Here is a 57671-nt window from a genome sequence, read left to right as displayed (position 1 = left end):
GGGACGGCTCCACTCCAGCTTGTCGGCCGCCAGGGCGTGTTCCGCTCCCAGGAGCAGCTCCGTCACGGTGTCACCGGCCGCCGGGGTGAGCCAGGCTTCGCGTCCGAGTGCGTCGGCCAGGTCGAGGCCGTGGACGGCGACTTCCACGACGCGGGTGAGGAGGAACTCCGACAGGAGCATGGCGTCGCCATGGCGTGTCCGTACCGTCCGACCGCCTGCTTCGGCCCGGCACAGCCGGTCGACCCGCCGCCACGTCGTGGCGAAGTCCTCGGCGAAGGAGGCGCCGTCGGCCGGTGCCGCCGCACGCTCCTGGGCCAATGCGATCCGCTTACCGTTAGTCCGGGGTGAGAAGCGGTCGTCCGGGCGGTAGTACTCCACCGCGGAGATCTCCGCCTCGCCGGGGGCCGGCGCGTCCAGCATGGCCGGCAGCCAGTCGATCACCACGCATACGTGCCCGAGCAGGTCGCGTACCGTCCAGGGAGTGCAGCGTGTCAGGAGCTTCCACTCACCCTCGGACAGTCCGGCCACGGCGTCGTCGAGAGCCTCGCATTCCAGCTGAAACGCTTCGAGCACCTGGTCGTGATCCACGCTGTGTCACCTTCCGTCCGTTCGCCGTCCCGCGCTCGCTTCGCCGGCCCGCCGATTCCGCTCTGCGCTCGCTTCTCTGATCATCGACACGCGTGCCGAAGCGGTCCCGGTTGCAGACCTCTGGAGAAGACCACCAGGCAGCAGCCGGGCTTCTCCGCCGGTCGTTCCCACGGGGCGTGGGATAGGTTCCCCTCCGTGATCGAACCCGGAACCATCGCCTGGCCGCCCGTCCCGATACCGACCGAACGGCTCGTGCTCCGCGCGTCCGAGGCCCGGGACCGTGCGGTGTTCGTCGAACTGTTCGCCTCGCCCGAGGTGGGCGCCTACATCGGCGGCGCCCGGCCTCGCGACGAACTCGAACGCGCGATGCCCGAAGTACCCGGCCGACGCCCCGGCTTTTTCGTGGTCGCACTCGACGGAACGATGATCGGCACGATCACGCTCGACCCCCGCAGTGCCCAGCGCCGGGGGCACGTCCGCCCCGACGCCGGGGAGGCCGAACTCGGCTTCCTGTTCCTGCCGGAGGCATGGGGCCGGGGGTACGCCTTCGAGGCGTGCACGGCGGCACTCGACTGGTTCGCCGGCGCGCGCCCTGGCGAACCGGTGGTGCTCTCCACCCGGAGCGCCAACGACCGCGCGATGCGCCTCGCGGCGAAGCTGGGCTTCACCGAGGTCGAGCGATTCGAGGAGTACGGCGCCGAGCAGTGGTTCGGCGTGCGCCCCTCGACCACACCGACCGGATGAAGGACGGCACCATGAACGCGATCGTGCTGATGTCGGACCCGAAGGTCGCCGCCGTGCCCGTGGCCGAGACCGGCGAACGCCTCGTGGACGTCCGCCTCGGCGGCCGTCTGCTCGTCGACACCCGCAAGCAGGACCCGGCGGACGCCTTCGCCCACCTGCGGGAAGGCGTGCTGGAACGGCTGCTCACCGCACAGACGATGCTTCCGGTGGGCATACGGCTACTGTTCGTCGAGGGATACCGGCCGCCTTCCCTCCAGCGGGAGTACTTCGAGGAGTACGCCGGCCTGCTACGAGCCGCCAACCCCGGCTGGTCCCCCCATGAGATCCACTCGGCGGCGAGCAGGTACGTGTCACCACCCGGCATCGCGCCGCACAGCGCCGGCGCGGCCGTAGACCTCACCCTCGCCGATGCCGACGGACACGAGCTGGACCTGGGCACGCGCATGAACGCGGACCCGGAGGAGAGCGCCGGCGCCTGCTACACCCACGCCCCGAACATCAGCGAGGAGGCCCGCGCCAACCGGAAGCTGCTGGGCACCGTCCTCACGGCCGCGGGACTGGTGAACTACCCCACCGAGTGGTGGCACTGGTCCTTCGGGGACCGCTACTGGGCCCTGCTCACAGGAAAGGCCGCAGCCCTCTACGGTCCCAAGAAGCTCGACCCGCGCAGCTGACCGGCCAGACCTTCTGTTCCGGCCCGGGCAGCACACCGACGGCGAGCCGCCCGCCCTGGCCCGGCAAGAAGAATTGTCAAGACTTGTGGATGAGGAGTGGTTGCCTGCCGGCAGGCGAAGGGACTTGAGTCTCCCGTAGGGGGAGACACAAAGGTGGGGACATGAACGGCGACACGCTCTACCCGATCGGCGAACTTGCTCAACGGACCGGTCTCACGGTCAAGACCATTCGGTTCTACTCCGATCGCGGAATCGTGGCGCCGACCGACCGCAGCCCGGCCGGCTACCGCCTCTACGGCATCGACGCCGTCGCACGCCTGGACCTCGTGCGGACCCTGCGCGAGCTGGGACTGGACCTCTCCACGATCCGCAAGGTCGTGGACCGCGAGCTCTCGCTTCCCGAAGTCGCCGCGGCGCACGCCGAAGCACTGACGGTGCAGATCCGCGTCCTGCGCCTGCGGCGCGCGGTGCTGACGGCGGTGGCCGAGCGCGGGTCCACACCTGAGGAGACAGAACGCATGCACCAGCTGGCCCGGCTTTCCGAGGACGAACGCAGCCGTCTGATCGGCGATTTCCTCGACGCCGTCTTCGGCGGTCTTGACGCCGCCCCCGCATTCGCGGGGGTCATGCGCTCGATGACCCCCGAGTTGCCCGACAACCCGGAGGCAGAGCAGGTCCAGGCGTGGGTGGAGCTGGCCGAAATGTCCCTGGACCCGGGCTTCCGCGCCGTCGTGCGGCGGATGGCCGAGGACCAGGCGGCCGAGCAGACCCGAAGCGACGTGACGGCCCCGCACCGCGACATCGTCGCAGCCGTCCGTGACCAGGTCGGCCCAGCCCTGACCGCCGGCATCGACCCGGCCTCACCCCAGGCCGATCCGATCGTCGCGCAGTTCACGGCGTACTACGCGCACCTCCTCGGCCACCCCGACGACATCGAGCTTCGTCGCCGGCTGGTGACTCGGCTGGAGAGCGTGAACGACCCCCGCAGGGAGCGGTACCTCCAGCTGCTCGCAGTGGTCAACGGCTGGCCGGCCCCGGAGAGCCTGGCTCCAGTGTTCGACTGGTCCGTCCAGGCTCTGCGCGCCCGGACACAGCAATGACGGGACGGTCACACGGCGGCACAGGGCGGACGCGGCTGGCATCGGGTGAGAACGCCGCCACATATGATCGGCTGATGAGTGCCCCGGTCGTACTTCAGGTCACCGCGTCGCCGGTCTCTCCCGCTCTCATTCTTCGCCCCTGGCGCATGGAAGACGTCGCCGCATTGGTCGAGGTGAGCCGGGATCGGACACTGCGCCGGTGGGCGAGCTCTGTCGTGGACAACGATGCCGACGGGACACGCTGGGTGCAGGCTCAGCAGCAGGGCTGGGCAACCTGGGACCGGTTCAGCTTCGCCGTCCTTGAGGCACCAACCGGTTCAGTTCGCGAACAGTTGGTGGGCAACGTGGTCCTCAAGGGGGTCACCTCCGGCACACCGACGGCCGAAGTGGGCTACTGGACCGCGGCGCACGCTCGCGGGCGGGGAGTGGCCTCCCGCGCTCTGGACGCACTCACCAACTGGGCCTTCGGTACCTTCGAAGCCGACGGGCTGGAGCGTCTCGAACTCCTGCACCAAGTGGACAACCTGGCATCGTGCCGGGTTGCACAGAAGAGCCGCTACGACTTCGACACCATCCTGCCCGCGGCACCGCCCTCCTTCCCCCGCGATGGCCACCTGCACATACGGCGCGCGAGTGCCTGAGATCCTCCCAGCTTCTGCGGATCGGCTGAGGCTGCTCACGCCGATAGGGGCTTGGGACGTTTGACAAGGTGGCCGCGTTCGGAGCGCGCCTTAGCACTGACCAGAGCAACGAGATGGGAGGAGTTCACAGCAGGCCAGCGGGCGTGGGCTGACTCGACCGGCTTGAAAATCATCGCCAGCCCGGCGCCCGTCTGCCGGCACCCTTCGTCACCTTGGCCCGCAGCCGCACGGTGGCGAACGTCGACTCGATGGGATTCGCGGTCCGCAGATGAATCCAGTGCTCGGCGGAAAAGCCGTAGAAAGCCAGCAGCTCATCCTCATCGTCCACGATCTTCTTGACCGCCTTCTGGGAACAAGATCGGCACGCACGTCGGACACCCTGCCGACCAAGATCACCGAGTGCAAGACCTGCGAATCAACCCATTCTGAAACGATCAGTAAGTGGTCTGCGTCGTAAGTCCTTCGGGGCTCGACTTCGCGGTTGGGCGTCAGTGGTCAGGCGTCGGGCCGTGCTTCGAGGAATGCGAGGGCCCTGGCCACGAACGCGTCGTGGAACTGGAAGATGCCGCCGTGCCCGGCGTCCGGGTAGAGGGGGACGAGTTCGCCCCGGGGCAGCCGTGCGGCGAGGTCGAGGGTGTTCTCGCTCGGCACCATTCGGTCGCTCTCGCCGTTGGCCACCAGGACCGGCTGGCGGATGCGGGACAGGTCGGCCGGCGCTTGCAGGCCCCACCGGTGGATGGCCTTGAGCTGGGCGCGGAACGACGTCAGTGAGATGGCTTCGTCGCGGTCGTCCGTGCGCTCCTTCAGCCGTTCCAGGAAGGCGCGTGCTTCGCGTCGGCCGTGTTCGGTGTCGGTGAAGAAGAGGAACTGCTTGGGGTCCTTGCGGGTCAGGATGCCCTTCAGGATGTCCCGGAGGGTGAGTGCGGTGACCTTGTCGATGCCCGGGCCTCCGGCGGGGCCGGTGCCCGCGAGGACGACCTTGCGCACCAGCTGCGGTTCCTCGGCGGCGATGACCTGGGCGATGAAGCCGTCCATCGACAGGCCGAGCAGGTCGACCTGTTCGAAGCCCAGGGCTCGGATGAACAGCACCGCATCGCGGGCCATCGCCTCGATGGTGTCGGGGGTGGAGCCGCCCGACGCGCCGACTCCGCGGTTGTCGAAGGTGATCACCCGGCGACGGGCGGCGAGTCCGTCGACGACGCGGGGGTCCCAGTTGTCCAGGACGGCGGTCAGATGGTGGAGCAGGATCAGCGGTACGCCGTCTCCTTCCGGGCCGAGCTGCCGGTAGACGAAGTCGACGCCACCCAGGGACACCGAACGGGTCGGCACGTCCCTGTGCGACGGGGTGGGCGTGGGGGTGGGGGTGGGGGAACGGCGCGGTGCGGTCATGGTCGGTTCCTGTGGGTGTGGGGGGATGTGGGCGGTGACGGGAGGTGGGGTCCTCTCGCTGCCCGGGGCCTGTCGGTGGTGTGGCGAGTGCCGGCCCTCACGCCATCGCGACGACGACCTTGCCGGCCTTGGCGCGGCCCTTCTCGGCGTACTCCATGGCTTCGCGGGTCTGGCCGAAGGGGAAGACGCGGTCGACGACGGGGCGGATCGCTCCGGCGTCGATGAGCCGGGTGAGTTCGCGCAGCTGGTCGCCGCCGGCCTTCATGAACAGGAAGGAGTAGGTGACGCCCTGACGCTTGGCGTGGCGTCGGGTCGTGAAGCTCAGGGCCTTCATCGCCTGCCGCAGGACCGCGTTCGCGCCGAGCTCGCGGGCGAAGTCCCCGTCGGGCGGCCCGGCGATGCTGATGACCTTCCCGCCTGGCTTGAGGACCCGCAGCGACTTCTCCAGGGTCTTGCCGCCGACGGTGTCCAGGACGACGTCGTAGCCGTCCAGGAGCTCCTCGAAGTCCTGGGCGCGGTAGTCGATGACGACGTGAGCGCCGAGTTCCTTGACCAGGGCGGCGTTGGCCGCGCTCGCGGTGGTGGCCACGTGGGCGCCCAGGTGCCTGGCCAGTTGGAGGGCGATGGTGCCCACTCCGCCGGCGCCCGCGTGGATCAGGACTTTCTGGCCCGGCCGGACCTGTGCCCTCTCGACCAGCGCCTGCCATGAGGTGAGAGCCACCAGGGGAAGGGACGCGGCCTCCGCCATGGAGAGGGTGGCCGGCTTGTGGGCCAGGTCGTTCTGGTGGACGGCGATGAGTTCGGCGAACGTGCCGATGCGGTCCTTGTCGGGCCGGGCGTAGACCTCGTCACCCACTGCGAACCGGGTGACGGCCGAGCCGACCCGGACCACCACTCCTGCGAGGTCGTTGCCCAGCACGAGAGGGAGGCGGTACGGGAGGATCAGCTTGAAGTCGCCGTCGCGGAGCTTGAAGTCCAGCGGGTTGACGCTGGCCGCATGGATCTTGACCAGCACGTCGTCGGCGCCCGGCTCCGGGTCGGGCATCTCGGCGGCACGCACCGCGGACTGGTCACCGTACTTCTCGATCACATAGGTCTTCATCGCCGTCTCCCTGTCTCGTCCGCACAGGGACGGGATCTCCGCTCGTTTCGGGATGCCCCGGTACGAGATGCTTTCTGGTGTTCAGTGCTGGTTCATGGCGCCCCACACCGCTGCGGCGGGCGCGCCTCACGCTGCGTACGGCGATGCGGCCAGGCCCCGCTTCACGTGCCGGGTGGTCTCGTCGGCGAGGATCTCGGGCAGTCCCCGCTCGATGCCGGACAGGGCCTGGGCGGCGACCTCGGCGGGGTCGGTCTTCTGGCCGGCGGGAACGCCGGCGGCCATGTCGGTGTCCATGTATCCGACGTGCAGGGCCGAGACGGAGATGCCGCGGGGCGCCAGTTCCTCTCGGGCGGCACCGGTCAGCGCCCATGCCGCGGCCTTCGCCGCGGCGTAGGCACCGAGGCCGGCCGGGTGCAGCCAGGACAGGACCGACAGCACGTTGAGCACGGCGCCGCCGCCGTTGAACTCGATGACCGGGGCGAAAGCCCGCGTCACGGCGAGCGGGCCGAAGAAGTTCACCTCCATCTCGAGACGTACCGCGTCCGGGCTGCCCGCCATCAGGGGCGTTCCCGTGGAGATGCCCGCGTTGTTGACCAGCAGCGTCGCGTCGGAGGCGGTGCGAGCCGCCGCCCGGATCGACTCCGCGTCCGTCACGTCGAGCCGCAGCGGGATGACACCCGGAAGGTCCACCGTTTCGGGGCGACGGGCGGCCGCGTACACCTTGGTCCCGCCTTCCACGAGCTGGCCGGCCAGATGCCGCCCGAGCCCCCGGTTGGCGCCGGTGACCACTGCCACCGCGTCCTTCAGTTCCATGCCCACTCCCAGCGCCACGGCCGCCGTCACGCGACCCACCGATTAGATTACGACTACAATCTAAACATGGACCTAAGATAGATGCCAGTCGACATCCAATCGGGAGGTGGCCGATGGGCCGCGTATCGCAGGCGCAGGCGGAGGAGAACCGCCGGCGGGTCGTTGAAACCGCGTCCCGCCTGTTCCGGGAACAGGGGACGCACGTCAGCGTCGCCGACCTCATGAAGGCGGCCGGCATGACCCACGGCGGCTTCTACAAGCAGTTCACCTCCAAGGAGGCACTCATCGACGAAGCCACCGCCCATGCGTTCGGCGAACTCGCCCAGCACCACAGGGACGGGCTCGATCAGCACGCCGGACAGCGTGACGCCGCCCAGCGGGCGCTGATCGACACCTACCTCTCCGCCGAGCACCGCGACAGCGCGGCAGAGGGGTGCCCCGTCGCCGCACTCGCCACCGACATGGCCCGCGACGGCGGAGAAAGCGAGGCCCGCCGCGTCTACACCCAGGGAGTGGGCGACTTCGCCGACTGGCTCGACACCGAGGACCAGGACGGCCTCACCCGGCTGTGCACCATGCTCGGCGCACTCGTCCTGTCCCGGGCCACCAATGGCTCCCCGCTCTCCGAGGAGATCCTCACCACCGCACGCGAGGCACTGACCGCCACCGACTGACCGGAACAGCCGTGCAGCGCGGCACGCCGCAGGAAAGGGTGCCATCGACTGCGCCAGCGCGCCCAGGTCGTCCTGCACGCGGCGCGCGGCCGCACCAACGCGCGCATAGCCCGCGAGACCGGGCTGCGCCTGGACACTGTCCGCACCTGGCGCGACCGCCTCGCCGGGAACCGGCTACCCGCCCTGTCCGACCTGACCCAGGTCGGGGACAGGCTCCAAGCCTTCGCCCGCTTCGACCGGCACACCGAGCAGTGCAGGACGTGGCTGACGGGTGCCGCCGACGGGCCCCTCACACGCGGTCGCCGGGGCCACGGCGGGGCTACGGCGGGGCTACACGGATCGCGGGTAGATCCAGCCACTGCATGCATCAGGCAGGCCACTGCCTTCCTCGCACACCTTGAAGGCGTAGACGTCGCGCGTGTACGTCGTCACGAAGCCCCCGTTGTTCGCGCCGTCGTTGTCCCAGGGCCGACGGTATTCGGTACCGTCCGGGTCGCCCCGGAAAACGAGCCGGAAGAAGGCGCCACGACCGTCGGCGGACTCGTCGTTGACCCAGAGCCACGACTGGAAGTCGGAGTTGTTGTGGCTGTTCTGCACCTGATAGGTGTTCCCGCCCCAGTGGATCTCGCAGTCCCAATAACTCTCGTTGCACGGCGCGTCGGCAGCAGATACTGACGGTGTTCCGAGCGTGACGAGCCCCACCACGGCGGACGCGATCCCGAGGGCGCGCATCACGCGCTTCTTTGTCGTGTACATGGGCGGACGCTAGCCCGGCCACGAGCACGGTCGCCGATTGTCCGCGCAACTCGTCCGGAACCGTTCCCGGCTGGCGTGATCGTGCGGTTCTCAGCCGCCCAAGGGCGGGGCGCACACGTGAACTCCCACCCGCCTGGCAGACACGCGGCCTAGGCCGAGGCATGGTCGGGTAAGTATGATCAAGCGATGTCCGACATGACAGAGACCACACCCGGCTGGCTGAGCACGGACGAGCTGAACACGGCTCGGGGCCAGATGCCGATCCTGTACGTCGAGGCCGTACCCGTGCGCGTGGACGACAGCGGCGAAGTCACCAGCATCGGTCTGCTCCTGCGGATCGGTGCGGACGGCACCATCAGCCGCACCCTGGTCTCCGGCCGGGTCATGCACCACGAGCGCGTCCGTGACGCACTCCTACGCCACCTGGAGAAAGACCTCGGCCCCGTGGCCCTGCCGCGCGTCCCTCCTTCCCTGCAGCCCTTCACCGTCGCCGAATACTTCCCCACGGCGGGCATCACGCCGTACCACGACCCTCGCCAGCACGCGGTCTCGCTGGCGTACATCGTGCCGGTGAGCGGCGACTGCCGCCCGCGGCAGGACGCTCTGGACCTCGTCTGGTTCAGCCCGCAGGAAGCCGCCTCCCCCGCCGTACAGAGCGAGATGCCGGACGGTCGTGGGGCGCTGCTGAAGCAGGCCATCGCCCACGTGGGACACGCGTACTGAGAGTCGGAGCGAGGACGACGGCGCCGCGCTGTTGCTGACCGGAACGGACAGCAACAGCGCGTACGCGTACGCGTCACCCCCGACGAACCACGGTGCCGCGGCGGGCGTCAGGGCCGGGGGGCACTGGCGATGTCAGTCCTGGTCCGCCCTGGACAGGGCTTCGGTGATCAGGCGGGTCGCGAAGTCGCGGTCGTCCGTGAGCCGGTTGATGTGCTCCGCGAGCAGGAAGGCCGTGGCTTCCAGGGGGTTCATCTCGTCCTTGGTCCATTCTCCGTACTGCTGGCGCCACAGGCTGGGGCTCAGGCCCGTGCCCGCCGCGACGAGCATGCCGGCCATGGTGGGGATGACCTCGGGACGGACGCTCCTGGGCATCATGCGCATCGTGGCCACGAAACTGGGCACGACGTACTCGATGACGTCCTTGTCGTGGTCCTCGTAGGCCATCCGCAGCCACTTCATGAACATGAAGATGAGCGTGCACGCGCCGTCCAGCACGTCGCGTGCTTCCCTGGGACCCAGTGAAGCGGTGAACTGGGCGATCAGCTGCTGCTGTTCGGGGTCGGTCTCGGTCCTGCCGTCGTAGATGGATTTGAGCCGGGAGTCGATCATCAGGAGGGCCGCACCCACGTCGCCGGCGGGAGCGTACTGGGGGTCGCAGGGTGATGACACAGGATTCCTCCTCGTGCGACCGCGACAGGCAGCGCGGAATACCCGTACGGTAGACCGCCCATCAGACCGGGATCCGGCGTTTCCCGATTGCCGACCCAGGGCCCGTACCCCGGCCGGCCAATCGCCGACGCCCAGCACACCAGCACTCAACGGCGGTACGTCGAGATACGGCACCCGAGCCCGACCGCCACCCGAACGGGTGCGGTCCGATGAATCGTGTCCGGTGTCCGCGCCCGCGCGGCGCGGGGCTCGCCTGCGACCGTGCCATGTCAGAAGCCCGTGCAACACTGCGGCACATGTCTCTCGCCGATCTCAGTCTTGACCTGTGGCGGTCATTCGATCTGCCGACTGCACGCCGCGTCGCCCGCGAGGCCGCGGAGCTGGTCGGTGGCCGCGTGACCGCCGTCGAGACCGTTGAGCACCTCGGCAGTCCACTGCATCGCGTCCGGATCGAACGGACGGCGCAGGAGTTCGCTCTGATACCCGGCGGCCAAGTGACGCTCGGGTTCGACCTCGACGCCTGGCAACCGACGCCTGAGCAGGACGCCGATTACGCGGAGAGCCTGGAGCAGGGCTTCGGCTACGCGCCCGGCCTGCGTGCCCACCTCGCCCAGGTGCTGAGCCTGCGTCGGCGCGTCACCCTGGCCACCGTGCTCATGGCCGTGGAGGACGAGAACCTCACCGACCCGCCGGCAGACATGCCGGCAGTACTCGCGGCTCGTGGCCTGCGTCTGCCGAGTTCCGACGAGTGGGAGCACGCCTGCGGGGCCGGAGCCACCACCCTGTTCCGATGGGGCAACGACTGCCCCCTCGACCGCATCCCCTACGGGGACTCGGACGGGCCGCAGAACCAGCCGAACGCCTTCGGCCTGCACATCGCCTACGACACCTACCGCGCAGAGGTGACGAGCGACGTCACCGCAGTCCACGGCGGGGACGGCGGTGAGTCGGTGTGTGGCGGCTACGGACATCTTCTGGGGTGGCTTCCGCTGGCCACGGCGAACCGCAATCGCTCCATGGCCGAGTTCGTGTACAGCTCCGACGGGGAGGATCTCTGCGAGGACCTCTCCACTCGTCCTGTGCTCACCTTCTGAACCTGCGCACGGCCGCATCCGTTCGCTCGATTCGTTCGCCTCCGGCGCACTCCGTTCGTGGCGCGTCGGGTCATTCCTTGCGGGCAAGCAGCTGGATCTCCTGGAACTGCCTTCGGTCGGTGGGCAACGGCTCGATCGTCGTGCGGGCCACCTCCTTCAGGCCGTGGTCGCGCAGGAGTGCGGCGAGGCGGTCGGGGTGCCAGCGGTAGGCCGTGACCACGGCGTGGTCGTAGCTCTGCGTCTCCAGGTGAGGGCCGTCGGTGGCGGGGAAGCCGATCAGCAGGTGCCCGCCGGGCGCCAGAACCCGGGCGATGTCCGCCACGAGGGCGGGCACCTCCTGCGGCGGGGTGTGGATGACGGACCAGCGCGAGAGTACGCCGCCCAGCGTGTCGTCCTCGATGTCCAGCGCGCCCATCGAACCGACCTCGAACCGCAGTCCGGGGTGGGATGCGTGCGCGAGCTCCACCATCACCGGGGAGGCGTCGACGCCGAACGCCCTCAGGCCCAGTCCGTGCAGATGGGCCGTCACATAGCCCGGCCCGCAACCGAGGTCCGCCACCTCACCGTCGCCGTTCGTCCGCACCAGTTCCGCGAACGCGCCCAGGAGGGCGCGCTCCAAGGGGCGGTCACGAAGGGAATCGTGGAACTGCTGCGCGTAGACGGATGCGATGGCGTCGTAGGCGTCGCGGGTCGCGCCCAAGGTGTTGAGTTCGGTCACCTGGAGACCTTAACGGGAGGCTGGAGCGTGCGTGGTCGGCGGCCGGCTGCCGGCTGCCGCCCGCTCTCCGGTCGTCGGAATCCGGCGAGTACGGGCAGTTGTGGTCGCCCGAGACCCTACGTGAGCCTTTCAGGGCGGGCGATATCGCGCCTCCTGCCGCACTGTTCACGTGCCGGCACGCGCCATCACGCCCACAACAGCCGTTACGCGGCACCAGGCAACCCGCACGCCGTCGTTGTCATCCTCCGAAGGCGAGAGAGGGGGCCGGGGAGGGCGAAGTGCCTGGGGTGCGTGGGGCTCGCGAGTGGTGGGTTCCTCGACGCGCGGCCGCACTCCTCCCCGTACCCGACAGGACCGATCGTGAGGAAGACCGTTTTGATACGTGCTACACGCGGCGTGGCCACCGCCGCGGCGTTACTCGCGCTTGCCTCGGTGTCACCCGGGGTGGCGTACGCGCAGTCGTCACCGCCCTCCGGAACGCCGTCGTCCGGAGCTCCTTCGGCCACCGCTCCGGGCAGTCTGCTCGGCGCTCTCGAGCTGCCCGCGGGCTGGCAGGTGACCGACGACGGGGCGAGCCGGCAGTTGGTGTGGACGTCGCCCGTACCCGTCCCCATGGGCGACTCCCGCGTCGCGTTCCACGCCGGCGACCGGCTGCTCGGCCACCCGGTGGCCGCCCGCGACGGCCGGTCCTTCCGGCTGCCCCTCCAGGGCGTACAGCTCACCGAGGGGACCCTGTTGCGGGTCACGGCCGGTGGACGGCGGCTCGACGCGGCAGGTCCCGACCGCTCCGCGCGCCTCGCGCCCACCGACCCTGCTGCCCCCTCCGCCCCTTCCGCCCTGACCGCGCCGCCCGCCGCCCCGCTTCCCGCGAACGGCGTGGACCCCGGAGTCCCGGGCCGCTACCGCACCGTCAGCGGCGAGTACGACCTGAAGTCCGTGCGGCTGCCCGGGTTCCCCGAGCCCGTCGAGATGCGGGCCACGGTCGTCGGACCGGCCGACGCACCGGGGAAGCGGCCCGTTGCCCTCTTCCTCCACGGCCGCCACGGCACCTGCTACACCCCCGGGACCGAGGACGTGACCGGCGACTGGCCCTGTGCGGCCGGTTCGAAGCCCATACCGAGCCACCAGGGGTATCTGCGGGCCCAACGGCTGCTGGCCTCCCAGGGGTACGTGACCCTGTCCATATCCGCCAACGGCATCAACGGCCAGGACTTCCGTGCCGAGGACGGCGGCGCCCAGGCCCGCTCGTCCCTCGTACGGCAGCACCTGGCACGCTGGGCCGACTGGTCCGCCCACCGGGCCACCGCCCCGGCCGCCGTACGCCGCTCCTCCGCCGCGGACCTGTCGCGGGTCCTGCTCGTCGGCCACTCCCGGGGCGGCGAGGGCGTCAACCGCGCCGCGCTCGACAGTCTCGCCCCGCCGCCCGCCGACCAGGACGGCTACCGGGGCCCCGTGCGGTGGAAGGTCCTCGGCACCGTGCCGATCGGCCCCACCATCTTCGGCAACAACCCGGCGCCCGACGTCCCGTCCATGACCATCCTGCCGGGCTGCGACGGCGACGTGTCAGACCTCCAGGGCCAGAACTTCGTCGACGGCACGCGCGGTGTCAGCCGGGGTGCCGCGCTGCACAGCGCGGTCTACATGGTCGGCGCCAACCACAACTTCTTCAACAGCGAGTGGACCCCGGGCCAGGCCCAGGCGCCGGCCTTCGACGACTTCTGGTCCGACGAGCAGCCCGACCCGGTCTGCTCCCCCGGCACGAAGACCCGACTCACCGCCCCACAGCAGCAGACCGCCGGCGCCACCTACATCGCCGCGGCCGCCCGGCTGTTCGTCGCCGGCGACGACCGGGTCCGTCCGCTCCTCGACGGCACCGGCCGCCGCGTGCCCTCGGCCGGCCCGGTCCGCGCCCTGTCCCACGCCGTCGGCGCGAACCGTACGCCGGCCTTCGTGCCCGGCTCCTCCGCGCTCACCGTGTCCGGCGGTGGCAGGCTCTGCACCCAGGTCGACCCCGACGCCGGCCGCGCGTGCCTGTCCCCCGACGCGGGCGGTGCGTCCCCGCACTTCGCGTACTGGGAGGCCTCTCCCGAACCGGGCCGTGACGCCGTCTCCATGGAGTGGTCGCGTCCCGGAGTCCCGGTCGCGGTGCGCTCGGCGCGGCCGATCTCCCTGGTGGGCTCCGACTCTCTCGCCCTTCGGGTGATCGTTCCGCCCAACAGCACGGGCACCGAGCTGGACGTCGCCGCGACCGATGCCTCGGGGCGCCGCGCGCACCTGGGCCGTACCCGTGTCGACGGGCTCCCGGGCAGCGAGCGGACCACCTCCTACTGGGCGCGCGAGGTGCGCGTACCGCTGTCCGCCGCCGCCCGGTCCGGCCTGGAGCTGAAGCGGATCACGACGCTCGAGCTGACTCCGCGCGGTGCTTCCGGTCGTGCGTGGCTGATGGACGCGTGGGGCTGGCGGGCCGGCACTCCGGCCGTACGTCCGGCCGCCTCGGCCCGTGTCGACGTCGGACGCCTGACGGTCGCGGAAGGCGACTCGGGTGTCCGCACCTACCGGGTGCCGGTGCGGGTGTCCGGTCAGGGCAGCGGCCAGGTACGGCTGTTCGTCGCCGATCCGGCCACGGGCGAGTCCACCTCCCGTGTGGTGACGGTGCGTCCCGGACGTCATGACATCGACGTACCGGTCGAGGTACGGGGCAACGGCCGCTTCGGTTACGACGTCACGCACGACGCCTTCGTCAAGGCGGTTCGCGGCACGGTGATCGGCTCGCACCGCGGCGGAGTGACCGTGCGGAACGACGACCCCATGCCCGAGGTGAGCGTGACGCCCGTCGCCGACAAGGTGACCGAGGGCGCCGCGCTGACCTGGCGGGTGACGCTGTCCGAGCCGGCCGACGCCGAGATCAGCGGCCACGTCGCCTTCCTGCCGCCCGCCGACGGCACGGAGCTGACCACGGCGGACCTGGACCAGGCGTGGCTGAAGGAGCAGCTCGGGGAGGTACCGGCCACGGCCACGCCCCTCTCCCAGATCGAGTTCGGCGGCCTGAACCTGCCCGTCTCCATCCCTGCCGGCGCGACGACCACGGAGGTGAGCGTGCCCACGGCGAAGGACGACGTGAGCGAGCCGGTCGAGTCGCTGCGGGCTCAGTTGGTCACGTACGACGGCACCTGGGAGCCCGTGCCGGGCCCCGAGTTCGTGGGGACGGTGCGGGACGCGGCATGACGTGACGGGATATGACGTGACGTGACGTTGCATGGGCGGACACCGAGTCCTTCACAGGTCGGTGTCCGCCCTTCGTTCCGCCCGACAGAATGGGTGACCATGACAGGTGTACAAGGGAAGCTCGTGGAGCGTCTGCGGCAGGCCGGGCTGGACGTCGTGGAGGGACAGCGGGTCGAGCAGGTCATGAGGTATCGGGCCGCCTGGCGACCGGTCATCTCGGGCAACACCACGCCTACCGTGGCCGTACGGCTGGACGCGCCGGATCTGGTCGCCGAGCTCAACAGGCAGTGGTACCGGCTGGCGGTCGACTACGGGATCCTCGGCGCGGACGGCACCTTCCTCATCGACGTCGTCGGCAACTGGCCGGACAGCACGCCCCAGCGCTGGACACGGGTGCGGCTCACCGACCGGTGGGACCTCGCCGGAGTCCTCGGTGGGCGGCCCGGCCAGCCCGAGTTCGTCACGCTCTCCACGGATGGCGACGCTCTGGTCGGGGCGACCACCGAGGAGTACGACGTCTGGCTCGTGGCACGGGACCGCTTCAAGGAGCGGAAGGAAGCGGAGGCGCGCGCCGCGGCGGCCGAGACCGCCGAGGAACGCGCCGCCGCGTGGGAGTGGTTGTTCCGCGGGCCGGTGTCCGCGGCGAGAATGCGTGAGGAGTGGGCGCATGGGCTGGCGTTCAACCCCGCCATCTCCGACGACCTGCGTGCAGGTCTCGTCGGTCTCACCCACCATGCCCTGTGGCGCGCCCTGCCGACGTCGGTCGTCGAGGCTGCGATGGTCCACCCGGAGTGGCAGGTGCGCGGGTTGCTCGCCGAGGTCCAGCCGAACATCACGGCTCAGCAGTGGGAACGCCTGATCCTGGGCGAGCAGGACGCCCGGAGGCGGTGGATCCTCACGCTGCTCGCGGCGGACCGGCGCGTCGAGCTCACCGGCACCGCGTACGCACGGCTCGCCGCGGATCCGTCCGCGAAAGTGCGGGAAGAGGCAGCCAGGCTGTCCGGCCTGCCCGTTCACCTGCTCGCGGCCCTGGCCGGCGACGATGATCGGGCCGTACGTGCCTCGGCATGCCGCGCGGCGGGCTGGCCGCACCTGGACGGCCCGGTCCGGCTCGCACTGCTCGAGGACTCCGACCGCGAGGTCCGCGTCGCGGCGCTCCTCCAGCACCACCAGGAGCACCCGCTGTCCCGGTCGGTCTACGACTCCGAGGGACTCGGGAGCAGCGACGCGGTGAGGACCTGTCGGCTCGGGCGCGATCTCGCCGAGCAGCTGGCGCGCGACGGTGATCCCGACCGTCGCCGTGCCCTCGCCGGAAACCGATGGCTGGACAGTGACCTGGTCGCCGTTCTCGCCCGGGACCCCGACGAGAGCGTCCGGTTCGCGGTCTCCACGCGTCCCGATCTGACCGAGGAGCAGCGGGCGGGTATCGGCATCGACTTCGATCCGAGTATCCGCTCGAACGCGCTCGACTGGGTCACGGCTCTGCACGAGGATCCCGACGCCATGCGACGCCTGGGCGCCTCCTCGCACCCCCTCGTCCGCAGAAGCGTCGCGCGGGCCAGGCGCCTCCCGCCGGACGTCGTCGAGTCGCTCGCGCGCGACGAGGACCGTGTCGTGCAGCTCTTTCTCGCCGAGTCGTGCGACGACGCACCCGCCGAGATGCTGCTGCGGGTGTGGCAGTGGTGGACCGGCAGCCTCAGCACACCCGACCGTCCCCGCGGCCATCCGAACTTCCCCCGCCGCGACCTGGTCCGTCATGCCGACGACCCGAACCCACGGATGCGGCAACTCGCCCTGGACGACCCGGAGTCGACCGTCGAGCTCGTCGAGCGGTTCAGCCGGGACAGCGACGAGGAGGTCCGGTTGCGGGCCGCGACCGACGCCCGGCTGAGCGCCGCGTCAGCGGTGCGGCTGCTCGACGACCCGTACGAGCAGGTGCGGCGGGCCGCGGCGAGGCACCCCCGGCTGCCGGCTGGGGTCCTGGTCCCGTTGCTGCGCGACAGGGACACCGCGTCCGCGGCTGCCCGGAACCCGGGGCTGCCCGAGCCGGTCATCGCGCGGATGATCCAGTTGATGCGGTGACTTCAGGCCAGAGCCGAGGCGTGTGCCCCTCGGTTTGATCACTCGTTCGTGAGTTTCTCCACGGTCGCGCCCGCCGTCCCGCCACGCTGATCCACGCGGCACGCGACCTGCGTCGCCGCAACGGTGCACGGTGGAGGGGGAGATGTCATGACGCGGAAAGCGGGGCGCCGCGGGGGTGCCGGTGAGCAGGCTGTGCTCCTGGTCGCCGGGCTGGCCGACCTGGCGGTGGGCACGCTGGGGTCCGCCCTCGGGGCCGTACGAGGGCTTGCTCGGCGCTCGGACACGGCGGAGCTGGTCGCGGAGGCCGAGCGGGATCTGACCGCGCGTGGGCGTCTCGTGCTGGATCGCTACGCGGCCGCGCCCCCGGCGCACCTGGAGGTTCTCGCCCGGCACGCCCTGGCCCGGCGGGTGGGCGAGAGTGGCTGAGCAGTGGGAGTCGGCCGCGTTCAAGGCCCGAGTCGACGAGGTCCTGCATCGCTTCGTCGGCGACGAGGCCGATCTGCTGGCGGCGGTCGACCCGGCGCTCGGTCAGGTGGCCGAGCAGCTGGAGGCGTCCGTCGCGGTCGGCAAGAGGTTGCGGGCGGCGTTCTGTTACTGGGGCTGGCGGGCGGCTCGGCAGCCCGACAGCGACGCGTTGGTCCGGGCGGCGGCCTCCATGGAGCTGGTGCACGCGGCCGCCGTCGTGCACGACGACCTCATCGACGACAGTCCGCTGCGGCACGGGCGGCCCACCGCGCACATGGCCCTCCGGGGTGTCGTACGGCACCACCCGCAGGCCGCGGACGCCGCCCGGTCGCTTGCGATGCTCGTCGGGGATCTGCTGATGTCGCTGGCCGGGCAGCTGTTCGCCACCAGTGGACTGCCCGCCGCCTACCTCGGCCGGGCCCGTCCGCTGTGGGCGGCGCTGGCCCGCGATCTCATCGCCGGTGAGTGTCTGGAGATCCTCCACACCGGCGTCGCCCCGGACACGGCGGCGTCGCTGAAGGTGATCCGCTACAAGACCGCCAAGTACACCGTCGAGCAGCCCCTCCTGATCGGCGGCCTCCTGGCCGGGGCCGGCGACCGGCTGCGCGAGGGGTACAGCGCCTACGGGCTTCCGCTGGGCGAGGCCTTCCAGCTGAGGGACGACCTGCTCGGACTGTTCGGCGACCCACGGCACACCGGCAAGGCCAACGCCGATGACGTACGCGGCCATCGGCCCACCGCGCTTCTCGCGGAGACATGGCGCATCGCCGGTGCGGACGAGCGCGAGCAGCTGCGTGCCCTGCTGGGGCGGCACGACCTGGACGAGGAGGGTCTGGAGGCCGTACGCGCGGTGATGCGGCGGCTCAAGGCGCCCGACCGGGTCGAGAGCATGATCGCCGCCCGGGTCGAGGAGGCGCTCGGCGCACTCCACGAGCTGGACGTACCCGCGCCCGCCGCCCGTGCCCTGACCGGTTTGGCGCATTCGGCCGCGGTCCGCTCGTCCTGATCCGGGCCCGACCTCCCGACCTCCCGACCTCCCTGCGCCTGCCTCCCTGCCTCCCTGCCTCCCTGCCTCCCTCACACAAAGGACTCCCCCGTGCTCCACACCGAGACATCGATGAACGCCCTCCGAGAGCGCGGCGACGAGCTCGCCGACGCCACCGTCGCCGCTCTCTTCGAGCGCGGCGAGATGGGCACCTTCAACACCTTGATGCGCTTCTTCTCCACCGCCGGCGCGCCCGTTCCGGACGGTTTGCCCGATGTCGCCAGGGAGTATCTGGAGGCCACGAGCGCCCCGCCGGCCTGGGTGGACTGGGACGAGATGGAGCGGGCCCGGCTGTTCTTCATCGACAACAACGTGCACATCGCCACCGCCCTGTCCTTCGCCGCCATGCCTGCCTGCTATCTCGTCCCCCACGTGGCGAAGCTGCTGTCGACGACCCACGGCCTGAACTACCCCTCGACGCGCATGGCCGCGACCGGCCAGTTCACCGTCTATCTGATGCAGCCCGATGCCTTCGAGGCCGGAAGTCGCTTCATCCCCGCCGCGCAGAAGGTCCGGCTGCTCCACGCGTCCATCCGTCACCACCTCACGCGCGAGGACCGCTGGGACACCGGGGCGTCGGGGGTGCCGATCTGCCAGGAGGACATGATCGGCGGGCAGATGTTCTTCTCGCTGCTCGTCCTCGACAGCCTGCACCGCCTCGGCATCCACATGTCGGAGGAAGGAGCGGAGGCGTACTACTACGCCTGGCGTGTGGTCGGCGCGATGCTCGGCGTCGACCAGGACGCCGTCCCCACGTCCCTCGACGAGGCGCGCCGGTTCCTCGACCAGTACATGATCCGGTACATGGGGCCGTCCCCGGAGGGCGCGCACCTGACCCGGCAGCTCATCCAGCTCTACGAGGACATCGTGCCCGGGACGCTGCTCGACCCGGTCGTGGCCGCTCTCGTCCGGTACCTCATCGGCGACACGAGCGCCGACTGGCTCGAGGTCCCCAGCACGCCCTGGGACACCGTCGTCAAGGCCGCACCGCATCTGCTGGGCGTACTGGAGACCATCGAGGACCGCTCACCGCTCGGCGCCTGGGCCCTCGACCGGCTCGGGCACCTCACCACGATCTTCGAACTGTCCTCGCTCACCCGGGGCCGCGTCATGCACTACGCCATCCCCGAGCACCTCAGGAAGGAGTACGGCGTGCCCGACGCACCGTCCCGCACCCGTCGCTGGACCCCACCGGCAGCCGCGCTCGCGCCGTGAGGCGAGCGACGGGCACAGGCACGGGCGCACCCCACTGCCCGGCGGTTCGCCCGTGTGGAAGGCGATCTCACAGGTCGCGCCGCTGCACGCCGAGGATCGCCAGCGCGCACACCGGCGCGAGCAGTGCCGAGGCGAGCACCACGCGCAGGGCACCCGGGTCGCCGAACGACACGCCCACGCCCCTACCGTCGGCAGTGGGCTGAGATGATCGAACGGACTGCGGGAGGGAACTGCCTCGGCAGATGCAGATGCACGGGGGCGTTGATGCGGGGATACGGCGAGACGGTGTTGCTGGACGTGCTGGCCGGTGCGGCCGAGGCCGCGCCCGATCAGGGCGTCGTGCAGGTCGACGGGAACGGTGCGGAGAGGACCGTCAGCCATCGCGCGCTGTTCGCCGATGCGCTGTGCGTCGCCGGAGGCCTTCTCGACGCCGGGCTCGCGCCGGGGAGCCATCTGGTGCTGCCGGTCGAGCGGAGCGAGGAGTTCCTGCCGCTCTTCTGGGGTGCCGTCGCCGCCGGGCTCGTACCGGTGCCACTCGCTCCGGACGTACGGCGCGTGCTGCCCGTGTGGGAGCTGCTCGATGAGCCGCCGGTGGCCCTCGGTGCATCCACCATGGCGCTGCTCGACGCCCTCCCCGGCTCCGTACGTCCCCTGACGCTCGACGGTCTCCGCGCGCACCCCGCTCCTCCACGGCTGCCGGAGCGGGCGCCCGACGACGTGGCGTTTCTGCAGTTCTCCTCCGGCAGCACCGGCGCGCCGAAGGGGGTCGAGCTGACGCACGCGGCCGTGCTCGCCAATCTGGCGCAGATCCGTGCCGCCGCCGGTATCCACTCCGCTGATGTGCTCGCCACCTGGATGCCGTACTTCCACGACATGGGGCTGATCGGCACCCACCTCGTGCCGCTGTCGGCACGCATCAAGCAAGTGCGCCTCGAACCGCTGACGTTCGCCAAGCGGCCCTTTCGGTGGCTGGAGGCGGCGTCACGGCACCGGGCGACGCTCCTGTCGGCCGCCAACTTCGCCCTGGCGCTCGTCGAACGGCGCGTCCCCGGGGACGCACTCGCGTGTCTTGACCTGACGTGCGTACGGATGGTCCTCGTCGGCGCGGAGCCGATCTCGCCGGCCGTGTGGCGGGCCTTCGTCGGGCGGATGCGGCCGACGGGCCTCCCGGCGTACGCGCCCAAGCCGGTCTACGGCCTCGCGGAGTCCACCCTCGCCGTGACCTTCCCGCCGCCGGGGGAAGTCGCCCGGCCGCTCGCCCTGGACAGGGCCGCGCTCGGGCGTGGCCGCGCCGTGGACACCGCGCCCGGACCCGACGCGGTGGAACTGATGGACGTGGGCAGCCCCGTGCACGGGTGCGCGGTCCGGATCACCGACGAAGCGGGGCAGACCGTCGAGGAACGCCGGGTCGGCCACATCGAGGTCAGCGGCCCCCAGGTGGCGCGCGGTTACCACGGCGCTCCGGAGGCGACGGCGGAAACGTTTCGTGGCACCTGGCTGCGCACGGGTGACCTGGGATTCCTGCGTGAGGGGCGCCTCTGTGTGACCGGCCGGTCCAAGGACGTCGTCTTCGTCGACGGCCGCACGCTGCACGCGTCGGACCTGGAGGAGGTCGCGGCGAACACTCCGGGGCTCGGCCGGTGCCCGGTCGCGGTCGTGGGATCGACCGATCCCGCGGGCGGCGGCGAGCGGGTGGTCGTCCTCCTCGCGCCCGCGCCTCCCCTGTCCGCCATGACCCCCGAGCTCCTGCACGGCGTCCGCGAACGGGTCCGCGAGGCCTTGGGGCACGACGACGTACGGGTGTTGGCGCTGCCGGCACGCGCGTTCCCGCGGACGACGAGCGGGAAGGTCCGCCGCGGGGTGCTGCGCGAGCGCTTCGAGGGCGGGGAGTACCCGGAGATCGCGGGGCGGGCGGCTGTGGGGGTGGCGGGGAGGGGAACCTTGTCGGTCCCCGCCGACGGCCGGAGCGCGGCCGCCCGGAGTGAGGCCGTCCGGAGTGAGGCCGTCCGGAACGCGGACGCCCGGAGTACGGTCCCCGGGGAGCGTGCCTCCTGTGGCGTCGACGCCACCTCCGGCGTCCCGTCGTCGACGTCCGCGCCCCTCTCCCGGCCCGGCGTCGAAGCCCGCGTGCGCGCCATCTGGGCGCGGACGCTCGGGCTGCCGGGCGACGCCGTCGGGCCGGACGACGACTTCCGGGCGCTCGGGGGCTCGTCGCTCAAGGCGATGGAGGTCCTGGCCGGGCTCGAGGACGAGTTCAGTCTGGCCCTGCGGCCTTCCGACGTACGGGACCACACCACGGTGGCCGCCCTCGCCGGGCTGATTCTCGCCGGCGGCGGTTCCGACGGGCCGGGTACGCACGGCGCCCCGTCGCAGGCCCCGTCGCAGGCCGCGCCGTACGAAGCGCGGGCGGCCCGGTCCGTCGAACCGCCCCTGGTCGCCGTGTCCGCGCTCGCCTGTCGTTTTCCCGGTGCCGCCACGCCCGAGGCCTTCTGGGACCGGCTTCTCGACGGCTACGACGCCGTCACCCCCGTACCCGACGGGCGGTGGGCCGACCCGGCTGAGCGACGCGCCCGGTGGGGTGCGTTCCTCGACGAACCCGACGGTTTCGACGCGGGGTTCTTCGGGGTCGGGGAGGAGGAGGCGCGGGCGACCGACCCTCAGGCGCGGATTCTGCTGGAGCTCGCCCACGAGGCCCTGGAGCGGGCCGGCCATGCCGGTCCTCGGCGGCGCGGGCGCCGGGTGGGGGTATTCGTCGCCGCCGGTGACAGCGGCTATCGCCGCGTTCTCGAACAGGCCCACGGCGAGGGCGAGTTGCCCGCCGCTGCCTTGACCGGGAACCTCCCCAACATGCTCGCCGCGCGCGTCGCGCACTGCCTCGACCTGACCGGGCCCGCGCTCGCGGTCGACACCGCCTGCTCCTCCGCTCTCGTCGCGCTCCACCTGGCGCGCCGCAGTCTTCAGGCCGGTGAGTGCGACATCGCCGTGGTCGGCGGCGTACATCTCAACCTCACGCCGACCGGGTACACGCTCCTGGAGAAGGCACAGGCGCTGTCCCCGACCGGGCGTTGCCACGCGTTCGGCGCGGCAGCCGACGGGTTCGTCCCCGGGGAGGGTGGCGCGGCGCTCGTGCTGACCCGTCTCGACGAGGCGGAGCGGGCCGGGGACCCGGTCCTCGCGGTGCTCCGCGGCACCGCCGTGAACAACGACGGCCGTTCGCTCGGTCTGATGGCCCCCAATCCCCTGACACAGCGTGAGGTCATCGCGCAGGCCTACCGCGACGCGGGCGTCGACCCCGCGAGCGTGTCGTATCTGGAGGCGCACGGCACCGGCACGCCGATCGGCGATCCCACCGAGGTGCGCTCGCTCGCCCACGCCTTTCCGCCGCTTCCCGACGGACGGCTCCGGCTGCTCGGCTCGGTCAAGACGAACATCGGCCATCTGCTCAACGCTGCCGGAATGCCGAGCCTGGTGAAGGTGGTCCTCGCCCTCGGGCAGCGGCGCCTGCCCCCGTCACCGCTCCGGACCGCGCCGCCCGCGCCGTCGCTCGACCTGGCCGGTTCCGGGTTCGCCCTGGTGGATGCCGTACGCGACTGGGAGGCGCCCGGGCCGCTCGTCGCGGGGGTCAACGCCTTCGGGTTCGGTGGCACCAACGCCCATGCCGTACTGGAGGAGGCGCCTGCCCGGCATCGTCCGGACCGCGTGCCGTCGCGCGGGCCCCGGCTGCTCACCCTGTCGGCGCACGGGGAGGAGGGGCTGCGCGCCGCTGCCGCCGGGCTCGCTTCCTCTCTCCGTGACCGTCCCGGACTCGACGAGGGGGACGTCTGCGCCGCCGTCGCCGACGCGCGTGACGAGGGGCCCGATCGTGTCTCGCTCGTCACCGACGGCGATCTCGCCGCCCGGCTGGAGGCCGTACGCGACGAGGTGACGCCGACCGGTCCGCCCGTGCGGTCACGGGCCCGCCTCGTCCTTCTCCTTCCCGGGCAGGGCATACGGCCGCAGGGTCAGGCCCGCGCCCTGTACGCCGACGCGCCTGCCTTCCGCGAGGCGCTCGACGAAGCGTCCGACCACGCCGGGACGATCGACGGGCGCAGTCTCGCGGCCTGGTGTCTCGACGACGTGTCGCCCGACGCACTCGCCCGTACGGACATCGCCCAGCCACTCCTGGTCGCGTACGGGGTCGCGCTCGCCCGCCAGGTGCGGGCCTGGGGCATCACCCCGGACGCCGTCGCCGGGCACAGCGTCGGCGAGATCGCCGCCGCGTGCGTCGCTGGGACGCTCTCGCTCGCCGACGCCGTGCGGTTCGCCGCCGAACGTGGCCGTCTGATGGCCGACTTGTGCGCTCCCGGCGCCATGGCGGCCGTGCGCTGCGACGAGAAGTCGGTCGCCGACGTGGTGGCCCGGGCTCGGGGTGCCCTGAGCGTCGCCGCCGTCAACGGTCCCGACCAGGTCGTCCTCGCCGGGACCGAGGCCGCCGTCGAGCGCGCGGTCGCGGTCCTGTCCGCTCGGGGGGTCGTCGCGCGTCGGCTCGGCGTGTCCCGGGCCTTCCATTCGGCCCTGATGGATCCGGCCCTGGACGCGCTCACCGAAGCCGCGCGAACCCTCGTGCTCCGGCCGTCGGCGACCGCCGCACCGCTGATCAGTACCGTCACCGCCGAGTGGCGGCCCGTCCTGGACCCGGCCTACCTACGTGGCCATGCCCGGCAGCCGGTGCGTTTCGGCGCTGCGGTGGAGCGGCTGCTCGGCGACGGGTACGACACGTTCGTCGAGCTCGGCGCCGGCGCCCTCGGTGGCTCCGTGCGTGCCGTCGCGGCGAGGCACCCGCGGGGAGGTGGGGCGGTCTCCCTCGCGGCCGGGCATCGGGACGGTGCGCGAGGGCTCCTTGAGACCGTCGGTCGGCTCTGGGAGCGGGGCGTGCCGCTGGACCGCACCGGGCTGGACGCCGGCCGGGCCCGGATCTCCGTACCGACGTATCCCTTCCAGCGGCGCCGCTACTGGCCGGCGGCCGCTCCCCGGTCCCGGCCGCCCCGGCCGCTGCCTCTGCCGCTGCCTCTGCCTCTGCCTCTGCCTCTGCTGCACAGGCTCGGCTGGAGCGACGCCCCGCTGACCGTCGACTCCGGGCCGCGTTCCGTTCTGCTGGCGGGGCCGGACTCGCCGCTCGCCCGCGCGTTCGCGGACCGGCTCAAGGGGCGGGGTGTCACGGTCACGGTCAGGCGCGCGGAGGACGCGGTGATCGGGGGTGCGCCGGTGATCGGCGGTGCGCAGGTGATCGGCGGTGTCTCGGTGATCGGCCGCGCATCGGTGATCGGGGGTGCGTCGGCCGGTGACGCCGCCGCTCCCGACGTCGTCGTGCTGATCGCCGGTCCGGCTGTGGAGCCGGACTCCGCCGACGCGCTCGATGCTGCCCACCGCGCCATGACGACCGGGCTTCAGTGCCTGCTGCCGGAGCTCGCGCCGCACCGCCCGCGCGTGCTCGTCGTCACCGAGGACGTCCATGTCACCGGCGCCGGACCCGAGCGTCCCCGCCCCGCACAGGCGGTCCTGACCGGGCTGACCCTGGCGCTGCCGGAGGAGTTGCCCGGTGTGGTCGCCCACAGCGTCGATCTCTCGTCCCTCGACGAGCCAGGGGCACAGCTCGACGCGCTCGACCGCGAACTCGCCGCTCGGCCCGCCGCGTCGGAGGACGGCGCGGGCCTTCGACCGGCGCCCGCCGTCGCCTGGCGGGCGGGGCGACGCCTCGGCCGGACGACCGAGCCGGTCGCCACCGGGCCTGCCTCCCGGCCGCCGGCGCTGCCGCCCCACGGCATCTATCTGATCACCGGTGGAACCGGCGGAGTCGGCGCCGCGCTGGCCCGTGACCTCGCGGGACGGGGCAGGCCGACCCTGCTCCTGACCGGTCGCTCGGCCGAGCCGCCCGCTGGGCTGCTCGGCGAACTCCGGGCACTCGGCGCCACCGTGGAGTACCGCGCCGCCGATGTCTCCCGCGAGGCCGACGTCGATTCGCTGCTCGCCGCTCTGCCGCGACTCGACGTGCTGATCCACGTCGCCGGCGTCGTACGTCCCGGCACCCTGCGGGCCAAGACGCCCGACGAGGTGGCCGACGTCCTGGCCGCCAAGACGCGGGGCACCGAACTCCTCGCCCGTGGAGTCGTCAAGCACGACCTGCGCCCCGCCCTGTGCGTGGCGTTCTCCTCGGTCGCCTCCGTGCTGCCGGGCCTGGCGGGCGCGATCGGTGACTACGCCGCCGCCAACGCCTACCTCGACGCCTTCGCCGCTGCCGAACGCACGGCCGGCCGGCCGTGGCAGGCGATCAACTTCGCCGCGTTCGCCGATACGGGACTCGTCGCCGGTGCAAGGCCGTTCGCCTGGGGCGCCGGTGGTGGGACTGCCGCCGGGACTGCCGCCGAGACCGCTGCCGGGCCCGCGCGCGGGCCCCTGCCGCTGGCGACCGGCGAGGCGCTGGAGGCCCTGCGTACGGCCTGTGGCATCGACGCTGCCCAGCTCATGGTCGCCGACCTCGGCCAGAGGGCCACCGCGCCCCGAACCTCGGCCGGCTTGGGCGTACCTCCCGGCCCCTCCGCCTCCACGCCGACGTCCACGCCAACGCCGCGTTCCCCATCTACGTCCACACCCGCCGAGCCGGCCACGACCTCCCGGACAGGCGAGCTGTCGGACGTCCTGCGGCAGCTCCTGTCCGCAGCGCTCCACGTTTCCCCCGACGCCATCGGTGACGACGTACCGCTGCTCGGCCTCGGGCTCGACTCGCTCACGGCCGTCGATCTCGTCAAGCGGCTGGAGCAGGAGTTGGACCGCTCCCTCCCCATCACGCTGTTCTTCGAACACCACACCCTGGGCGATCTGGCCCGAGAACTCGCCCGCGAGCACGGCGACTCCGGGCAGCTCTCCCCCACGCCCCGACATTCCGGGGCAGCAGCCACGACCGACGACGGCGTCCCCTTCTCCCTGACACCGGTCCAGCTCGCCTTCCACGCCCAGGGCGGGCTGTACCCGGACGTCCCCGCCTACGGGTGCGTGACCCAGGACATCCGGGGCCCCCTCGATCGCGATCTGCTCGGCACGGCCCTCGGCCTGCTCGCCGACCGTCACGCGATGCTTCGCATCCGGATCGTCCCCGGAGAGGCGGTTCCCACCCAGTCCGCCGAGCCGCCCGCGCACGACGGGGCGAGGATTCCCGACTGGTACGAGGTTCGGGAGCTGCCCGGGGCACGTGCCGTCGAGGAGGAGTTCAAGGCGCTCGAAGAGGCCCTCTGCAACCGGCCGTTCGACCTGGCCGCCGAGGCTCCGATCCGCGCCCTGCTCGCTACCGCCCGTACCGCCGGTGGCGGCACACCGGCCGGGGAGTGCACCCGTCTCGTGCTCGTCGTGCATCACGCCGCCGCCGACGGCTTCAGCCTGAACATCCTCGGCGAGGAACTCTGGGCCCTCTACACCGCCCTGTCGCTGGGACGTGTCCCGGAACTCCCCCCGCTCACCACCGACTTCGCCGCCTACGTCGCCCACGAGCAGTCCGAGCGAACGGACTCCGCCCTCGCCGAGGACCGGGCGTACTGGCGTGAGGTACTCGGCCGGAACGGGGAGCCGTTCGCGCTCCCGTACGACGGTGATCCGCTGGGCCTCCCCGAACCCCCGCTCCTCGCCCACCAGGTGTCCCCCGGACCCGACCTGTCGGCCGCGCTCCGGGAGACGGCCGCCGCCCACGGGGTGTCGCTCTTCCATCTGCTCCTCGCGGCGTACGCCCGCTGTCTGTCGCGGTGGAGCGGCGGGCGGGAGGACGTGACCGTGAACGTCGCCAGGGCCCGTCGCGAGACGCGGCTGCCTGGCATCGACAGGCTGGTGGGACCGTTGGCCGACACCCTCCCGGTCCCGGTCCGCGTCGGACCGGACGACTCGGTGCAGGCGCTCGCGGTACGGCTCCGCGAGGTCTGGCCCGAGAGCGAACGGCACAGCCGGCTCACGAGCCTGGACCTGGCCCGACTCCTGCCGACGGACGGCGCGGGGCCTCGTACGGCCGCGCCCGCCTCCTTCAGCTTCGCGCGGTTCCCCGTCTCCCTCGACCCCGGCTGCCCCGTGGAGGTACGTCCGACCTCGGCCGGAACCGCCTCCGCCGCGACCCGGCTCAGCCTGCTGTGCTGGGAGTCCGACGGGGAGCTGGCGTTCTCGTGGAACTTCCCGGCCCGGCTCTTCGACCCGACCACGATCGCGCGCCTCGCCTCCGAGCACCTGGCCGAACTCACCGAGACCGCGGCCCCGGCCGCCGCCCCCGCGCGCGCCGAGCGGGCCGCGCCCCACCCCGGTCCGCCGACGGCCGTCCCCGCCCCCCGGTCGGCCGGCGACATCGTCGCCCGCCTGCGCGCCCAGTTCCGGGCGACGCCGGACGCGGTCGCCGTCGACACGGACGGGGTGACCCTCACCTACTCCGAACTGGACCGGGCGTCCGGCGCACTCGCCGATCGGCTGCGCGCCTGCGGCGTGGTCCCGGGTGACCTCGTGGGGCTTCTCACCGAACCGGGGGCCGACGCCGTCATCGGTGTGGTCGGCATCCTGCGGGCCGGTGCGGGCTGGGTCCCGCTGGACGCCGCCCATCCCCCCGTACGCCTGGCCGATCAGCTGGAGCGGTCCCGCGCCGGGGCCCTCGTCTGCCATGCGGCGACCCGGGACTCGGCTACGGAGCTGACCTCGGCAGCGAACATCACCCTGGTCACGACCGACGGCCCCTCCCCCGCACCGCACCCCCACGCCGCGGAGGGCGAGTCCCCGCCCCCCGGCCCCGACTCCCTCGCCTACGTCATCTTCACGTCCGGCTCCACCGGGCGCCCCAAGGCCGTGCCCATCACACGTCGTTCGATGACCAACTACCTCGACTGGGCGCTCGACACCTTCGGTTACGGCGAAGGGGACCGGCTCGCCCAGACGGCGTCGCTGTGCTTCGACGCGTCCGTACGCCAGCTCCTCGCGCCCCTCCTCGTCGGGGCCACGGTCGTCACCCTGCCCCGACAGCTCCTCCGGGACCCCGAGGCGCTGCTCGACCGGGTCGAGAAGGCCCGGATATCGGTGTGGAGTTCGGTCCCGAGCCTGTGGTCCCGGCTGCTCGAAGCCGCGGAGACGCGTGTACGGGAGGGCGGGCCGGCGCCCGATCTGAGGGCCCTGCGCTGGATCCACGTGGGCGGTGAGGCGCTCCCGCCCGCCCATGTACGCCGCTGGTACGACCTGTTCGGGCCCGGGCACCGGATCGCCAATCTCTACGGGCCCACCGAAGCCACCATCAACGCCACCTTCCACATCATCGAGACCCGCCCGGCCGACGACGTACGGACCCTGCCCATCGGCACCCCCCTCACCGGCACGGACGTCGACGTCGTCACAGCCGACGGAGGCCGGCGCTGCGCACCGGGCGAGCCCGGCGAGCTGCTCATCACGGGGGTGGGGCTCACCCCCGGATATCTCCACGCACCGGAACTGACCGCCGCCGCGTTCACCGAGCGCGACGGGCGCCGCTGGTACCGCAGCGGCGACCGGGTCCGGCGCGACAAGGACGGCGTCCTCGAATTCCTCGGACGGCTCGACGACCAGGTGAAGGTCCGCGGGCACCGGGTGGAACTCGGCGAGATCGAGTCGGCGCTCCTGACGCACCCGGCGGTCGCCCGCGCCGCCGTCGTCCACCGTGAGGAACGGCTGATCGCCTTCGTGCAGTGTCTGCCGGGCGTGGCGAGTCCGGATTCCACGACACTCCGCGCCCATCTGGCGCGGACGCTTCCGGAGTACATGCTCCCGGCCCGTATCCACCTCGTCGCCGAACTCCCCCTGACGGGGACCGGCAAGATCGACCGCGCCGGGCTGAAGCCCCCGGTGGCCGATCCCGAGAAGCCCGAGACACCGGATGGGTCGCTGAGGGGATCGGCGGGATCGCTTCCCGCGACACCGACCGAGATCCTGCTGTCCCGCGTCTGGTCCGAACTCCTCGACACCGACGCGGACGCGATGCGGCGCGAGGACGACTTCTTCGCCCTCGGTGGCGACTCCCTGCTCGTCCTCCAGGTGTTCGCCCGGCTGCGGGAGACCATTCCTGCCCTGCCCCGGCCGACGGTCGTGTACACCCACCGCACGCTGGCCGCGCTCGCCGCCGCCATCGACCGCGGCCCGACGGACGGGTCTGCCGGGACCGACCCGCCGAACTCCAGCGTCGTCGAGCGCACGCACGGCGGACCGCCCTCCCCCTACCCTCTCTCCCCCTCCCAGCGCGGGTTCCTGCTCGCGGAGGCCATGGCGCCCGGCTCTCCCACGGCGTGGCTCGCCTGTCTGCGGGTCGACGGACCGCTTCGACCCGACGCGTTCCAGCAGGCCGTCGACGCCTGTGTCGTACGCCATCCGATGCTGCGGACCGTGTTCCCCGCCGGGGTGCGACCGCCCGTGCAACAGGAACTGCCTCCCACCCTCCGGCTCCCGGTCGACTTCGAGACCCTCGCCGAGCCGGGCGTCCTCGCGTCACGGCTCGCCGAGGAGCGCGAACGGCGCTTCGAGTCCTGGGCCTGGCCGCTGCTGCGTCTGCGCATGCTCACCCTCGGGCCCGACGAGCACGCGCTCGTCGTCCACGCCCACCACCTCATCGGTGACGGATACAGCGTGGCGCTGCTCGGCCGGGAGCTGCTCGCCGTCTACGACCGCGTCGTACGGGGCGAACCCGCCGAACTCCCGGCGCTGCGCGGCACGTTCCGCGACCATGTGGCCCTTCAGGAACGCGCGGCCGTTTCCGGCGACACCCGCACGACCGCCCGACCCCACAAGCCGTACCGGCGGCCGGTCCTCGGAGGTCATGCCGGGGACCGGCCGCTCGCCGAGAACCCCGCGGCGCCTCCGTACCGCTCCACCGGATTCACCCTGGACGCGGACGCGGTCGCCGCGCTGCGTCGGTGCGCCACCGATGCCGGTACGACGCTCTTCGCCCCGGTCCTGACCGCGTACTACCGGACACTGGCCGCCGCGACCGGACAGGAGGATCTGATCCTCGGTCTTGCCGTGTCCGGCCGCGACGACGCACATCCCGACGCCCACCTGGCCTTCGGTCCGTACGCCGCCGCCGTGCCCCTGCGGCCCTGCTTCCCGTCCGGTGCGAGGACGGCAGACCGCACGTTCGCCGCCGACCTCCGGGCGGTCGTGGCGGAGGTCGAGGCGGTTCGTGCCCAGGGGGTCCAGCCCCCGCTGGGCGACGGGGGGCTTCCGCCGACGGCCCAGTTCTTCTTCACCTTCCTGGACTTCTCCGCCCTCGGGCCGATGAACGGCGACACGCTGAGCGTGCGGTGGGACGACGCAGACGCGGAACTCGCGCCTCCGCCGGTGGGCACGGACACGTTTCTGGCGGTACGGCCCGTCGGGGAGGGAGAGCTGCGGGTGACGCTGCGTGCGTCCACCACGGCGTTCCCCGACGAGGCGGCCTTCGCCGCGTTCACCGGTGCGCTGCGGGCCGGGATGGCCGAGGGCGCGGTCGGGCCGGCGGGTGCGGCGGGTGTGGCGGGCAGGCGGCCGCGTCGCTCGGTCGCGCCGCCGTCCCGCGGCGTCCTGGACTCCGCTCTCGTCGGGTACCTCCCGCCGCCCGGTCAGCTGGCCGCGCTCGCAGCGGTCGACGGGAACAGCGGGCTCGGTAGGTTCGGCGGGCCCAACGGGAACAGCGGGCTCGGCGGGCTCGGCGGGCTCGGCGCGTCGGCGACCGGTGCTGCGGCTTCGCGTGAGCAGCTCCGGGAGAGGCTCTTCCCTGGCGGGCGCCCGCGGCTTCTGGAGGAGATCGACACGCCTCTGGGACGCTCGGGATTCGTGTGCCTGCCGTTGTTCGCCGATGAGCTCGCGTCGACGTCCGACCTCGCCGCCCGCACGGCCCGAGCCGTCGAGCACGCGGCGTCGTTGGGCGCCCGTTCCGTCTCGCTCGCCGGCATGATCCCGTCCCTGACCGCGTACGGCTTCGGCGTCCTGCGGGAGACGGACGGACCGACGGCACTGACGACCGGGCACGCGGCGACCGTGGTGTCCGTGGTCAAGACCGTCCACGCCGCTCTCGTCCGGACCGGCCGCACACTCGGTGATCGCGGTGATCTCGGTGATCTCGGGGATCTCGGTACTCTCGGCGAACTCGGTGATCTCGGCGCTCTCACCGTCGCCGTGGTCGGCCTGGGCTCCATCGGCAGTTCCTCGCTCGAACTGCTCCTGACCCTCGCGCCCGAGCCGCCCGCCCGGCTGCTCCTGTGCGACGTCGCCGGCAGTACGTCACGGCTGCGGATCTTCGCCGACGACCTGGTCGGCCGCGGTCTGGCCCGGAACGTGGAGATCCACGAATCCGGCCCGTCCACCCTCCCCGCAGCGGTCTACGAGGCCGATCTCCTCGTCACGGCTGTCAGCGGGGGCCGGGCCGTCCTCGACGTGTCCCACGTCCGACCGGGCACGATCGTCGTCGACGACTCCTTCCCCCACTGCTTCGACACCGCGCAGGCCCTGGCCCGGATGCGTGAGCGGCGCGACGTCCTCATCGTCGGCGGCGGCCTGCTCTCCGTCGGTGCGGGCGGATCCGGTGGAGCGGTGGAACGTCGTACGGCTCCGGGGCTGCCGCCCGCCGCCGCGGCGGGGTACGCCGCGCGGTCGTGGCTCCCCGACACGATCGCCTCCTGCCGACTGGAGTCGCTGCTGCACGCCGCCGACCCGGAACTCCCCCTGGTTCACGGCCTGGTGGACGCGCGGCTCGCCCTGGCGTACTGGCGGGGGATGGAAGCGGCCGGTGTCACGGCGGGCCCGCTGCATCTGCTGGGCCACGCCGTCGCCGACGAGGACGAGGACCTCGACGACGACCCGGTTCGCGATGTACTGGTCCGGTGACCGCTCTCGCCGACCTCGCCGCGCTGACCGCCCTGTGTCCGCCTCCCGCCGTCGTTCCGCCGGCGCCCGACTGGTCCCTCGCCGAGGACGAGCTGGGCGTGGGCCTGCCCCGGGACTACAAGGAACTCGTCGACGCCTACGGGCCGGGCGAGTTCTGCGCGTTCCTCACCCTGTACCGGCCTGGTGCCCTCAGCGAGTGGGTCGACCTGACCGGCCCCATGCCCGCGCGTCTGCGTGCGCAGCTCGACGCGGGCCGCACCGCCGACGCACGTCGTCCCCGGGCGCTGCCGTGCGCGACCGGGGATCTCCTCGCCGTGGGCGTCACAGGAAACGGGCACTACCTGTTCTGGGACACCCGGCCGCGCGACGCCCCCGACCGGTGGACGCTCGCCGTCACCGAGCGGCTGAGCGCCCCCTGGTTCACGTACAGCGGGTCGGTGACGGCGTTTCTCGTCGACGTCCTCGGCGGGACGTCGAACGTCCCGCTCTTCCCCCCGGGTCTCCTCGACACCGGGCCCTCGTTCACGCCGTCCCGGCTCCGCGGTCGCGTACGCGTCACCGCCCCGAGCTCCTGGTCGCAGGTCAGCACGAGCACCATCCGTGCCTGGGCCAGGGCCAACGGCTACGACGTGCCGGCCCGGGGGCGCGTCCCGCGCGCGGTCCTCGAGGCGTGGGAGGCGGCGACGCACTCGGACTGACCTCGTCGCGGCGGTCAGCCGAGGTGTACGGACAGCCCGCACAGGCCCATGCCCGTGCGGGCGGCGGTGCGCCAGACGCGGAGGGGGCCGTCGAGGACGCTCTCCTCGCCGGTCGAGTAGTCCAGCCAGTCCTGGGCTTCGGCGGCGGCGCGTTCCGCCGGGGTGAAGGTGAAGGCGCGCTCGACGTGCGGCAGGCTCGCGGCGGCCTGTAACACCGTGCCTCTCCCGGCGCTCGCCGCACTCGTCGGAGGTCGCACCACATGGCTCACCCGCCCTCGGTGGTGTCGGGGGCGGGTGAGCCGTGCGGCGGGGGCGAGGGGCCTACTTGGCGAGCTTGCCGTTCGCCGTGACGGCGAACCACGTGCCGCCGACGCCCCGGCCGTTGGTGTCGCCGGGGGTCTTGTCGCCGGTGAACCAGTAGAGGGGCCGGCAGTCGATCGTGAGCTGCTTCGTGCCGTCCGAGCGGGTGAAGGTGATCAGTTCAGGTCGTCGCGGATGATCTTGCCGAGTTTCTCCTCGTCGCGGCCGCAGTCGACGGCGAAGGAGCCCGGTCCGCGCGTCCCGGCCACGCCCGCACGGACAGGTCGGCCGAACGTGACCATTTCACGGAGGAGTTGGCCAGGTGGCGTGTGTGACATGGAGGCGGTGCGGAGAGCTGATTAAGAAACCTTGCTGAAAAAGGTCTTACCCCTGGTTCGCCCTTGATTTGCTCCTGCCAATCCGAACAGGGTTCTCTCGAACGTTTGACGCCCCACACGTCAACACGAGGAGAGACCCACTTTCATGGCAACTCACAAGCGATCCCACGGACTTCGCAACGCGGCCATAGCCACAGGTACGGCTGCCGCTGCCGCCGCAGCGCTGTTCGCGGGCAATCTCGCCGGGGCCGCCACCCCGGCCGAGGGCACCGTCCACGGACTCGGTGCCCCGGGCGCCGTCGACGGCAGCTTCGTCGTCATCCTCGACGCATCCGCGAACAAGGGCGACCTCGCCAAGAAGTACGGCGGCAAGCTCGTCCGCTCCTACGGCTCCGAGGTCAACGGCTTCTCGGCGTCCGGTCTGTCCGTCGACGAGGCCAAGCGCCTCGCCGCCGACCCCGCGGTCGGGACCGTCGTGCAGAACAAGCGGTTCAGCATCAAGGAGACGCAGGAACAGCCCCCGTCCTGGGGCCTGGACCGGATCGACCAGGCCGACACGGCCGGCGACCAGAAGTACACCTACCCCGACAACGGCGGGGAGGGCGTGACCGCGTACGTCATCGACACCGGCGTCCGCATCTCGCACCAGGACTTCGGCGGCCGGGCGACCCACGGCTTCGACGCCGTGGACAACGACGACAGCGCCGACGACGGCAACGGCCACGGCACCCACGTGGCGGGCACCATCGCCGGCACCGCCCACGGAGTCGCCAAGAAGGCCAAGGTCGTGGCCGTCCGCGTCCTGGACGACAACGGCTCCGGCACCACCGAGCAGGTCGTGGCCGGCATCGACTGGGTGACCAAGAACCACTCCGGGCCCTCGGTCGCGAACATGAGCCTCGGCGGCGGCGCCGACGAGGCCCTGGACGCGGCGGTCCAGCGGGCCATCGCCTCCGGCGTGACCTTCGCGGTGGCAGCCGGCAACGAGTCCTCCGACGCCGGACAGGGCTCGCCCTCCCGGGTGCCGGAGGCGCTCACCGTCGCGTCCAGCACCAAGGGCGACGAGCAGTCGGAGTTCTCGAACTTCGGCTCCGTGGTGGACCTGTACGCGCCCGGCTCGGAGATCACCTCGGCCTGGAACGACAGCGACACCGGCGTCAAGACGATCTCCGGAACGTCGATGGCCAGCCCGCACGTGGCGGGCGCCGCGGCCCTCTACCTGGCGGCCAACCCGTCGGCGACGCCGGCCGACACGGCCACCGCGCTGACCGGGGCGGCCACCCCGGACGCCATCAAGAACGCGACCGCCGGCACCGCGAACAAGCTCCTCAAGGTGACGCCGTAACAGCACACGCACGACACGCCGGGGCCGTTCCCGCCCCCGGTGAGCAGTGAAGAGGTGGCCCTCCACACACCCGTGGAGGGCCACCTCCTTCGCTTCGGTGCCCGATACTGCTGGGATGCCGCAGACGCCGCCCGCCGCGCTCCCCGAGCCGATATCGGCCGAACCGCCGCACCGCCCGGACCGCACCCTGCTCACCCAGTCCTGGCTCGACCTGGCGTTCCTGCACTGGGCCGTGGACCCCGCCGACGTGGCCCCGCTGCTGCCCGTCGGCACCGTGCCCGACACACACGACGGCCTCACCTACGTGGGCCTGGTCGCCTTCCGCATGCACCGGGTCGGCTGGTTCCGGCTCCCCGGGATCCCGTATCTCGGGACCTTCCCCGAGACCAACGTGCGGCTCTACTCCGTGGACGCCCACGGGCGCCGTGGCGTCGTCTTCCGCTCCCTCGACGCGTCCCGCCTGATCCCGGTGACCATCGGACGGTGGGCGTTCCGGATCCCGTACGTCTGGTCCAGGATGAGCGTCCGGAACGACGGCTCCACCGTGACGTACACCAGCAGCCGTCGCTGGCCCGGCCCCCGCGGGGCGCGCAGCGCGATCAGTGTGGAGGTCGGCGAGCCGGTGGCGGAGCCCACCGCGCTCGAACACTTCCTGACCGCACGCTGGGGCATGCACAGCTCGTTCCGCGGGCAGCCGCTCTACCTCCCGAACACCCATCCGCGCTGGCCCCTGCACCGCGCCCGGCTGCTCGACTGCGACGAGACGCTGCTCACCGCAGCCGGTCTGGAGCAGCCGCCCGGTCCGCCCGTGAGCGTGCTCTACTCGCCGGGCGTGCCGGTCCGCTTCAGTGCCCCGCCGCGGGATCCGCGGGTCGTGTCGATCCCGCGTCAGAGGGACGGCGACGGGGACGCGGACGGCGACAGGGACAGGGACGGGGACGGGTAGTTCGTCCGTGGTCTCAGCGCCGCGGGGCGATCCCCGCCTCCGCCGCCGCCTTGATCCGGGCGCCGAAGCCGTCGGCGTCCTTGCGGGCGGCCGAGAGCGCCAGGCCCGCGAAGAGTCTGCCCAGGCCGTGGCCTTCGAGGACGTTGTAGATCCGGACCTGGGTCCGGCCGTCGGTGAGCGGTTCCAGGTCGTAGCCGCCCTCACTCGCCGTGATGATGTTCTTCGACACCTCGGCCCAGCGGAGCTTCACGGGGGCTTCGCAGGCGGTGATGCGGAACTCCCTGGCGGTCTTCATCCCGGCGTCCTTGACGGTGCTCCGGAAGACGGTGCCCACGGCGGTCGGGGCGTCCGGGACCCGCTCGATCCTGAGTACCCGGGGGCTGAACTCCGGATCGTTGCGCCCGTCGGCGAGAAAGGCGAACACCTCCTCCACCGGCCGGTCGACCTCGAACGTCGCTTCGAACTGTCCTGCCATGGGGCACCCCAGATCGGTCGAGCGGCGCCCCCGCCCGCGCCTGCGGCGACGAGGCGTTCACCCTCGCCGTACCACCGCCACTGTCGTAGCGGCATCACGACCCTATGTGACCGCCGGGTGGCCCGCCCGGCGAGCGGCGTGCTCTCCCAGTCGGTACGTCTCCACCGCCGTGCTTCCGAGGACCGCCGCCCGCTCCCCGGGGCTCAGCGCCGCCGTGAGCTCCCTCGCGGTCGCGAGCGTCCGGCCGTACGACGCCGCCAGGGTGCACACCGGCCAGTCGGAACCGAACATGAGGCGGCTCGGGCCGAACGCGCCGAGCAGGACGTCGGTGTACGGCCGCAGGTCCCGCACCGTCCAGCTGTGCCAGTCGGCCTCGGTGTGCAGGCCGGAGAGCTTGCCGACGGTGTTCGGCAGGGCCCCGAAGGCGCGCAGTCGGGCCGCCCAGGGTTCGAGGTCTCCGCTCGCGACGGGCGGTTTCGCCGCGTGGTCGAGCACGAAGGTCAGTCCCGGCAGCTCTCTCGCGACCCTCGTCGCGGCCGGAAGCTGGTGCGGGACGATCACCAGGTCGTACGCGAGCCCCGCGTCGGCCACCGCGGTGAGGCCGCGGCGGACATCGGGGCGGAGCAGCCAGGCGGGGTCCGGTTCCGACTGGACCTGGTGCCGGATGCCCACGAGGTGCGCGCCGCCCGGCAGGGCGAGCAGCGCGGCCAGGGTGTCGGCGACGTCGGGCGCCGTCAGGTCCGTCCAGCCGACGACGCCGGCGATCAGGTCGCTGTCTCGGGCGATGGCCAGCATCTCGGGTGTCTCGTCGGCGACGGTGACCGTCTGGACGAGGACGGTGGCCGTCACCCCCGCGGCGGCGGTCTCGGCGCTCAGGTCGCGCTCGGTGAAGGTGCGGCGCAGGGGGGCGAGCGCGGGTCCGGTGATCCAGTCCTGGTCGCGTACGGAGAGGTCCCAGAGGTGGTGGTGCGCGTCGACGACGAGGGGCCGATAGGTGGTGTTCACAGCTGCCACACCACGGGCAGCCCGGCGTCCGCGCCGTCGCCGGAGTAGTCGTGGACGACCTCGAGGAGTTCGGCCATCCGGGCCTGCCACTCCACGTTGACGGGCAGTGTCCCGAGCTCGGCGAGGAGGTGGGCGTAGTCCTCGCAGTCGAGCAGATGGAAGAGGTCGGTGCCGCTGCGCCAGATCGTCCAGGACGTGCAGCCGGCCGCCCGGATCGCGCGGGTCAGCTCGGCGGGGACGTCGCGGTGCGCCTCTTCGTACGCGGCGACGCGGTCCGCGCGGACCCGGGTGTGCAGAGCAATTCTCATGGGTTCGCTCCAGCTCCAGAGGTGCGCAGCTCGTTCCAGAGGGCCTCGGGTATCTCGCGGGCCAGCATGTCGGCGGCGTCCGTGGCCTCCGCCGCGCTGCGCAGGCCGAGGAGGACGCCCGCCACGGCGGGATGGCGCAGCGGGAAGCGGGCCGCCGCGGCCCTCAGGGGCACGCCGTGGCGCTCGCAGATCTCCCGCAGCCGGAGGGCCCTGGCCAGGGTTTCCGGCGGGGCCGCCGCGTAGTCGTACGTGGCGCCGGGACGTGGATCCGCCAGGAGGCCCGAGTTGAACACTCCTCCGGCGACGACCGACACGCCACGGCGGTGCGCGGCCGGCAGCAGTTCGGTCAGGCCGCTCCGGTCGAGCAGGGTGTAGCGGCCGGCGAGCAGGACGACGTCGATGTCGGTCTCGGTGACGAAGCGGGTGGGGAGCGCGGTCTGGTTCATGCCCACGCCGATGGCGCGGACGACACCCTCGGTCCGCAGGCGTTCCAGGGCGGGGTACGCCTCGCGGAGTGCCTGGTCGGCATGGTCGTCGGGGTCGTGCAGGTACACGATGTCGACGCGGTCGAGCCCGAGGCGCTCCAGGCTCGCTTCGAGGCCGCGCCGGATGCCGTCCGCCCCGAAGTCCCAGACCCTGCGGTGTGTGGCGGGTACCGCGAAGCCGTTGGCGAGGTCGTCGCCGGTCGCATCGGGGTCGGGAACGAGGAGGCGGCCGATCTTCGTGGAGACGGTGTACGTGTCCCGGGGCCGGTCCCGCAGGAAGGCGCCGAGGCGTCGTTCGGAGAGGCCGAGGCCGTAGTGGGGTGCGGTGTCGAAGGAGCGGATGCCCCGGTCCCAGGCGGTCGTGAGGGTGCGGTGCGCGTCCTCGTCGGTGACGGCGCTGTAGAGGTTGCCGATGCCGGCCGCGCCGAAGGCGAGGCGGGTCGTCCAGGCGGTGGTCCGGCCGAGGGGGACGCGCGGGAAGGTGAGGCGGGTGGGGTCGGCGGAGCGTTCGTCCGCGGCGCGTGTGGCCCCGGCCCGCTCGTCCGCCGCTCTCTCCTTCGGCGTCCGCTCGTCCGCGGCCCGTTCTTCCGCCGCCCGCTTCGCCGCCGTCCGTTCGTCCGCGCTCATGTGCCCGCCGACCGGAGTCGGAGTCCCGCCATGCCGCCGTCGACGGCGAGGGCGGTGCCCGTCACCGAGGCGGCGGCCGGGGACGCGAGGTAGACGACGGCCGCCGCGACCTCGTCGGCGCCGACGAGCCGCCCGGTGGGCTGACGGGCGCTGAGTGCGGCGCGTTCGGCCGCCGGGTCCGAGGCGGCGTCGAGCAGGCGGGCGACCCACGGGGTGTCCACGGTCCCGGGGTTGACGCAGTTGACCCGGATGCCCTCCCGGACATGGTCGGCGGCCATCGCGAGGGTCAGGGAGAGGACCGCCCCCTTGCTCGCCGAGTAGAGCGCCCGCTGCGGCATGCCCGCGGTGGCGGCGATGGAGCAGATGTTGACGACGGCGGCGTGCTCCGAGCGGCGCAGGTGGGGCAGGGCGGCGCGGGTGGTGCGGACGACGCCGAGGAGGTTGACGTCGAGGACACGGTGCCACTGGTCGTCGGGGTTGTCCTCGACGGTGCCGGCGGCGCCGATGCCGGCGTTGTTGACGAGGATGTCGATTCCGCCGAGCGTGGCGGCGGCCGCCGCGACGGCTTCGCGTACCGAGGTGTCGTCGGCGACGTCAGCGCGGAGGGCGGTGAGTGTGTCGGTTGTGGCCGCCGGTTCGAGGTCGAGGACGGCGACGGCGGCGCCCTGTGCGTCAAGGAGGCGGGCGACGGCGAGTCCGATGCCGGAGGCGCCGCCGGTGACGACGGCCCGGAGCCCGGCGAGCGGGGAGGGGTTCACGCGGTCACCTCCGCGGTGGCTTCGTCGGCGAGCGCTCCCGCCAGGTCGGCGGCCCAGAACGTGCCGTGGGGGTAGGCGAACGTGGCAAGGGAGGCCTCGTGCATGTCGGCCGAGAAGCCGGGGGCGAGGGGCGCCGTGTAGGCGCCCTCGCGTATGACGGCCGGGTGGGCGAAGTGCTCGTGCAGATGGTCGACGAACTCGATGACCCGGTCCTCGGTGGTTCCGCTGAGGGCCACGAAGTCGAACATCGCGAGGTGCTGGACCAGTTCGCACAGTCCGACGCCGCCGGCGTGCGGGCAGACGGGGACCCCGAACTTGGCGGCGAGGAGCAGTATGGCGAGGTTCTCGTTCACGCCGCCGACCCGGGCCGCGTCGAGCTGGACGATGTCCACGGCGTTCGCCTGGAGAAGCTGCTTGAAGACGATGCGGTTCTGCACGTGCTCGCCCGTCGCCACCTTGACGGGGGCGACGGCCGCCCGTATGCGCGCGTGCCCGAGGATGTCGTCCGGGCTGGTCGGCTCCTCGATCCAGTAGGGGTCGAATGCGGCGAGCGCCCGTGTCCACTCGATGGCCTCGGTGACGCTCCACCGCTGGTTGGCGTCGACCGCCAGGCGGACCTCGGCGCCGACGGCGGCGCGGGCGGCGCGGCAGCGTCGGACGTCGTCCGCGAGGTCGGCGCCGACCTTCAGCTTGATCTGGGTGAAGCCGGCGGCCACCGCTTCCTTGGCGAGTCGGGTCAGTTTCTCGTCGGAGTAGCCGAGCCAGCCGGGCGATGTCGTGTAGGCGGGGTAGCCCCGGGCCCGCAGGACGTTCTCGCGCTCGGCCCGTCCGTCCTTGCCCCGCCGCAGGAGGTCCAGGGCCTCCTCGGGGGTGAGGGCGTCGGTGATGTAGCGGAAGTCGACCTGCGAGACGAGCCACTCGGGGTCGGCGTCGGCCAGGAGCTTCCACAGCGGCTTGCGCCGGCGCTTGGCGGCCAGGTCCCACACGGCGTTGACCACGGCCCCGACGGCCATGTGCATGACCCCCTTCTCGGGGCCGAGCCAGCGGAGCTGGCTGTCGCCGATCAGCGCACGGCTGACGAGCCCGGGGTCGGCGCAGAGGTCTTCCACGGACCGGCCGACGACGTGGGCGCGCAGTGCTTCGATCGCCGCGACCTGGACATCGTTGCCACGCCCGATGGTGAACGTGAAGCCGTGTCCCGTGGGGCCGTCGGGTTCGTTCGTACGCAGGACGAGGTAGGCCGCGGAGTAGTCGGGGTCCGGGTTCATGGCGTCGGACCCGTCGAGTTGGCGGGAGGTCGGGAAGCGGATGTCGTAGGTGTCCATCGCGATGACCCGCGTGATGTCAGTGGACAACGGGGTTCCTTTCACACCTGGGCTGCTTGCTCGGTGTTCGGCTTCGTCTGCCCGGCCGACACGGCGCAGCCCCAACCATCAGCACAGATCGGGTGATTGGCCTGCTGAGCGAGAACGATACGGCGGTCGCGAGAGGTGGGGCAAGTAGACATCGGATGTTTCTCGGGCCTTGAGAACACCCTCACGAAGGGCGCACGACAACGGGCGCGCACTCCCCTGGGAACGCGCGCCCGTTGTCGTACATCAGCGGAGGCAGCGGGTCACAGCACGCTGTCGAGCCAGCGGACGACGTTGGAGATGTGAATGGTCGCCCAGGCCTCGGCCGTTCGCGCGTCGCGTGCGGCGAGGGCGTCCAGGATCGCCCGGTGCTCCGACAGGGTCCGGGCCACGGCCGTCTCCTCGGTGATGCCGCGCCACAGCCGCGCCCGTACGGTGGCCCCGGAGATGCTGTCGAGGAGCGAGCACAGCAGGGGAATCCCGGACGCGGCAGCGATGCGCCGGTGGAACTCCAGGTCGCTGGCGACGAGTTCGTCCAGGCTCGGTGCGTCACCGAGCCGGTCGAGAAGCTCCCCGAGCTCCCTGATCTCCTCCTCGGGGATGCGCTCCGCCGCCAGCGCGGTCGCCGCCGGCTCCAGGATGCCCCGTACCTTCAGGGCCTGGAGCGCCTGGTCGTCCTGGTGGAAGTCCAGGACGAACGACACCGCTTCGAGCAGCAGCGGCGGTTCGAGGCTGGAGACGTACGTACCGTCGCCCTGCCGTACGTCGAGGATGTTCAGCAGGGACAGCGCCTTCACGGCCTCCCGCAGGGAATTGCGCGACAGGCCCAGTTCGGCGGCGAGGTCCGCCTCCTTGGGCAGCCGGTCCCCCGGGCGCAGCGCACCGGAGACGATCATCTCCTTGATCTTGCCGATCGCCTCGTCCGTAACCGCCAAGGCGTCCTCCTGTGCAAGGCCGAATACATCGGATGTGTCTGCTGGTCGCCAGCCTACTGCAGGGTGGCGCGGTGCCGACGGGGCACGTACGGCGGACCGGCTGCCCTTCCCCTCCTGCCCGTCAGCGGGCGTTCGGCCCCACGTCCGCGGGGGTCAGCGGCCGGCGGATCGGCGCGGCCGTCGTGTACTCGTCGGCGCCGACGTCGCGCACGCTGCCGCGCGCGTGACCGTCGATGTCATGGGTGACGGGCGCCGGGGAGAGGGTGGCCGCACCGATCGCCCGGCTGGTGCTCGACAGGCGGAAGACCCCGTCGGAGCCCCGTACCAGGCGGGGATCGGCCCGTACGAATCCGCCGGCGGGGATGTTCCCGTCGGCCGCCGCGCCGAACAGGATGTTGCTCTGCCAGATGAAGCGGACCGTGGTCGCCATCTCGACCAGGCTGCCGGTCCGCCCGACCAGCAGGTTGTCGGCGATGGTGACGTCGCGGGGTTCGTGGGGGCGGTGGCTCTCGCCCGAGAGCGCGCCGCCCGCGTTGTCGAGGAGGGTGTTGTGGGCGATGAGGACGCGGTCGGGTGCGTCGTTGCCCCGGCGGGCCTCGGCCGACTCGCCGGGGACGTGATCGCGTGCCGTGCCGCTGCCGATCACCATCGCGCGCCCGCTCAGACCGGCCAGGTAGTTGTTGACGATGACGTGGTCGTTGCCGTAGATCCGTATGCCCTCCTCGCCGCCGATGAGGTGATTGCTGTCGACGAGGGTGCGGTTGCCGTGGCGCAGGACGATGCCGCCGAGGCTGTCGCGGATGGTGTTGTGGCGGATGACGTTGTCGGAGCTCTTGACCGAGATGGCCTCGGGGTCGCCGTCGGCCCGCTCGAACAGGTTGTACTCGACGAGCGCGTGCGCGCTGGACAGGGCGCGGGGGCTGACACCGAGGCGGATCGGTTCGCCGCCGTTGGCACCCGTGAAGGCGTGGTCGGAGAAATGGTTGCGGTGGATGTGGACGCCCTGCGCCATGGCCTCGCTGCCCGGGCCCTCGACGCCGAGGAAGATGCCGAGCGTGGTCTTGCCGTGGAAGTGGTTGCGGTCGATCACGGCCTCGTCGCCGCGCACCATGACCCAGTGCAGGCCCTCGATGTCCGCGAGCTGGAAGTCGTTGCGGGTGAGCCGGATGTACGTGCAGCCCGGCGGGATCTCCAGGGTGGTGCTCTGGCGGAAGGAGAAGCCGCTCACGGTGACGTCGCTGGACGCGTCGAAGACGAAGCTCCGCTCGCCGCGCAGTACGGCGCCACCCCGTGACGCGGCGACGATGGTGATCGGCGCGGTGCGGGAGCCGTGCTTGCCGGTGATGGTGAGGGGCTTGGCGGAGGGGACGGTGTAGGTGCCGTTCGCGAGGACGATGCGGGTGCCCGGTCCCGCCGCGTCGATCGCGTCCTGGAGTTCGTCCAGGGAGCCGACGTCGACGGTGGGCCCCAGCGGGCGCGCGGGCTTGCGCCGGGCGGCGTTCGCGTATGCCGGGCCGGAGAGGGGCAGGACGGCGGCTGCCGCCCCTGCCGCGGTGCCGGTGAGGAACGTGCGTCGTTGCATGGTGCCTCCGTGATCGGTCGGATGAGGGGTGCGCGTACGGCTTGTCACATCGAGGCGCCGGGCCCGGAGGGGTCCGTCAGGTGCAGCTCGATGACGGGTACGGGTGTGTCGGGCCGCCGCACCGGGAGCCGGAGCGTGAGGGTGCCGGCGGGCTGGCCGCCCATCTGGGTGTTCATGGCCGGGCGGTCGGGGTCGAGCGGCTCCTGGACGATCTCCGAGGCGTCGTTCAGGAGTTGGGCGTACCGCACCCGGCCGGCGAGGCCGGGCAGGTGCAGATGGCGCAGCGGCCAGGAGAAGAGGTGGACGTAGAGGCGGTCGCCGCGCTGGGTGTACCGGCAGTCGGCGGGCGGGGTGTACGGGGAGGGGCCGCAGCCGCGTACGGACCGTTCGTGCAGGTCGGTCCAGCGGCCGATCTCGGCGAGGGCGGCGGTGTCGCGCGGGTCCAGGTCGCCGCGGCCGGTGGGGCCGACGTTCAGCAGGAGGTTGCCGCCCTTGGAGACGCCGTCGACGAGCATCCGGATGAGCAGGTCGGGGCTCTTGTGGTCGAGGTTGTCGCGGTCGTAGCCCCAGCTTCCGTTGAGGGTCTGGCACGCCTCCCACAGCACCGGGCGGCCGTCGACGGTCATCGGGGCGGACGGCTGGTACTGCTCGGGCGTGACGAAGTCCCCTGGGAGGCCGGCCCGGTCGTTGACCAGGATGTGCGGCTGGAGCTCGCGGACCATCGCCATGAGCCGCGGGGAGTCCCAGTCGTCGGGGCCCTTGCCGCCCCACCACTCGCGGCCCGCGTAGGAGAAGTCGAAGAAGAGGTAGTCGACGCGTCCGTACTCCGTGAGCAGTTCGCGGACCTGGCCGTGCAGATACTCCTGGTACTCCCGGATGTCGCGGTCCGCCGCCGCGGCCTTGAACTCCTCGTCGTCGCGCCGCGGGTGCGTTCCGTCGACGGGGAACGACGGGTGGTGCCAGTCGATCAGGGAGTGGTAGAAGCCGACCTTGAGGCCTTCGGCGCGGCACGCCTCGACGAACGGTCCGACCAGGTCGCGGCCGTGGGGCGTCTTCGTGACCTTGTAGTCGGTGAGCCGGCTGTCCCAGAGGCAGAAGCCGTCGTGGTGTTTGGTGGTCAGGACGACGTACCGCATGCCGGCGGCCTTCGCGGTCCTCGCCCACCGGACCGGGTCGTAGCGGTCGGGGTCGAAGTGGTCGAAGTACACCTGGTACCGCTCGTCCGTCATCTTCTCCCGGGTCTTCACCCACTCGTGGCGCGCGGCGAGGGAGTAGAGGCCCCAGTGGACGAACATGCCGAAGCGGTCGTGGGTGAACCAGGTCGTGTCGGGCGAAGGGGTCGACGGGTGGTCGGCGTCGGCGCTGCTGCTGGTGGTGGTCATGGGGGCATCGTTCCTGTGCGATCGGGAGGGGCGGATGGTTCGGCGACGCCGTCAGGCCGGTTCGTGGACGTCTTCGCGGAGCCGTACGTCGGGGGCGACGCGGGCCAGGTAGCCAGTGTCGTCGCGGCGGGTCAGGCCGCACGCCAGGTACTGCTGGTGCAGCCGGTCGAGTGCGTCGCGGTCCAGCTCGACGCCGAGTCCGGGCGTACGGGGGACGGTGATCGCGCCGTCGACGAAGCTCCAGGGTGGGGTGACGACGTCGTCCTCGGGCCGTTTCCAGGGCCAGTGGGTGTCCAGGTCGTGGGCGAGGGCGGGGGTGGCGGCGGCGAGGTGGACCATCGCGGCGAGGCTGATCCCGAGGTGGGAGTTGGAGTGCATGGACATCCCGATGCCGAAGTGGTGGCAGACGGTCGCCAGTTGCTGGGTGGCCTTGAGGCCGCCCCAGAAGTGGTGGTCGCCGAGCAGGACGCCGACGGCCCGGGCGGGAATCGCCTCGGTCAGGTGTTCCCAGGTGACCACGCACATGTTGGTGGCGAGGGGCATCGGGGCGGTCCGGGCGAGGTCCGCCATGGCGGGGATGCCGGCGACCGGGTCCTCGAGGTACTCCAGTACGCCCGTCAGTTCGTCGGCCACTTGGGCGGCGGTCGCCGGGTCCCAGCTCGCGTTGGGGTCGAGGCGCAGCGGATGGTCCGGGAAGGCCTCGCGCAGGGCACGGACGGCGGCGACCTCGTCGTCCGGCGGGAGTACGCCGCCCTTGAGCTTGAACGAGCGGAAGCCGAAGCGGTGGGCCAGGAGCCGGGCCTGCGCCACGAGTCCGGCCGGGTCGAGGGCCGGTCCCCAGGCGTCCGGCGGGTGGCCGGGGTGCGCGGCCCATTTGGCGAACAGGTAGCCGCAGAAGTCGATCCGGTCGCGGGTGGCGCCGCCGAGGAGGCCGGACACGGGCCTGCCGAGGTGTTTGCCCTGGAGGTCGTGGCAGGCCACCTCGAACGGCGAGGTGACGCTCGCGACGGTCTTGGCCGCCCCGCCCTCGCCGATGAGGCCGTGGGCGTCGCTCGCCACCCGGCCGCCGACGGTCGCGTCGACCCTACGGGACAGCTCGTTGAGGTCGAAGGGGTCGAGACCGGGCAGGTCGTCGGCGACGGCCCGGAGCAGTTCGAGGTGGGCGGAGTCGCCGTAGCTCTCGCCCAGGCCGTACGCGCCGGTGTCGGTCCTGACCTCCACCACCGCGCGCAGGGCGTACGGCTCGTGGACGCCGACGGCGTTGAGCAGCGGCGGGTCGGCGAAGGCGACGGGGGTGACGACGACGGAGGTGATCTTCACGAGGCGACCGCCACGGCGGGGGCGGCGGCGCCTGGTGCCGGTGTGGTCAGGGCCAGTGCGCGCCGGCCCCGGGCCAGGAGGTCCTTCAGCTGGTCGACGTGGTCCGGAGCCGCGTCGACCAGGGGTGCGCGGACGTGGCCGACATCGAGCGAGCGCAGGCGTGCTCCGGCCTTGACGAGGGAGACGGCGTAGCCGGGGACCTGGTCGCGCAGGGCGGTCAGCGGCAGGTAGAAGTCGGCGAGGAGCCGGCAGGTGGTGGCGGTGTCGCCGGTCGTCAGGGCCGTGTGGAAGGCGCGGGCGATGTCGGGGGCGAAGCAGAGGACGGCGGAGGGGTAGTCGCGGATGCCGATGGCCCGGCAGGCGGTCGCGCTGACCTCGGCGGTGGGCAGTCCGTTGAGGAAGGCGAAGGTCTCGGCTCTGGGGTGCCCGCTGGTGCGTACGGCGGTGACCATGCGGGCCAGCGAGTCCAGGTCTCCGTTGCCCTCCTTGATCCCGGCGACCAGGGGCACGGAGAGGAGCCGGAGTGCGGTGGACACACCGACCTTGGCGAGGCCGCGCCGGTAGACGAGGACGGGGAGGCGGCCGGCGCGGGCGACGGACTCCACGTACGCGAGGTAGCCGTCCTCGGTGCCGCCGACGAGGTACGGGGGCAGCAGCAGGATCCCGTCGGCGCCCGCGTCCGAGGCGGCGACGACGGCGGCCCGGGCGTTGCCGAGGCCTCCCCCGGCGCCGGCGAAGACGGGCACGCGGCCGGCGACGACACGTACGGCGTGCCGGACGAGCTCGGCGTACTCGGGGGCACTGAGCGAGGAGTACTCCCCCGTGCCGCAGGCGACGAAGAGCGCGGCGGGGCCGTGGGCGAGCTGGTCCTCGATGTGGTCAGCGAACACGCCCGTGCTCACCTCGTCGGCGGGAGTGAACGGCGTGAGCGGGAAGGACATCAGACCGGACGGGATCACGGGAGGTGGTCCTTTCGGAGGGGTCGGCCGCTCGGGTCAGCCCTTGAGGGCGCCGCTGGACAGGCCGTGGACGAAGGAACGCTGGAAGAAGAGGAAGACGACGACGGACGGCAGCAGGGCGAGCAGCGACGCGGCCATCACCACGCCGGGGGTGACGAGGGGGTCGACCCGCAGCGTGCGCAGGGCGAGCGGCAGGGTGTACGAGGAGGAGTCGGTGGCCACGAGCAGGGGCAGCAGGTACTGGTCCCAGATCATCGTGAAGCCGAAGACTCCGATGACGCCGAGCGCGGGCTTGCACATGGGCAGGATGATCTGCGCGAAGATCCGCAGGTCTCCGGCGCCGTCGATGCGCGCCGCCTCCTCCAGCTCCTTCGGTACCTCCTTCATGAACTCGGTCATGACGAGGATGGAGAACGCCCAGGCGCCGACGGGCACGATCATGCCGGCGAGGGAGCCGATCAGATTGATGTGGACGACCGGCAGGTCGGCGAGGATCACGGAGAGCGGGATGGCCAGGATCTCCTCGGGCAGCATCAGCGTCGCCAGGATCGCGACGAACGCGAGGGTCATGCCCCGGAACCGCTTCCTGGCGAGGGCGTAGCCCGCGAGGACGGAGACGGCGACCTGGAGCAGCAGGCCGAAGCCGACGACGAAGAACGAGTTGAGGAGGTACTTCAGGACGCCCTGGTCGAAGGCGACGGTGAAGTTGTCGACGGTGGGGTCGGAGGGGAGGACGCTGAGCTGGGTGGGGTCCTTGACGTGGTTGAACGCGCTGACGAGCAGGGCGAGCAGCGGTCCCGCGAACACCACGAGGACGAGGAGGTACGTGAGGACCTTCAGGGCGCGGCCGGCGGGGCTGCGGCTCTCGGTCAGCCCGAGGGCGGTCTCGGTCGGCGCGCTCATTCGTTGCCCCTCCGTCGGAACAGGTGGACGCCGACCGTCAGGAGCAGCGTCGCCAGGAACAACAGGACCGCTCCGGCCGCGCCCACGCCGAGCCGGTTCTGTTCGAGGCCCAGCTTGTAGATCACGGTCATGACGACTTCGGTCGAGCCGTCGGGGCCGCCGTTGGTGAGGAGGAAGACCTCGGTGAAGACGCGCAGGCCCCGGATGGCGGCGAGGATGAAGAGGATGGTGAGGACGGCGCGCAGGCCGGGGAGCGTCACATGGCGGATGCGCTGGAACCTGGACGCGCCGTCGACCTTGGCTGCCTCGTACAGTCCGCGGTCCACCCCCGCGAGACCGGCGAGGAAGATCATCATGTCGTAGGGGGCGCCCCGCCAGATGCCGGTGAGCATGAGGGAGACCATCGAGGTGTCGGGGTCGTTGATGAACCCCGACGGCCCGAACCCCACGAGGCCGAGGAGGGAGTTGAGCATGCCGTCCCCGGTGGGGTGGTACATGATCCGCCAGAGCTCGGCGACGACCGCGATCGGCACGACGACGGGGAGGAAGGCAGCCGAGCGGACGAAGCCGAGCTTGCGGCCCTGTCCCTCCATGAGGAGGGCGAGGGCGAGGCCGAGCAGCATCGAGCCGGCGGTCTGGCCGACGGCCAGGACGACGGTGTGCCAGGCGGCCTCGCGGAAGCCGTCCGAGGAGAGCACGGTGGCGTAGTTCTCGCCGCCGACCCACCGGTTGCCGAGGTAGGGCTGGACGTCCTGGAAGGACATGGTCAGCGCGCTGGCCATGGGGATGAACTTGAAGTAGAGGAAGAGGATCAGGGCAGGGGCGAGGAAGAGCCACGGCGTCCACCAGCTGCCGCCGCGACGGTTCCTCACCCGGCGGGGGACGGGCGGTCCGCTTCCTCCGGTCGTGGACGGCGGCGGCCCGTCCTCGGCCTGCGGGGTGGAGCCGGGCGCCGGGCCGGCGGCCGCCTTCACCTGGTCGAGGCTCGTCATCCGGCGATTCCCTGCTCCTGGAGGATCCCGGCGAGCTTCGTGTCGAGCTCACGCAGCTTCTCCCCCAGGTCGAGGGAGCAGTCGGCCATCAGCGCGTTGACGGTCTCGGCGGTGGTCTGCCGTACGGGGGTCCAGTTGGGGATGGAGGGGGCGTAGCGCCCGGAGGAGCGGTAGACGTCGGCGTACGTCTTCCAGCGGGGGTCGGGGCGTACCTCGGTGACGTCGACCGTCTTGTTCACGGGGAGCTGGACGGTGGAGCCGTCGACGCCCTCCATGCCGAGTTTCTGGCCCTCGGCGGAGATGGCGTACCCGGCGAAGGCGTCCTGTCCGGCGCGGTTCTCCGAGCCTGCCATCAGATAGACGGAGCCGCCCTCGGCGAGCACGGTGGCGTCCTTCGGCCCCCTGGGCATGGGGACGACCTCGTACCTGTCCTTGCCGAGGGACTTGTCGAAGCGGGGCATGAGGTAGGGGCCGACGACGAACATGCCGGTCCTGCCCGCCTCGAACGTCTCGTTCGTCGGCGGGGTGTCCATGGTGACGGCACCGGGCTGGACGACCTTCTTGTCGCAGCCGAGGGCGCGGAACCAGCGCATGGCCTCCGTCGACTCCTTGCTCGTCATCGACGGCTTGTACCTGCCCCGGCCCGCCTCGGTGATGAAGTCCCCGCCGGCGGCCCAGAGGAAGTTGGAGAAGTACCAGGAGGCGTAGCCGCGCTTGGTCGACAGCGGGGCGGCGAGGCCGTAGGTGTCCTGCTTGCCGTTGCCGTCGGGGTCGCGGGTGGTGAAGGCGGTGGCGAGCGCGGCGAGGTCGTCCCAGCTCCGCGGGGCCTCCAGCTTCAGTTTCTCCCGCCAGTCCTTGCGGATGAGGAGGGCGCCGGCCTGGGCGGAGTACGGGATGCCGTACTGCTTGCCGTCGACGCTCTTGCCGGAGTTCAGGCCCTGCTCGACGAGGTCCTGGCTGCTCTTGATCTTGCTGAGGTCGATCTCCCTGAGGAGCCCCTGGCTGTGCATCGCGCCGAGCTGGGTGACGTCGTTCATGACGATGTCAGGCAACTGCCTCTGAGCGGCGCGCTGTTGGAGCTTGGTCTCGAAGTCGTCGAAGATGGCCGTGACCTTGACCTTGTGTCCGGTGGCCTTCTCGAAGCCTTCGACCAGCCTCAGGGTCGCCTTCTCGCCGGGGCCGCCGGGCGTGGTCCTGGTCCACAGCTCCAACTCCGCCTCGGAGTCCTGCTTGGCGTCCACCCCGGCGGGGCCGGACGTACAGCTCGTCAGGGCCAACGCCGAGGCGAGAAGACCCGCACCGATCCATCGCGTTCTCTGCATGACAACTCCTGTTCGCCACCCTCGGCAGCTGGCCTGTAAGCGCTTGCCGGGGACGCTAACGCCCGACCGAACGAGGGTCAATAGTCCGATGACTGAAAAGAGTTGAAACGGACGAGGGCGCTTGAGGTCGCTCCCTACCGAGGCCCTCATCACCCGTTTGAGCAGTCAGGAAGCGGGTCGGTAGGCGAAGCGCTTCACCTCGACGGCGGGAGCGCTCCCGGGGGTCATCGCTCAGACATCGATCAAAGCTCCGATGTCTGAGCGGACAGAAGGGCTCGGGGCGTTGGAAACAGGCCAGGTTACGCCCGGGTCGACGCCTGGGCCGGTGCGACGGCGTGCCGCAGGGGCTCGCCGCGTACCAGTCGCCGCAGTTCGTCGCGTACGAGTTCGCCCAGGCGGGCGCGTTCCCGGCCCATGGCGCCGGCGAGGTGCGGGGTGAGCAGGACGTTCGGCAGCGTGAAGAGGGGCGAGTCGGGGGCGGGCGGTTCGGGCCAGGTCACATCGAGGACGGCGGTGAGGTCGGGACGGTCGCGGAGAACTCCGATCACCGCCGGCTCGTCCAGTACGGCTCCGCGGGCCGTGTTGATCAGGGTCGCGCCCTCGGGGAGCAGCGCCATCAGCCGCTCGCCCACGAGGCCTTCGGTCTCGGGCAGGAGGGGCGCGTGGACGCTCACGACGTCGCAGGAGGCGAACAGGTCCTCGATTCCGGCCAGTCGGACACCCAGCTCCCCGGCGGCGGCCGGGTCGATCACCGGGTCGCAGGCGAGCACCTCGACGTCGAAGTGCCGTAGGTGCCGGGCGACGAGCCGGCCGATCTCGCCCAGCCCGAGCAGGCCCACGCGTGAGCCGTACCCGCCGGACACCCGTGGGTCGTGCGGGAAGCGGCGGTTCGCCGTCACCTCGCGACCGAGACGGTGGACCTGCTTCAGCCCGAGCAGGATCTGCGCCAGGCTGAACTCGGCGACCGGGACGGCGTTGGCCCCGGCCGCGGACACGATGGGGATGCCTCGGGCCCAGAACTCCGGTGGCGTCAGGTGCCGCACCGAACCGGCCGCGACCATGACCGCGGACAGCCGCGGCGCACGGGAGAGCAGCGCCGCGTCGAGCACCGGCGCTCCCCAGCCGGTGAGCAGGACGTCGACCTCTTCCAGTACACCGGGGTCCTGGAGCAGGGCGTCCCGGGTGAGGGCGGGGGCGTGCCAGCGCGCCAGGCGTTCGATGTCCTCCAGGACGTCCGCCGGGTAGACATCGGCCCTGCGCTCCTCCTCCATGACCAGTAGGACTTTGGGGACCCGTGGGACCTTGGGCATGGTCGTCACAGCTGCCATCGGCTCGGCCTCCTGGGGCGTGGCGGTATCGGCGGCCACACGATACATCGGAGGACAGACCTGATTCCGTCGAAGTGCTGGACAAGACTGCGGGTGATTGCTTGCATCCATGAGTCGATACATCCGATGTCTATCGTGAAGGATGGCTGGCATGCGCGTGCTGAGGGTCGGGGAAGCAGGGGCGGAGCGCCTCGCGGTCCTGGATGCAGCCGGTGGGCTGCTGGACGCCTCCGGCGTCGCCGAGGGGATCGACCACCGCTCGCTCGCCGACGGCGTGCTCGACCGGCTCGCCGAAGCCGTGGCGGCGGGACTCCTGCCGTCCCTGGACGTTCCGGGTGACCGGATACGTGTCGGGGCGCCGGTCGCGCGGCCCGGGAAGGTCGTCTGCATCGGCCTCAACTACCGTGACCACGCGGAGGAGACGGGAGCCGAACTCCCCGCCGAGCCGGTGGTGTTCATGAAGGACCCCTGGACGGTCACGGGGCCGTACGACGAGGTGCTGATTCCGCGGGGCAGCGTCAAGACCGACTACGAGGTCGAGTTGGCGGTGGTGCTCGGCAGGACCGCCCGGTACCTGGAGAGCGATGAGGAGGCGCTCGCGTGCGTCGCCGGGTACGCGGTCTCGCACGATGTCTCCGAGCGCGCGTTCCAGCTGGAGCGGGGCGGTCAGTGGGACAAAGGGAAGAGCTGCGAGACGTTCAACCCGCTCGGCCCGTGGCTCGTCACTCCGGACGAGATCCCCGACCCGCAGAAGCTCACGCTGTGGCTGTCGGTGAACGGCGTCGAGCGTCAGCACGGCTCGACCGCGGACATGGTGTTCCCGGTCGCCGGGATCATCCGCTACCTCAGCCGGTTCATGGTCCTGCACCCCGGGGACGTCATCAACACCGGCACCCCGGCCGGTGTGGCGCTCGGCCGGCCCGAGCCCCGGCCGTACCTGCGGCACGGCGATGTGGTCGAGTGCGGGATCGACGGCCTCGGCACCATGCGCCAGACCTTCCGACAGGCCTGAGAGGAGACGCGCATGCGGTTCACCCGGGACGACCGGCTGCTCTTCATCGGTGACTCCGTCACGGCCGCCGGCCGGGACCGCGACGACCCCACGTCCCTCGGCGACGGCTACGTACGGATGATCGCCGAGGCCCTCCCCTCCCCCGCGACGGTCGTCAACAAGGGAGTCGACGGCCATCGGGTCCACGACCTGGAGGCGCGCTGGGCCACCGACGTCCTCGCGCTCGGCCCTGCGGTGGTCACCGTCCTGATCGGCATCAACGACACCTGGCGCCGCTACGACCGCGGACTCCTCAGCCCGGTGGCGGAGTTCGAGGCCTGCCTCGACCGCGTCCTCACCCTCACCGAGGAGAAGTGCGCCGCCCGGCTGTTCGTCATGACGCCGTTCCTGCTCCCGGCCGGCCCCGAGCAGGAGACGTGGTTCGAGGACCTCACACCCCGTACGGACGCCGTCCTGCGCACGGCCACCGCTCACGGCGCGACCGTGGTGCGCACGGACCTGGCACTGCCGCGCGCCGCCGAGGTGCACGGCGCGGCCGCACTCGCCCCGGACGGGGTCCATCCGAGCCCGCTCGGCCACCGTGTCGTCGCGCGCGCGTGGCTGGCGGCGGCCGGGGTGGGAGTGCCGTCGCCGTGACGGCGGCGACGGCACTCGGAGGGGAGGGGGCGTGAACGCCGGTCGGCTCAGGGGCAGCTGATGCGGACGTCGCCCGGGTCGGTGGTGCAGGTGTCCGTGCCGGCGCCGCCGTTGGCGGTGTCGTTGCCCGGGGTGCCGTCGGTGGTGGTGAGGCGGTCGTTGCCGTAGTAGCCGGTCAGGGTGTCGTTGCCCGGGCCGCCGTTCAGGGTGTCGTCGCCGAAGCCGCCGTCGATGTTGTCGTTCCCGAAGCCGCCGTGGACCGTGTCGTTGCCGTAGCTCGCCCGGATGGTGTCGTTGCCGCCGAGGCCGCAGATCACGTCGTTGGCGAAGCCGCCGTTGAGGGTCTCGGTGGCGCTGGTGCCGATGATGGTGCACCCGCGCGCGTTGTTCACCGAGGTGGTCGCGGTGGCCGTGTTGTCGGAGGTCACCGGGTCCTGGGGCGAGCCGCTGACGCCGGCCGCGTTGGTGAGGGTGCCGACGGCGCGGGGTTCGGCCGTGACCGTGACGGTCGCGCTCGCGCCCGGGGCCAGCGAGCCGAGGGCGCAGGTGGCGCCGGTCGTGGTCGTCGTACAGGTGCCCTGTGAGGGAACCGCCGAGACGAGCGTGGCCCCGGCTCCCGAGAGCGTGTCGGAGAGCGAGACGCCGGTCGCGGTGGCCGTGGACGTCGCGGCGTTGGTGACCCGTACCGTGTACGTGGCGCGGTCGCCGATGCTCACGGTGGTCGTCCCGGTCTTCGTCACCGACAGGTCGGCGCTCGGCGGGGGCGGAGTCGTACCGTCACCGCCCTGGTAGCGGGCGAGGGCGAAGGCGAAGCCCGCTCCGTACCCGGCCGCGACGATCTTGCCGTCGGGCTGGACGAGCACGCCGCGGGCCTCGTCGAAGTCGTTGAAGCCGGTCACGACGAAGCCGTCGCCGCCGAAGCCGGTGTCCACCGCGCCGTTGACGTGAAGGCGGGCCAGGCCGAAGTCGTTGGCCTCGGAGCTGTTCGGGTCGTCGGCGCGTCCGGCGAGCACGATCTTGCCGTTCTGCTGGAGCGCCAGACCGTACGCGATGCCGCCGTCGCCGGGGGCGTTGACCGACGTACGGCCGGCCGTGCCGAAGCCGGCGTCGGGGGTGCCGTCGGCGTTGTAGCGGAGGACGGCGAAGCCCAGGCCGCCGGAACCGGCGGCGACGATCCTGCCGTCGGGCTGGACGGCCACGGCGTTGCCGAACTCGGTGCCGCCGAAGTCCGCGGTCACCATGCCGTCACCGCTGAAGCCGGGGTCGAGACTGCCGTCGGTGTTGTACCGGGCCACGCCGATGTCGAAGGCGGTGTTGCCCACATAGCCGACGGCCACGATCCTGCCGTCCGGCTGGAGCGCCATACCGCGGGCGATACCGCCGCCGTCCTGCGGCGAGGTGGGGGTGAATCCCGCGACGACCGCACCGTCACCGCCGAGGCTGGGGTCGAGGCCGCCGTCGGTGCCGAGGCGGACGAGTGCGAAGCCTCCGCCGCCGCCCTTGCCCACGGCGACGATCCTGCCGTCGGGCTGGACGGCCACGTCGGCGCCGTCCGCGGACCCGCCGAACTCCTCGACGCGCACCAGACCGCCGTCGCCGAAGGCGGTGTCGAGGCTGCCGTCGGTGTTGTACCGGGCCACGGAGAAGAAGCAGCAGCCGCCGCCCTCCTCCGCGATCACCTCGGTGGTGCCCGCCACGACGATCTTTCCGTCGGACGGCTGGATCGCGACGGCGTTGGCGGTATGAGCGCCACCGCCGAAGTCGCTGGTCACCGTGCCGTCCCCGCCGAAGCCGGGGTCGAGGCCGCCGTCGGTGTCGTAGCGGGCGAGCGCGAAGCCGGCCTCGCTCGTCCCGACCACGACCAGCCTCCCGTCGGCCTGCCGCGCGATGTCGTGGCCTTCCGCGTACCCGGTGATCGGGGTCGTCACCCGGCCGTCGGGGCCGAACGTCGGATCCAGATCGCCCGGGGCGGCGAGCGCGGTGCCGGGCAGCGCGAGGACGAGCGCCATGCCGAGCGCGGCCGGCACCCCGGCCCTCCCGCCGGGCCTGCGCCGCCGTTCCGCCGGTCTCAGCTGTACGTGGGTCATCTGCGTACGAACCTCCGTCTTCGTGGTGTACGGGGAGCAGCGCACAGCTTCGTGCCGAAGCGGGCCCCGTTCCCGCGGGCCGTGCCGGACTACGCTCACCGGCCCTTGGGAACCACCCCCGCGAGGGAGCGCGCGCGGCGCGATCGGTCGGCTCCGCCGCTGGTCGGTGGGCGCGTCCCCGGCGCCGGGGGGTCGTGCGGACACCGCGTACCCTCACATCGGAATCGGCCACGGCCACGGCCACGCCGGGCGTACGGGGAACAGGGAACGGGACATGACTGAGGCGCGCGGGCAGGGCACGGAGCCCGGTGAGGGCGAGCGGGATCGGGATCGGACGGGGACGGTTCGCGTCTTCATCGCCCTCGCCCCGCCCGACGGGGCGAAGGACGAGCTGGAGCGGGAGCTCCGCCCCGCGTACGACGCGTACCCGCGGATGCGGTGGAACCGTATCGAGGACTGGCACATCACCCTGGCGTTCCTCGGGGAGCTGCCGGTCGCGACGGTGCCGCTGCTCCGGCAGCCGCTCGCGGACCTCGCGGCGTCGCACGGGCCGCTGGAACTGGCCCTGCGGGGCGGCGGGCACTTCGACGAGCGGGTGCTGTGGAGCGGGATCGACGGGGACGTCGACGGACTGCACCGGCTCGCCGCCGACGTCCGTGGCGTGGTCAAGGAGTGCGGCATCCCCTTCGAGGACCGGCCGCTGCGCCCCCATCTGACGCTGGCACGCGCCCGCCGGGACGATCAGTCGAGCGTGGTGGACGTGGCCACCGGGCTGACCGGCTTCACCGGTCGCCCATGGCGGGCCGAACGTCTCCACCTGGTCGGCAGCAACTTCGGCCGCGGACCGGGGCCGATCCGGTACCGCGACATCGAGGCGTGGACGTTCGGCGGCCCCTGACGGTTCCCTGATGGCACGTCACCCGGCGTCCGTGGCTGCGAGGATGCCCCGTATGGAGACGACACTGAACGGCCCGCGCGCCTCGGCCGCGGTCGAGGAGTCCGGTTGGCGCTATCTGCTGGGCGGCCTCCACGCGGCGGTTCCGGTCGGGTCGATGGCGCGGGCGGCCGAGGTGGCGACGCTCGCGGTCGCCGCGTGCGGTGACGACGCCGACCGGCACCTGGCTGTCGACCTCCGGCCCGGACGGGTCCTGCTCACCCTGCGGTCCGCCGGGCACGCGGCCGTCACCACCCTGGACGTCGAACTCGCGCACCGGGTGTCCGCCGCCGTCGCCGGGCTGGGACTGCGCACCGGGCCCGAGATCGCGACGGGGGCACCGCGGTCGCTCCAGCTCCTGGAGATCGGGATCGACGCGCTCGACATCGCCGCGATCCGGCCGTTCTGGAAGGCGCTCCTCGGGTACGCGGACGAGCCCGGGCCCGACGGACCCGGAGCCGCGCTCGTCGCCCCCCTCGGGCAGGGCCCGGCGGTGTGGTTCCAGCAGATGGACGCCCCGCGCCCGCAGCGCAATCGCGTCCACTTCGACCTCTGTGTGCCGCACGACGAGGCGCTGCGGAGGTCGACGCCGCGCTGACGGCGGGCGGCCGTCTCGTGTCCGAGGACCGGGCCCCGGCCTTCTGGGTCCTGGCCGACGGCGAGGGCAACGAGGCCTGTGTCACGACATGGCAGGGGCGTGACGACTGACGTCGGCGGTGCCGGGCCCCGGGCCGATACCTGTCGAAACCGGTCGGGGGGCGGCCCGCGCCTGTCGAAACCGGTCGGCGACGGCCCGTGCTTGTCGAAACCGGTCGGGGGTGCCTCTGCGTGTTTCCCTGTGCAGTGATCGCTCCGGAAAGGAAATCACCTTGTCCACCACAGGTTTCAGCCCGTCCCGTCGCAGTGTGCTCGGCCTCGGCGCCGGTGCCGCGCTCGCCGTCGCGTTACCGCTCGGCGGGACGGCGTACGCCTCCACGCCCGGCGGGGAGAACCTCGTCGCCCGGCTTCGGGAGCTGGAGCAGCGGCACGCCGCACGGCTCGGTGTGTTCGCC

The 57671-nt window shown here is 72.1% G+C and carries 46 protein-coding genes and 3 pseudogenes (2 of these 49 cut by a window edge); 23 read left to right on the top strand and 26 right to left on the bottom strand.

The annotated features are described in order from the left end of the window. Positions 1-588, bottom strand: the 5' portion of a protein-coding gene (locus N5875_RS36910) for a maleylpyruvate isomerase family mycothiol-dependent enzyme (RefSeq protein ID WP_338498734.1). 96 nt of this gene lie to the left of the window's left edge; the window shows 588 of its 684 coding nt (coding positions 1-588); it begins with the start codon at positions 586-588; its stop codon lies beyond the left edge, outside the window. Between the two features lie 195 nt (positions 589-783). On the opposite strand from N5875_RS36910, the gene N5875_RS36905 reads away from it, so the two are divergent. From N5875_RS36905 to N5875_RS36890, 4 genes are all read left to right on the top strand, one after another. Next, positions 784-1332: a GNAT family N-acetyltransferase gene (locus N5875_RS36905; RefSeq protein WP_338498731.1), complete on the top strand. Its 549-nt coding sequence runs from the start codon at positions 784-786 to the stop codon at positions 1330-1332. Positions 1333-1343: 11 nt separating this feature from the next. Next, positions 1344-2006 carry a M15 family metallopeptidase gene (locus tag N5875_RS36900; protein ID WP_318211793.1) on the top strand — a complete coding sequence of 221 codons (663 nt, stop codon included), beginning with the start codon at positions 1344-1346 and terminating at the stop codon, positions 2004-2006. Positions 2007-2167: 161 nt separating this feature from the next. Beyond that, positions 2168-3106 (top strand): MerR family transcriptional regulator, encoded by a 939-nt coding sequence (locus N5875_RS36895; protein ID WP_338498729.1) that lies wholly within the window; start codon positions 2168-2170, stop codon positions 3104-3106. Positions 3107-3180: 74 nt separating this feature from the next. Beyond that, positions 3181-3747, top strand: coding sequence for a GNAT family N-acetyltransferase (locus N5875_RS36890; protein WP_338498727.1), 567 nt, complete (start codon positions 3181-3183; stop codon positions 3745-3747). 35 nt (positions 3748-3782) lie between these two features. On the opposite strand, the pseudogene N5875_RS36885 reads toward N5875_RS36890, so the two are convergent. The 4 genes and pseudogenes from N5875_RS36885 to N5875_RS36870 all read right to left on the bottom strand — a co-directional run. Further along, positions 3783-4093: pseudogene (locus N5875_RS36885) on the bottom strand (IS256 family transposase); the annotation flags it as partial. 149 nt (positions 4094-4242) lie between these two features. Further along, positions 4243-5136, bottom strand: a complete 894-nt coding sequence (locus N5875_RS36880) for an alpha/beta hydrolase (RefSeq protein WP_338498725.1) — start codon at positions 5134-5136, stop codon at positions 4243-4245. A gap of 97 nt (positions 5137-5233) precedes the next feature. Then, on the bottom strand, positions 5234-6238 hold the full coding sequence (locus N5875_RS36875) for an NADP-dependent oxidoreductase (RefSeq protein WP_318211789.1): 1005 nt from the start codon (positions 6236-6238) through the stop codon (positions 5234-5236). A 126-nt stretch (positions 6239-6364) separates the two neighbouring features. Next, a complete protein-coding gene (locus N5875_RS36870) occupies positions 6365-7051 on the bottom strand; it encodes an SDR family oxidoreductase (RefSeq protein WP_318211788.1) in 687 nt (228 codons plus the stop codon). 113 nt (positions 7052-7164) lie between these two features. Here N5875_RS36870 and N5875_RS36865 point away from each other — a divergent pair, with 113 nt between their 5' ends. Continuing rightward, positions 7165-7725 (top strand): TetR/AcrR family transcriptional regulator, encoded by a 561-nt coding sequence (locus tag N5875_RS36865; RefSeq protein WP_318211787.1) that lies wholly within the window; start codon positions 7165-7167, stop codon positions 7723-7725. Between the two features lie 48 nt (positions 7726-7773). Continuing rightward, positions 7774-7899: pseudogene (locus N5875_RS36860) on the top strand (helix-turn-helix domain-containing protein); the annotation flags it as partial. A 156-nt stretch (positions 7900-8055) separates the two neighbouring features. Here N5875_RS36860 and N5875_RS36855 read toward each other — a convergent pair. Beyond that, positions 8056-8481: a hypothetical protein gene (locus N5875_RS36855; RefSeq protein WP_318211786.1), complete on the bottom strand. Its 426-nt coding sequence runs from the start codon at positions 8479-8481 to the stop codon at positions 8056-8058. A 195-nt stretch (positions 8482-8676) separates the two neighbouring features. On the opposite strand from N5875_RS36855, the gene N5875_RS36850 reads away from it, so the two are divergent. Then, positions 8677-9204 carry an NUDIX hydrolase family protein gene (locus tag N5875_RS36850; RefSeq protein ID WP_318211864.1) on the top strand — a complete coding sequence of 176 codons (528 nt, stop codon included), beginning with the start codon at positions 8677-8679 and terminating at the stop codon, positions 9202-9204. A 132-nt stretch (positions 9205-9336) separates the two neighbouring features. Here the strand turns inward: N5875_RS36850 and N5875_RS36845 are convergent, their stop codons facing one another. After that, positions 9337-9873: a hypothetical protein gene (locus N5875_RS36845; RefSeq protein WP_318211785.1), complete on the bottom strand. Its 537-nt coding sequence runs from the start codon at positions 9871-9873 to the stop codon at positions 9337-9339. A gap of 296 nt (positions 9874-10169) precedes the next feature. On the opposite strand from N5875_RS36845, the gene N5875_RS36840 reads away from it, so the two are divergent. Continuing rightward, positions 10170-10967 carry a hypothetical protein gene (locus tag N5875_RS36840; protein WP_338498724.1) on the top strand — a complete coding sequence of 266 codons (798 nt, stop codon included), beginning with the start codon at positions 10170-10172 and terminating at the stop codon, positions 10965-10967. A 70-nt stretch (positions 10968-11037) separates the two neighbouring features. Here the strand turns inward: N5875_RS36840 and N5875_RS36835 are convergent, their stop codons facing one another. Continuing rightward, positions 11038-11685 carry a methyltransferase domain-containing protein gene (locus N5875_RS36835; RefSeq protein ID WP_338498723.1) on the bottom strand — a complete coding sequence of 216 codons (648 nt, stop codon included), beginning with the start codon at positions 11683-11685 and terminating at the stop codon, positions 11038-11040. Between the two features lie 375 nt (positions 11686-12060). Between N5875_RS36835 and N5875_RS36830 the strand changes: the two genes are divergently transcribed. The 7 genes from N5875_RS36830 to N5875_RS36800 all read left to right on the top strand — a co-directional run bounded on the left by N5875_RS36830 (position 12061) and on the right by N5875_RS36800 (position 33288). Further along, positions 12061-14910, top strand: a complete 2850-nt coding sequence (locus N5875_RS36830) for a hypothetical protein (protein ID WP_338498720.1) — start codon at positions 12061-12063, stop codon at positions 14908-14910. Positions 14911-15009: 99 nt separating this feature from the next. Next, the gene (locus tag N5875_RS36825; RefSeq protein ID WP_338498719.1) at positions 15010-16992 is read left to right on the top strand and encodes a PE-PGRS family protein; all 1983 of its coding nucleotides are present in this window, start codon (positions 15010-15012) and stop codon (positions 16990-16992) included. Positions 16993-17139: 147 nt separating this feature from the next. Then, positions 17140-17418, top strand: a complete 279-nt coding sequence (locus tag N5875_RS36820; protein WP_318211781.1) for a polyprenyl synthetase — start codon at positions 17140-17142, stop codon at positions 17416-17418. After that, on the top strand, positions 17411-18463 hold the full coding sequence (locus N5875_RS36815) for a polyprenyl synthetase family protein (protein WP_338498716.1): 1053 nt from the start codon (positions 17411-17413) through the stop codon (positions 18461-18463). The genes N5875_RS36820 and N5875_RS36815 overlap by 8 nt, the downstream gene beginning before the upstream one ends. A 90-nt stretch (positions 18464-18553) precedes the next feature. Further along, positions 18554-19717 (top strand): oxygenase MpaB family protein, encoded by a 1164-nt coding sequence (locus tag N5875_RS36810; protein ID WP_338498713.1) that lies wholly within the window; start codon positions 18554-18556, stop codon positions 19715-19717. 264 nt (positions 19718-19981) lie between these two features. After that, complete coding sequence (locus N5875_RS36805) at positions 19982-32590, top strand: amino acid adenylation domain-containing protein (protein WP_338498712.1); 12609 nt, start codon at positions 19982-19984, stop codon at positions 32588-32590. Beyond that, a complete protein-coding gene (locus N5875_RS36800; protein WP_338498710.1) occupies positions 32587-33288 on the top strand; it encodes a histone-like nucleoid-structuring protein Lsr2 in 702 nt (233 codons plus the stop codon). Before N5875_RS36805 ends, N5875_RS36800 begins: the two co-directional genes overlap by 4 nt. 14 nt (positions 33289-33302) lie before the next feature. On the opposite strand, the gene N5875_RS36795 is transcribed toward N5875_RS36800, so the two are convergent. Both N5875_RS36795 and N5875_RS36790 read right to left on the bottom strand, forming a co-directional pair. Then, a complete protein-coding gene (locus N5875_RS36795; RefSeq protein WP_338498708.1) occupies positions 33303-33503 on the bottom strand; it encodes a hypothetical protein in 201 nt (66 codons plus the stop codon). A 106-nt stretch (positions 33504-33609) separates the two neighbouring features. Then, positions 33610-33768: pseudogene (locus N5875_RS36790) on the bottom strand (hypothetical protein); the annotation flags it as partial. A 303-nt stretch (positions 33769-34071) separates the two neighbouring features. On the opposite strand from N5875_RS36790, the gene N5875_RS36785 reads away from it, so the two are divergent. Together N5875_RS36785 and N5875_RS36780 are read left to right on the top strand one after the other, a co-directional pair. After that, on the top strand, positions 34072-35271 hold the full coding sequence (locus N5875_RS36785; RefSeq protein ID WP_318211775.1) for a S8 family serine peptidase: 1200 nt from the start codon (positions 34072-34074) through the stop codon (positions 35269-35271). Between the two features lie 115 nt (positions 35272-35386). Beyond that, a complete protein-coding gene (locus N5875_RS36780; protein WP_338498704.1) occupies positions 35387-36217 on the top strand; it encodes a DUF2071 domain-containing protein in 831 nt (276 codons plus the stop codon). Positions 36218-36230: 13 nt separating this feature from the next. On the opposite strand, the gene N5875_RS36775 is transcribed toward N5875_RS36780, so the two are convergent. From N5875_RS36775 to N5875_RS36705, 15 genes are all read right to left on the bottom strand, one after another. Continuing rightward, positions 36231-36692, bottom strand: a complete 462-nt coding sequence (locus N5875_RS36775) for an SRPBCC family protein (protein WP_318211773.1) — start codon at positions 36690-36692, stop codon at positions 36231-36233. 102 nt (positions 36693-36794) lie between these two features. Further along, positions 36795-37697: an amidohydrolase family protein gene (locus N5875_RS36770; RefSeq protein WP_318211772.1), complete on the bottom strand. Its 903-nt coding sequence runs from the start codon at positions 37695-37697 to the stop codon at positions 36795-36797. Next, positions 37694-38005 carry an L-rhamnose mutarotase gene (locus N5875_RS36765; RefSeq protein ID WP_318211771.1) on the bottom strand — a complete coding sequence of 104 codons (312 nt, stop codon included), beginning with the start codon at positions 38003-38005 and terminating at the stop codon, positions 37694-37696. The genes N5875_RS36770 and N5875_RS36765 overlap by 4 nt, the downstream gene beginning before the upstream one ends. Beyond that, entirely contained in the window at positions 38002-39117 is a 1116-nt protein-coding gene (locus tag N5875_RS36760; protein ID WP_338498702.1) for an aldo/keto reductase, read from the bottom strand. Before N5875_RS36760 ends, N5875_RS36765 begins: the two co-directional genes overlap by 4 nt. Then, entirely contained in the window at positions 39114-39875 is a 762-nt protein-coding gene (locus tag N5875_RS36755) for an SDR family oxidoreductase (protein ID WP_338498701.1), read from the bottom strand. The genes N5875_RS36760 and N5875_RS36755 overlap by 4 nt, the downstream gene beginning before the upstream one ends. Next, complete coding sequence (locus N5875_RS36750; protein ID WP_318211863.1) at positions 39872-41200, bottom strand: enolase C-terminal domain-like protein; 1329 nt, start codon at positions 41198-41200, stop codon at positions 39872-39874. The genes N5875_RS36755 and N5875_RS36750 overlap by 4 nt, the downstream gene beginning before the upstream one ends. A gap of 290 nt (positions 41201-41490) precedes the next feature. Further along, positions 41491-42162, bottom strand: coding sequence for an FCD domain-containing protein (locus N5875_RS36745; protein ID WP_318211768.1), 672 nt, complete (start codon positions 42160-42162; stop codon positions 41491-41493). A 121-nt stretch (positions 42163-42283) separates the two neighbouring features. Next, positions 42284-43744, bottom strand: coding sequence for a polysaccharide lyase 6 family protein (locus N5875_RS36740; protein ID WP_338498699.1), 1461 nt, complete (start codon positions 43742-43744; stop codon positions 42284-42286). Between the two features lie 44 nt (positions 43745-43788). Beyond that, entirely contained in the window at positions 43789-45126 is a 1338-nt protein-coding gene (locus N5875_RS36735; protein ID WP_318211766.1) for an alpha-L-fucosidase, read from the bottom strand. A 51-nt stretch (positions 45127-45177) separates the two neighbouring features. Then, positions 45178-46446 (bottom strand): enolase C-terminal domain-like protein, encoded by a 1269-nt coding sequence (locus N5875_RS36730; RefSeq protein ID WP_338498698.1) that lies wholly within the window; start codon positions 46444-46446, stop codon positions 45178-45180. Beyond that, positions 46443-47405 carry a 5-dehydro-4-deoxyglucarate dehydratase gene (locus tag N5875_RS36725; RefSeq protein ID WP_338498696.1) on the bottom strand — a complete coding sequence of 321 codons (963 nt, stop codon included), beginning with the start codon at positions 47403-47405 and terminating at the stop codon, positions 46443-46445. The genes N5875_RS36730 and N5875_RS36725 overlap by 4 nt, the downstream gene beginning before the upstream one ends. Before the next feature lie 36 nt (positions 47406-47441). Then, positions 47442-48308, bottom strand: a complete 867-nt coding sequence (locus N5875_RS36720; RefSeq protein WP_318211763.1) for a carbohydrate ABC transporter permease — start codon at positions 48306-48308, stop codon at positions 47442-47444. Beyond that, the gene (locus N5875_RS36715) at positions 48305-49300 is read right to left on the bottom strand and encodes a sugar ABC transporter permease (RefSeq protein ID WP_318211762.1); all 996 of its coding nucleotides are present in this window, start codon (positions 49298-49300) and stop codon (positions 48305-48307) included. Before N5875_RS36715 ends, N5875_RS36720 begins: the two co-directional genes overlap by 4 nt. After that, positions 49297-50622 (bottom strand): sugar ABC transporter substrate-binding protein, encoded by a 1326-nt coding sequence (locus N5875_RS36710; RefSeq protein ID WP_318211761.1) that lies wholly within the window; start codon positions 50620-50622, stop codon positions 49297-49299. The genes N5875_RS36715 and N5875_RS36710 overlap by 4 nt, the downstream gene beginning before the upstream one ends. Positions 50623-50921: 299 nt before the next feature. Next, entirely contained in the window at positions 50922-51950 is a 1029-nt protein-coding gene (locus N5875_RS36705) for a hydroxyacid dehydrogenase (RefSeq protein WP_338498692.1), read from the bottom strand. 151 nt (positions 51951-52101) lie between these two features. Between N5875_RS36705 and N5875_RS36700 the strand changes: the two genes are divergently transcribed. Together N5875_RS36700 and N5875_RS36695 are read left to right on the top strand one after the other, a co-directional pair. Further along, a complete protein-coding gene (locus N5875_RS36700) occupies positions 52102-52962 on the top strand; it encodes a fumarylacetoacetate hydrolase family protein (protein ID WP_338498690.1) in 861 nt (286 codons plus the stop codon). A 12-nt stretch (positions 52963-52974) separates the two neighbouring features. Further along, on the top strand, positions 52975-53598 hold the full coding sequence (locus tag N5875_RS36695) for an SGNH/GDSL hydrolase family protein (RefSeq protein WP_338498687.1): 624 nt from the start codon (positions 52975-52977) through the stop codon (positions 53596-53598). Between the two features lie 47 nt (positions 53599-53645). Here the strand turns inward: N5875_RS36695 and N5875_RS36690 are convergent, their stop codons facing one another. Beyond that, positions 53646-55685, bottom strand: coding sequence for a calcium-binding protein (locus N5875_RS36690; RefSeq protein WP_338498685.1), 2040 nt, complete (start codon positions 55683-55685; stop codon positions 53646-53648). 274 nt (positions 55686-55959) lie between these two features. On the opposite strand from N5875_RS36690, the gene thpR reads away from it, so the two are divergent. The 4 genes from thpR to bla all read left to right on the top strand — a co-directional run. Continuing rightward, positions 55960-56583 carry an RNA 2',3'-cyclic phosphodiesterase gene (gene thpR / locus N5875_RS36685; RefSeq protein WP_318211756.1) on the top strand — a complete coding sequence of 208 codons (624 nt, stop codon included), beginning with the start codon at positions 55960-55962 and terminating at the stop codon, positions 56581-56583. Between the two features lie 52 nt (positions 56584-56635). Beyond that, on the top strand, positions 56636-57217 hold the full coding sequence (locus tag N5875_RS36680) for a VOC family protein (RefSeq protein ID WP_338498683.1): 582 nt from the start codon (positions 56636-56638) through the stop codon (positions 57215-57217). Beyond that, positions 57115-57327: a VOC family protein gene (locus N5875_RS36675; protein ID WP_338498680.1), complete on the top strand. Its 213-nt coding sequence runs from the start codon at positions 57115-57117 to the stop codon at positions 57325-57327. Before N5875_RS36680 ends, N5875_RS36675 begins: the two co-directional genes overlap by 103 nt. Positions 57328-57488: 161 nt before the next feature. Beyond that, positions 57489-57671, top strand: the start of a protein-coding gene (gene bla, locus N5875_RS36670; RefSeq protein ID WP_338498679.1) for a class A beta-lactamase. It continues 735 nt past the right edge of the window; the window shows 183 of its 918 coding nt (coding positions 1-183); its start codon is at positions 57489-57491; its stop codon lies beyond the right edge, outside the window.

This window comes from Streptomyces sp. SJL17-4 (assembly GCF_036826855.1).
Classification (GTDB): Bacteria; Actinomycetota; Actinomycetes; order Streptomycetales; family Streptomycetaceae; genus Streptomyces.
This window is presented reverse-complemented; position numbering and strand designations above follow the sequence as displayed.

What these genes read in the sequence shown, in the direction of transcription:
- N5875_RS36900 (WP_318211793.1), top strand. Translation starts at nt 1,344, where the DNA reads ATGAACGCGATCGTGCTGATGTCGGACCCGAAGGTCGCCGCCGTGCCC.
- N5875_RS36895 (WP_338498729.1), top strand. Translation starts at nt 2,168, where the DNA reads ATGAACGGCGACACGCTCTACCCGATCGGCGAACTTGCTCAACGGACC.
- N5875_RS36890 (WP_338498727.1), top strand. Translation starts at nt 3,181, where the DNA reads ATGAGTGCCCCGGTCGTACTTCAGGTCACCGCGTCGCCGGTCTCTCCC.
- N5875_RS36880 (WP_338498725.1), bottom strand. Translation starts at nt 5,136, where the DNA reads ATGACCGCACCGCGCCGTTCCCCCACCCCCACCCCCACGCCCACCCCG.
- N5875_RS36875 (WP_318211789.1), bottom strand. Translation starts at nt 6,238, where the DNA reads ATGAAGACCTATGTGATCGAGAAGTACGGTGACCAGTCCGCGGTGCGT.
- N5875_RS36870 (WP_318211788.1), bottom strand. Translation starts at nt 7,051, where the DNA reads ATGGAACTGAAGGACGCGGTGGCAGTGGTCACCGGCGCCAACCGGGGG.
- N5875_RS36865 (WP_318211787.1), top strand. Translation starts at nt 7,165, where the DNA reads ATGGGCCGCGTATCGCAGGCGCAGGCGGAGGAGAACCGCCGGCGGGTC.
- N5875_RS36855 (WP_318211786.1), bottom strand. Translation starts at nt 8,481, where the DNA reads ATGTACACGACAAAGAAGCGCGTGATGCGCGCCCTCGGGATCGCGTCC.
- N5875_RS36850 (WP_318211864.1), top strand. Translation starts at nt 8,677, where the DNA reads ATGACAGAGACCACACCCGGCTGGCTGAGCACGGACGAGCTGAACACG.
- N5875_RS36840 (WP_338498724.1), top strand. Translation starts at nt 10,170, where the DNA reads ATGTCTCTCGCCGATCTCAGTCTTGACCTGTGGCGGTCATTCGATCTG.
- N5875_RS36825 (WP_338498719.1), top strand. Translation starts at nt 15,010, where the DNA reads ATGACAGGTGTACAAGGGAAGCTCGTGGAGCGTCTGCGGCAGGCCGGG.
- N5875_RS36820 (WP_318211781.1), top strand. Translation starts at nt 17,140, where the DNA reads ATGACGCGGAAAGCGGGGCGCCGCGGGGGTGCCGGTGAGCAGGCTGTG.
- N5875_RS36805 (WP_338498712.1), top strand. Translation starts at nt 19,982, where the DNA reads ATGCGGGGATACGGCGAGACGGTGTTGCTGGACGTGCTGGCCGGTGCG.
- N5875_RS36785 (WP_318211775.1), top strand. Translation starts at nt 34,072, where the DNA reads ATGGCAACTCACAAGCGATCCCACGGACTTCGCAACGCGGCCATAGCC.
- N5875_RS36780 (WP_338498704.1), top strand. Translation starts at nt 35,387, where the DNA reads ATGCCGCAGACGCCGCCCGCCGCGCTCCCCGAGCCGATATCGGCCGAA.
- N5875_RS36775 (WP_318211773.1), bottom strand. Translation starts at nt 36,692, where the DNA reads ATGGCAGGACAGTTCGAAGCGACGTTCGAGGTCGACCGGCCGGTGGAG.
- N5875_RS36765 (WP_318211771.1), bottom strand. Translation starts at nt 38,005, where the DNA reads ATGAGAATTGCTCTGCACACCCGGGTCCGCGCGGACCGCGTCGCCGCG.
- N5875_RS36760 (WP_338498702.1), bottom strand. Translation starts at nt 39,117, where the DNA reads ATGAGCGCGGACGAACGGACGGCGGCGAAGCGGGCGGCGGAAGAACGG.
- N5875_RS36750 (WP_318211863.1), bottom strand. Translation starts at nt 41,200, where the DNA reads ATGGACACCTACGACATCCGCTTCCCGACCTCCCGCCAACTCGACGGG.
- N5875_RS36740 (WP_338498699.1), bottom strand. Translation starts at nt 43,744, where the DNA reads ATGCAACGACGCACGTTCCTCACCGGCACCGCGGCAGGGGCGGCAGCC.
- N5875_RS36735 (WP_318211766.1), bottom strand. Translation starts at nt 45,126, where the DNA reads ATGACCACCACCAGCAGCAGCGCCGACGCCGACCACCCGTCGACCCCT.
- N5875_RS36720 (WP_318211763.1), bottom strand. Translation starts at nt 48,308, where the DNA reads ATGAGCGCGCCGACCGAGACCGCCCTCGGGCTGACCGAGAGCCGCAGC.
- N5875_RS36715 (WP_318211762.1), bottom strand. Translation starts at nt 49,300, where the DNA reads ATGACGAGCCTCGACCAGGTGAAGGCGGCCGCCGGCCCGGCGCCCGGC.
- N5875_RS36710 (WP_318211761.1), bottom strand. Translation starts at nt 50,622, where the DNA reads ATGCAGAGAACGCGATGGATCGGTGCGGGTCTTCTCGCCTCGGCGTTG.
- N5875_RS36705 (WP_338498692.1), bottom strand. Translation starts at nt 51,950, where the DNA reads ATGGCAGCTGTGACGACCATGCCCAAGGTCCCACGGGTCCCCAAAGTC.
- N5875_RS36700 (WP_338498690.1), top strand. Translation starts at nt 52,102, where the DNA reads ATGCGCGTGCTGAGGGTCGGGGAAGCAGGGGCGGAGCGCCTCGCGGTC.
- N5875_RS36695 (WP_338498687.1), top strand. Translation starts at nt 52,975, where the DNA reads ATGCGGTTCACCCGGGACGACCGGCTGCTCTTCATCGGTGACTCCGTC.
- N5875_RS36690 (WP_338498685.1), bottom strand. Translation starts at nt 55,685, where the DNA reads ATGACCCACGTACAGCTGAGACCGGCGGAACGGCGGCGCAGGCCCGGC.
- thpR (WP_318211756.1), top strand. Translation starts at nt 55,960, where the DNA reads ATGACTGAGGCGCGCGGGCAGGGCACGGAGCCCGGTGAGGGCGAGCGG.
- N5875_RS36680 (WP_338498683.1), top strand. Translation starts at nt 56,636, where the DNA reads ATGGAGACGACACTGAACGGCCCGCGCGCCTCGGCCGCGGTCGAGGAG.